The sequence below is a fragment of the Pseudomonas sp. SWRI50 genome, from assembly GCF_014269095.1.
GTDB lineage: Bacteria > Pseudomonadota > Gammaproteobacteria > Pseudomonadales > Pseudomonadaceae > Aquipseudomonas > Aquipseudomonas kermanshahensis.
On the sequence record NZ_JABWRW010000039.1, the window covers coordinates 1 to 40905 of the forward strand.

The window sequence follows — 40905 nt, forward strand, 5'->3', positions numbered from 1 at the left end:
CGAAAAAGGCACGTACATCATCCCCATCGACCCGCGCGAGAGCGACTACGAAAACACCCTCAACTACGCCTACGACGACCACCACATGCGTGGCCTGCGCGTGCAGCGGTTAATCGGCGGCGAGTCGATTTCCACCAGCCCGCAGCCGCGCACCGTGCGCACGATTTCGCGCTTCCGGGTGCTGGGCGACGACGGCGTCAACGTCACCGTGCGCTGCGCACAGAACGTGCGCGAGTTCCGCAAGGAAAGCCTCAAACACTACAGTGCCGACCTGACTTATACCCTGGTACGGGCGCAAGGCAGCTTCAAGATCCACCGCAAGGTGATCAGCCTGATCAACAGTGACGATACCCTCGCCGGTATCGGTTACATCCTCTAGGGCCACGATCATGAGCGAACAACTGCTCGATGTGATCGTGCAAGCCCGCGAAGTGCAAGGCGGCGACGTGGTCGTACTGGAGCTGGCCGCGGTCGACGGCCAGGCCCTGCCGCGCTTTGCGGCAGGCGCCCACGTCGACCTGCACCTGGCGCCCGGCCTGGTGCGGCAGTATTCGCTATGCGGCGACCCCGCGCATGCCAATGTCTACCGCCTGGGCGTGCTCAAGGACAGCCAGTCCCGTGGTGGCTCGGTGGCGGTGCACGAGCAGTTGCAGCCCGGCACGCCAATGCGCATCAGCGCGCCGCGCAACCTGTTCCCGCTGGCCTGCGACGCCACGCGCTCGATCTTGCTGGGCGGTGGCATCGGCATCACCCCGATGATCGCCATGGCCCATGCCCTGCATGCCCAAGGTAAACCGTTCGAGCTGCATTACCGCGGCCGCTCACGCAGCCGCTGCGCGTTCGTCGACGAACTGCTCGGCGCACCGTTCGCGGCCAGCGTGTTCACCCACTTCAGCGATGAAGGCCCTGAGCAGCACCTGGACCTGGCCCAGGTGCTGGGCCCCGCCATGCCTGGCGTGCACCTGTACACCTGCGGCCCGGCGGGCTTCATGGATTGGGTGATCGCGGGGGCGCGCCAGCAAGGCTACGACGACCCACACATCCACCACGAGTACTTCCAGGCCGAGGTCGACACCTCGGGCGGCAGTTTCGAGGTGGTCGCCGCACGCAGCGGCAAGACCGTTCAGGTGCAGGAAGGCCAGCCCCTGACCGCCGCCCTGCGCAGTATCGGGATCAAGGTCGAGGTGTCCTGCGAGCAAGGTGTGTGCGGCACCTGCCTGTGCGACGTGCTCGAAGGCGAACCCGACCACCGTGACCACTACCTGACCGAAGAGGAGAAACACACCAACGAGCAGATCGTACTGTGCTGTTCCCGGGCGCGCGGCAAGCGCCTGGTGCTGGATATTTGAAAAACAAAAACAAAAACAATACGTGACAGACAAGCGGGCGCAAGACCTGCAGCCCTTCTGCCCAGTTGCTCGACTGCCCAGGACTTGTACTGATCACACTTCCAGGATTACCCCATGGAACTCAAATGGCCGTTGCGTGCGAAACCGTTTTGCTTGTGTGTGGGCGCCGTATTACCCCTGATGTGCTTGGCCGATGTGGTGGATGACAGCCACCTCTCGCTCAATTTCAGAAACCTCTACCTGAACCGTAACTTCACCAACCCCAGCGCGCCGGTGTCCAAGGTCGGCAACTGGTCGCAGGGCTTCGACCTGCAGTTCGAATCCGGTTACACCGATACCCCCGTGGCGGTCGGTCTCGACCTCAACGGCCAATACGCCGTGCGCCTGGACTCCACCGGCAACGATGGCTCGCTGCCCTTCAGCAAGCACCGCCAGCAGGCCGCCGACGACTACAGCCGCGGCGGTGCGACCCTGAAGCTCAAGTACGCCAACACCAAGGTACTGATCGGCGATCAGAAACCTTTCTACCCCGTCGCCTCCAACGACCCCAGCCGGCAGCTCGACACGATTTACCAGGGCGCGGTGATCGAATCACGCGACATCGACAACCTGACCCTCGTTGGCGGGCGCTTCTGGTCCATCGTCACCCGCGAGTCGTCCAACCATGAGCGCCTCTACCGCTACGGCACCCGCGACGACCTGGACAGTGATGGCCTGGACTTCGCCGGCGCCACCTACGCCCTGACCCCAGACCTGCAAGCCAGTTACTTCCATGGTGTGCTCAACGACATCTACAAGCAGGACTACGGCGGCATCAAGCACGCCCTGAAGTTCGCCGACGGCTACCAGTTGAAAACCGACGTGGGGTACTTCAACAACCGTGAAGACGGCGCCGCACGCAGCGGCGCCGTGGACAACCGCGCCTACTTCGGCCTGGTCACCCTGGAAAAAAGCGGGCACATGCTGGGCCTGAGCTACCAGCGCATGACCGGCGATACCGTGTTCCCGACGTTGAACGGCTACGTGCCGCAGCTGTGGCTGCCGAACTGGGCGGGCCTGCCGTTCATTCGCCCGGATGAACGCAGCTGGTCGGTGCGTTATGGCTACAACTTTGCCGCCATGGGGCTGCCCGGGCTGAAGCTGTTCACCCGCTACATCAAAGGCACCGACATCGACCGCGGCCCGGGCCTTGCAAGGGACCAGGAAAGCGAGCGCGACATCATGCTCAGCTACGTGATCCAGAGCGGTCCGCTCAAAGACCTGGCCTTCGACCTGAAGAACATGCGTACCCAACAGCAGTACGGCAACGACTACAACGAGTATCGCCTGATCACTTCCTACACCTGGAAGTTCTGGTGACCGGCCCGCATGGAGATGGCTCATGAGTAACCTGAACACCAGCATCACCCGCGATACCGACCCGCGCACCATGCGCCGCATTGTCATCGCCTCGGTCCTGGGCAATGCCCTGGAATGGTATGACTTCTTCCTCTACGGCACGGCCGCAGCACTGATTTTCGCCCCGCTGTTCTTCCCCGCCGGCACCGACCCGGTGCTTGGCACCATGGCCTCGTTTGCCGGTTTCGCCGTGGGCTTTCTGGCACGCCCGCTGGGTGGCCTGATCTTTGGCCATATCGGCGACAAGGCCGGGCGCAAGAAGGCCTTGGTGATGACCCTGGCGATCATGGGTGCGGCAACCTTCGCCATGGGCCTGCTGCCAACCTTCGAACAGGTCGGCTACCTGGCCCCCGCCTGCCTGGTGATCCTGCGCGTACTGCAAGGCGTTGCCTCGGGCGGCGAATGGGGCGGCGGCGTGCTGCTGCTGAGCGAGAACGCACCCAAGGACCGCGTCGGCTTCTATGCGGCCTGGAGCCAGCTGGGTGTTTCCGGCGGGTTCGTACTGTCTGCCGCTGCGTTCTACCTGGTGCAGATGCTGCCCGTCGAAGACATGATGAGCTGGGGCTGGCGAGTGCCGTTTTTGGCCAGCATCCTGATCTTTGGCGTGGGGGTGTACATCCGCCGTCGCCTGCCAGAGAGCAAAGCCTTCGTCGAGGAACAGGCCCAGCAGGACAAGCCCGAGCACATGCCGGCCATGGAAGTGCTGCGCAACCACCCCAAGGCCGTGCTGCAGGCCATGGGTATCCGCATTGCCGAAAACGGCAGCGCCTACCTGTTCCTCGCCTTCACCATCGCCTACGCCAAGTTCACCGGCCTGGATACGCAACTGGTGCTGGCCAGCGTGATGGTGGCGATGATCGTCGAAGCCGGCACCATCGTGTTCTGGGGTTGGCTGTCGGACATCATTGGCCGGCGGGTGGTGTATGCCATCGGCTCGGTCGGTTTGATGATGCTGGCGTTCCCGTTCTTCTGGATGCTCGATACCCACTCACCGGTGTGGGTATACCTGGCGGCGTTGCTGGGCATGGCCTTCTGTCACGGCGCGATGATCGGCACCCAGCCGGCGCTGATGGGTGAGCTGTTCCCGGCCAAGGTGCGCTATTCGGGGCTGGCCATGGGGCACGAGATTGCCTCGATCTTCTCCGGCGGCCTGGCGCCACTGGCGGCAACGGCGCTGTTCAGCATCTACAAGGATGCCTGGCCGGTGTCGGTGATGCTCGTGGTGATGGGCGCGATCACCACCCTGGCGGTGATTTCCATCAAGCCACAAGCCTCTGCAGACAATAACTGACCGCGTGTTCAGCCCCTTCGCAGGAGCGGCCTTGGGCTGCGAAGGGGCCATCAGGCTGTCCCAATCAGGGCTGTCCCCTCAGGAACTTGCAAGCATGAATACCCTGACCGAAGCGCAACACCTCAAGCACACCCAAAAACGTTACGTGTACGAATGGTATGTGGTCATCCTGTGCATGGTGGCCTACATCTTCTCCTTCGTTGACCGGCAGATTCTGGCCCTGATGATCGAGCCGATAAAAGCCGACCTGCGGCTGAGCGACACCCAGTTCAGCCTGCTGCACGGCCTGGCGTTTTCGCTGTTCTACGCCTTCATGGGCATGCCCATCGCCTACCTGGCCGACCGCTTCTCGCGGCCACGCATCATCGCAGTCGGGGTGATTTTCTGGAGCTTCGCCACCGCCGCTTGCGGCCTGAGCAAGAACTTCACGCAGATGTTCCTTGCCCGTATCGGCGTGGGCGTCGGCGAAGCGGCCCTGTCGCCTTCGGCCTACTCGATGTTCAGCGACCTGTTCCCCAAGGAAAAGCTCGGCCGCGCAGTGGGCATCTACTCCATCGGCTCGTTCGTCGGTGGCGGCATTGCCTTTCTGGTCGGCGGCTACGTGATCACCTTGCTCAAGGACGCACAGACCATCGAGGTGGCCTTCCTTGGCGCCATGAAGGCCTGGCAACTGGCGTTCTTCATCGTCGGCCTGCCTGGGGTGATCGTGGGCCTGCTGATCTGGCTGACCGTGCGCAACCCCGAGCGCAAGGGCGCGCAGCTGGACGCCGACGGTAATGTGCGCAAGGTGAAGCTCACCGACGGCCTGCGCTTCATCGGCCGTCACCGGGCCACGTTCAGCTGCCACTACCTGGGCTTCTCGTTCTACGCCATGGCGCTGTTCTGCATGATGAGCTGGACACCGGCGCTGTACATCCGAAAGTTCGGCATGAGCCCCGAGCAAGCCGGCTTCATGCTCGGCACCATCCTGCTGCTGGCCAACACCACGGGTGTGGTGTTCGGCGGTTGGTTGACCGACCACCTGGCCAAGCGCGGCCGCAGCGATGCAGCCATGCGTACCGGGGTAATCGGTGCGCTGGGCATGATCGTGCCGGCCGTGCTGTATTCGCAGGTGGACCAACTGTGGCTGTCGGTGACCCTGCTGGTACCGGCCATGTTCTTCGCCTCGTTCCCCATGCCGGCGTCCACTGCGGCCATGCAGATCCTCTCGCCGAACCAGGTGCGTGCGCAGGTATCGGCGGTATTCCTGCTGATCAGTAACCTGCTGGGCCTGGGCTTGGGCACCACGCTGGTGGCGCTGATCACCGACCGCTACTTCGGTGTACCGGCTGCGGTCGGTTCTTCGATGTCGATTGTCAGCTTCGTCGCGTCGTTGCTGGCCATCGTGTTGCTGGCCAAAGGCTGCAAGTGCTTCCGACACAGCATGCAGCGTGAGCACCCCGTCGCGGCCTGAAGTGTTGGCCACATAGGCCAGCATGACCCGATTGTAGTCGGGGGCACTGGGTGCCAGGCTTGGCATTTTCAGCGCCTATCAGATCGAGCGCCGCCCGCGCGGCGCTCGATATCCGCCCTACCTCCATGCCCAAGGCAAGCACCTGGCTGCCTTCACCCTGTCTGCCGACAAACCAGGTGCCTGGCTCGGCATTTTCAGCGCCTATCAGTTCGAGCGCCGCCCGCGCGGCGCTTCGCGGGGCAAGCCCGCTCCCACATCTGTTTCGGGCCAGTTATTCCTGAAGCATTGGCTCGCGCCCCCTTTTCTCGCCCACCTCAATATCGCGTCGTACGAACAAGGGGCCGCGCGCCTCTATTACAGGCGAGACTGTCCCGAAACAGATGTGGGAGCGGGCTTGCCCCGCGAAGCGCCGCGCGGGCGGCGCTCGATATCCGCCCCACCTCCAAGCCCAAGGCAAGCACCTGGCCGCCTTCACCCTGTCTGCCAACAAGCACATAGCAGCCCGCTTCCCCAATATTCCTTGTAAACACAAAAAAGCCCGGACCCTCCCCGCACGGAAAGGCCCAGGCATAAACGGTGAATACTGTGGAGGCTGGCTGCTCCTACAAGGGTCGAGCTTTAGCCGTCTTGCAAAGCACGCGGTCGATGGCTGCGGGTTTCAGCCTCAGGCGCCTGCGCAGCCTGCAACGTGAAGTCGAAGGCCAACTCGGCGAAACGCTCCCCTTGCACGCCCCGATCATGCGCCGCCGCCGCATCCTCGACAAAGCGCAGGTCACCGATCAGCCCATCACGGGTGGCATAGGCAAAGTCATCCCACAGGTATTGGTCACCGGCGAAGTTGATCTGCGTGGTCAGGTGGCGATGCCCCGGCGCGGAGATGAAGAAGTGCACGTGCGCCGGGCGCTGGCCGTGGCGGCCAAGCAAGTCCAGGCACTCCTGAGTTGGCCCCTGCGGGTCGCAACCATAACCGGACGGCACGATGGAGCGGGCGCGGTAGCGGCCCTCTGCGTCAGTGATGATGCGTCGGCGCAGGTTGTACTCGGACTGGGTCGAATCGAAGTACGAATAGGTGCCCTGGGTGTTGGCGTGCCAGAGGTCGACGGTAGCGCCCGCCAGTGGCTTGCCGTCGGCGCCGAATACCTGGCCTTGGAGGAACATCACTACGCCGGGGGCGGTGCCATCGTCCATGCGTGCTTCACCTTGGCTAAGCGGCGCGCCTGCAACGTACAGCGGGCCCTCGATGGTGCGCGGGGTACCGCCGGTCAGGCCCGCTTCGGCATCCTTGGCGTCTTGCAGCAGGTCGATGAAGTGCTCGATCCCCAGGCCCGCTGCCAGCAGGCCCGCCTCGTTACGGCCGCCCAGGCGGTTGAGGTAGTCGACGGCATGCCAGAACTCGTCCTCGCTCACTTCCAGGTCTTCGATCAGGCGGGCAGTGTCCTGCAGCACGCGCAGGATGATCTGTTTGAAGCGCGGGTTACCCTCGGCGTGCCCAAGGCCTGCGACTTCTTCAAAAAACGACTGGATCTCGGCAGTGTGGGAAATTTTCACGGTCATTTTGCTTACCTCATCTTGTTCTTGTCAGGTAGTCAGGGACGAATCAGCGGTCGTCACTGTGGATCGACGACGGGTGGCGGCACAAGCCGTCCACCTCGATCTCCATGTACGGGAACAGCGGCAGTTGCATCAGGGTGTCGTGCAGGGCCTCGACGCTTGCCACATCGAACACGCTGTAGTTGGCGTAGTGCCCGGCAATGCGCCATAGGTGGCGCCAGGTACCTTCTTGTTGAAGGCGCTGGGCCAGTTCCTTTTCATCGGCCTTGAGCTTGGCGGCCTTGGCCGGGTCCATGTCGACCGGCAGTTTCACGGTCATCTTCACGTGGAACAGCATGCGGGTTCTCCTTAAGGCGTTGAATGTACAGTTCAGCGGCGGGCGAAGCGCGCCAGGCGCTGCTCGTCCAGGGTCAGGCCAAGGCCTGGCGTGCGTGGAATGTGCAGCTGGAAGTCGTGGTACTGCGGCGGCTCGTTGACGATCTCTTCGGTCAGCAGCAGCGGCCCGAACAGCTCGGTGCCCCAGGTCAGCTGGCGCAAGGTGAGGAACGCGTGGGCCGAAGCCAGGGTGCCGATCGAGCCTTCAAGCATGGTCCCGCCGTACAGGGCGATACCGGCCGCTTCGGCGATTTGCGCTGTGCGCAGCACTGCACGTGGGCCGCCGTTCTTGGCAATTTTCAGGGCAAAGATGCTGGCGGCACCGTCGGCGGCCAGGCTGAAGGCGTCTTCGACGCTTTCGATCGATTCGTCGGCCATGATCGGCGCTGGGCTGCGCTGATTGAGACGCACCTGGCCGCCGCGGTTGATCCGCGAAATGGGCTGTTCGATGAGGTCGATTCCGTTGTCGCCGAGCACCTGGCAGGCGCGCAGGGCCTGGGACTCGTCCCAGTACTGATTGACGTCGACCCGCACGCTGGCGCTGTCACCCAGCTCGCGCTTGATCGCCACCACGTGCTTGAGGTCCTGCTCCACCGGGTTGGCGCCGATCTTCAGCTTGAACACACGGTGGCGACGGATCTCCAGCATGTGCTGGGCTTCGGCGATATCACGGGCGGTATCGCCACTGGCCAGGGTCCAGGCCACTTCCAGGCTATCGCGTACTCGGCCGCCCAGCAGTTCGCTGACCGGCAGGCCCAGGCGCTTGCCCTGGGCATCGAGCAAGGCGCTTTCGAGCCCCGACTTAGCAAAGGTGTTGCCCTTGGCCAGCTTGTCCAGCTTGAGCATGGCGGCGTTGATGTTGTCAGCCGGCAGGCCGATCAGCGCCGGTGCCAAGTGTGCGTCGATATTGGCCTTGATGCCCTCGGGGCTTTCGTAGCCGTAGGCCAGGCCACCGATGGTGGTTGCCTCGCCGATACCTTCGACGCCGTCGCTGCAACGCACGCGCAATACCACCAGGGTTTGCTGCTGCATAGTGTGCATGGCCAGCTTGTGCGGGCGAATGGTCGGCAGGTCGACGATAATTGCATCTATACGTTCAATCAGGGTGTTTGTCATTGTTGCCAGGTCCCGTCAGATCGGACCGCAGATGGCAGACCCGATAGTTGCACTTACTTGATTGATCAAGCATTGCGCGAGACCCTGATACCCGTCCAATATCAAATGAATCTCCCACCATACCCTGGAGGTCTGATGGAACTGCGCCACCTTCGCTACTTCAAGGTGCTGGCCGAAACGCTGAACTTCACCCGTGCCGCTGAGCTGCTGCATATCGCCCAGCCGCCGCTAAGCCGGCAGATCAGCCAGCTCGAGGAGCAGCTCGGCACGCTGCTGGTGCTGCGTGAGCGCCCGCTGCGCCTCACCGAAGCCGGGCGGTTCTTCTATGAACAGACCTGCACCCTGCTCCAGCAACTGGAAAACATCAGCGACAACACCCGCCGTATCGGCCACGGGCAACGCCAGTGGCTGGGCATCGGTTTTGCTCCCTCGACCTTGTACACCGTGCTGCCAGCGCTGATCCGCGAACTGCGCCAGGACAACGAGCTGGAACTGGGGTTGAGCGAAATGACCACGCTGCAGCAGGTCGAGGCACTCAAGAGTGGCCGCATCGACATCGCCTTCGGCCGTATTCGTATCGATGACCCGGCCATCCTCCAGCAGGTGCTGTGCGAAGACCCCTTGGTCGCGGTATTGCCCAAGGGCCACCCGTTGGCAGGCACCCCACTGACCCTCGCGCAACTGGCCAAGGAGCCGTTCATTCTGTACCCGGCCAACCCCAGGCCCAGCTATGCCGACCATGTGCTGGCCCTGTTCGCCCACCACGGCATGACCCTGAAGATCAGCCAGTGGGCCAACGAACTGCAAACGGCCATCGGCCTGGTGGCCGTCGGGCTCGGCGTGACCCTGGTGCCGGCGTCGGTGCAACAGCAGCACCGCACGGATATCGAGTATGTCAGCTTGCTGGACACCAGCGCCGTCAGCCCGATCATCCTAAGCCGTCGCAAGGGCGATGTGAGCCCGATCGTGCAGCGGTGCCTGGCGTTGATTGCACAACAGGCGACCTGACCTGCCCTCCCCCGTATACCCATCGGTATATGGATGTTCCCGTTGAACTGTTTCATGCTCCGACACGCGATCGCGAACCGCCGAGGCATCACACACATTCAATAAAAACCAATGCTGCGCCGGCAAACGGTGCGGCGCGGAGTCGAACATGACGGGACGTCTCAAGGGCAAGGTCGCGCTGATTACAGGCGGCGCGGGTGGGTGCGGGCTGGCCGCATCGGAGCTGTTCGCGGCAGAGGGGGCGCGGGTCGGTATCGTCGACTTGCCTGGCAGCAAAGGCGCTGAGGTGGCACAGCAATTGCGCGATGCCGGCCATGACGTGCTGTTCGCCCCCGCCGATGTCTCCGACGCGCAACAGGTCAAGTCTGCCGTAGCTGCCGTGGAACAGGCGTTTGGGCCCATCACCGTACTTATGAACCACGCCGGTATCCTGGCTGCCGTGCCCTTCCTGGAAACCAGCGAAGAAGAATGGGACCGGATCATGGCCGTGAACGTGAAAAGCATGTTCCTGGTCACCAAGGCGGTCTTGCCGGGCATGCTCTCGGCAGGCGGCGGCAGCATCGTCTGTACGTCGTCGATCTCGGCCGTGGTGGGCACGCCGATGGAGGTGCTGTATTGCACCAGCAAGGGCGCCACGCACATGTTCGCCCGGGCCATCGCCGTGGAGTTCCGCGACCGCGGCATCCGCGCCAACGCGATCTGCCCGGGCTTCATCGCCACCGCCCATGGCCTGCGCGAAATCGACATGCTGCGCAAACACGGCGTGGATGTCAGCGAACACGCCATCGCCGCCGCCCAAGGGCGCCTGTGCCAGCCCTCGGAAGTGGCCACTGCGGCGCTGTTCCTGGCCAGCGACGACGCCAGTTTCGTCAACGGCGCCCACCTGTTTGCCGACAACGGCTACACCGCCATCTGATCACAACAATAATGGGCAGGAGAGCAACGTGACCACCTCATCGAACAACATGCACATCAACGAGTTCGGGCTCGATCAGGCGCACTGGCGCAATTGGGCGGGCAACCAGTCGTGTATCCGCGCGGCGCGTGGCGCGCCCTCCAGCGAAGACGAACTGTGCACCTTGGTGAGCCAGGCCAGCGCCAATGGCATGAACGTGCGCGTGGCAGGTTCCGGGCATTCGTTCACACCGGTGGCGCTGACCAATGGCTTGCACCTGACGCTGGGCAACATGAGCGGTGTACGCCACATCGACCTAGAGAAAAAACGCGTCACTGCGGCGGCCGGAACGACCATCAACGCCTTCGGCAAGGCGCTGCGGGCTGCAGGCTTGTCCATGGTCAACCAGGGTGACATCGACAGCCAGTCGATTGCCGGTGCCTTGACCACAGGCACCCACGGCACCGGCCTGACCCTGGGTAACCTGGCCTCCTCGATCGTCGGCATGAAGCTGGTTCAGCCCAACGGTGAGATCATCGTGGTGGACGAAAGCACCCCCGACCTGCTGCAGGCTGGCCGGGTGTCGCTGGGGGTGCTGGGGATCGTCTCGGAGCTGACCTTGCAGGTGACCGACAGCTTCAACCTGCACGAACGCATCTGGCGTGAAGACTTCGAAAGCGTGATGGACAAGCACGACGATCTGGCCCGTACACACCGCCACTTCAGCTTCTTCTGGTGCCCCTACGAGCAGAGCCGGCACTGCTATTGCCTGCCCGACACCGCCGCCACCTCCACCAGCGGGCGCACCACCGACGTCTGCGAAGTAAAGGTCATGGACATCACCGACCGCCCGGCTTGGGAAAGCCCGTTCGAGAAAGTGGCCTACAGCTCGGACGTCTACCCCATCGAGTACCTGCCCAACTTCCATGAACTGGAATACGCCGTGCCCATCAGGCACAGCAAGGACGCCTTGCGGGCGGTGCGCAAGCTGATGCTTGAGAACTTCCCCGAGGCGATCTACCCCATCGAATACCGTTTCACCGCAGGCGACGGCGCCTGGATGAGCCCGTTCTTCGAGCAGGACAGTGTCACCATTTCAGTGTCCGGCCAGCCAGGCACCGACTACTGGGACTACCTGCGTGCGGTCGACCAGATTCTGCGTTCATACGGCGCCCGGCCTCACTGGGGCAAGCTGCACTTTCTGACCGGCGACGACGTCAGCGCGATCTACCCCCGTGCCGAGGATTTCCGCACCCTGCGCCGCCAGCTCGACCCTCAGGGGGTGTACCTCAGCGAGCACCTGAGCCCGCTGTTCAAGTAGGCCGCAACGGCTTGGCACAACGCCTGGGGGAGCACCTCGGGCGTTGTGCTTTCAAGGCCGTCAGGCTTTGGCCAGGTAGTCGATGAACAGGCGAAACAGCTCGGCGTTGGTAGAAATTTCAAGCCGCTGGTAGATGTTGTGCTTGTGCACTTTCACCGTGCCATCGGAAATATTCAGTTGCCTGGCAATCGACGCGTTGCTGTGCCCCTGCAACAGCAACTTGGCGATGTAGCGCTGCGTTTCGGTCAACTGGCCCTGCAGGATCTCGACGAACGCATCTTCCAGCACCACGCTCTCGGCTGGCGCATCGCGCAGGCAATCCGCGTACTTCAGCCGACAATGCTGCCCGAGTACCGAGGCCAGCACAGGCGCCATGGCGGCCAGCATCTGCATGTCGTCTTGGCCGAAGCTGCCACTGCTGAGGTTGCGCATCAGCGAGTAGACGACAGCCACCTGGGGGCGCAGTGCGATGATGAACCCCACCTCCTCCACGGAGGTGCCGTAGTCGGACGACACGCACGGGTGGATGTCCTTGGAGATGGAAAAGCCCGAAGAGAAGAAGCTGTCGGGTGCCAGCTCACTCATGCGCCACAGCCCGGGCGGGTGTTCGTTGACGCAGGCGACATAAAACGGGTCGAGCAGGTAGCCGCCGCGCACGTAGGCATTCAAGGTGCGCTCCGACACCGAGTCGTTGTAGCCGTTATGCACCAGCACAGCCTTCTGGTTGAACTGGAACAGGTAGCCACAGCTCATCTCGAACGCCAGTTTCTCTCGCAGCAGCGCATCGATGGCGGGCCCCAAGTGTTCCGTGCCTATCGCGTCGATAACGGCCGCCAGCCTGTTCGCTTCTTCCAATGTCATCGTTCCCCCTGCTCTTGTGCACTGAAGCACCCAGAACTTACCGCCCTGCGCCGCAAAAAGCACAAAATCCGGGGCGCCCTGGGCGCTCCGGATCATGTCGACGACGCTTTTCGATCAGGACGCTTCAGCCGCCACCTTGAAGGCGCTGGCGGCCTCATCCTGGCGCCCCATCTCAAGCGCCTTGGGTACGGCGAGCCAACTGGCCAGCAACATGGCGACCAGGCCACCACTGAGTTTGCCGATGATCAGCGGCAGGATCAACGAGGGCTGGAAGTTGGCAGAGAACGCCATGTGGTCGCCGAACGTGAAGGCGGCGCACACCGAAAAAGCGATGACCAAAACCTTGTCCTTGGGCGGCATTTCGCTGACCAGCCTGAACATTGCCAGGATGTTGGCCGATGCGGCCAGTACACCGGCTGCACCAACACCCGACATGCCGAACCGCGAGGCGACCCGCTCGATGGGCTTGGCCAGAAAGCGCTTGAGCAGGTGCACCATCGGGAATGCCCCACACAGCATCAGGCCGACGTATCCCGCAATTTCCAGTGCGCGGAACTGGTCGTCGGCATCGGCGATGATAGGGGCGAAGCCCCAGCCACCGAATACGCTGCTGAAGAAGCCGGTGAAGTACTGGACGATGGAGGCCACCAGCACCAACACCACCGTGATGTACATGAACTGCCCAAGTTTGAGGAACAGGTAGACCATCAGCGTCGGGAAGTAGCGAAGTGCAGCAGCCAGCGCGATGCAGAACAGAATCAACGGCATCAGGTTACGCACCAGCATCGGCCAGGTGAAGTGCAGTGCCTGAGTGGCCACGCCAGTGGTGGCGATGTCCGGGCGGACCTCCAGGCCGAGCATTTGAATGGTCATGGCAATCACCATGATGCTGACCGGAATGGTCAACAAGCCAGCCATGATGCCTAAGGCCATGTACTTGTGGTCGACCTTGCGCAGCATCGCCAGCCCAACCGGGATCACGAAGATGATCGTCGAACCAGACTGGAAGCCAGTGATCAAGCCGAGGATCCAGCCCTCGGGGCTTTGCGCCAGGGCCTTGGCAAGCTGGTAGCCGCCCATGTCGGAGGCGATGAAGATGGGCCCGGCAATCCCTGGGTCGGCGCCTAACGCCAGGAACAGCGGCGCGATCAACTGGCTGATGCCTGCGGAAATATAAGGGATCGCCGCCATGATGCCGGCCACGGGGATGAAGATGGGGCCAATGCTGTGCAGGCCGGCAATGAATTCCTGGCCCAATTCGCCTTCCGGGTTGTAGATGGATGCCACGGCACCCAGTACCGCGCACACCATGATGACGTAGATGACATAGGTGCCGATGCTTTCCATTTGCCGCCTCATTCTTGTAAGAGTTGTTGGGTTGGCAGGACTGAATGTCGCGGGGGGCGTAATTGTTTTTATCGCGCATGCAAGGTGCGCCCCGTCGAGGGTTAAGCTATTCGGCAGGCAGTTGGCTGTCCATATACCGAGAGGTATAGGCAGTTCACAGAATGTGGGGCAACCCTGCTACTCCACACGGGTCATCAACACAGGAACAACGCATGATTCACGGCAAAACGCTAGACGCTTGGTACGCCTCCCACCCGCGGGTCGAGGACTTGGTCGCGCTGCGCGAAACCTGCTGGTTCAACCCAGGCATCGTGCCCACCGCACAAGCCCTGGGCGACGTCGGCCTCACTGCCACCGACGTCAGCGCAGCCAGTGCCCGGCTGCAGCGGTTTGCACCGTACCTGGCCGAGGTGTTCCCCGACACCGCCGCGTCTGGCGGCATCATCGAGTCGCCGATTCGCCCGCTGCCTGCCCTGCAGCACACCTTGCTGCAAGAGGCTGGTCTTGCCCAAAGCGGTGCGCTCTGGCTCAAGGCCGACAGCGAGCTGCCGATTTCCGGCTCGATCAAGGCCCGCGGCGGCATCCACGAAGTGCTCAAGCATGCCGAAGACCTGGCGCTGGCGGCCGGCCTGATCACCCTGGGCAGCGATTACCGAGTATTGGCCAGGGATGACGCCCGGCAGTTTTTCAGCCAGTACAAGGTAGCGGTCGGCTCGACCGGCAACCTCGGGCTGTCGATCGGCATCATGAGCGCGCGGCTGGGTTTCCAGGCCACGGTGCACATGTCGTCGGATGCGCGGCAGTGGAAAAAGGACAAGCTGCGCGCCAACGGCGTGAGCGTGATCGAATACCCCTCCGACTACAGCGTTGCGGTGGAACAAGGCCGCCAGCAAGCAGCAGCGGACCCTACTTGCTACTTCGTCGATGATGAAAACTCGCCTCATCTGTTCCTCGGTTATGCCGTGGCTGCCGAACGCTTGCAGGGCCAGTTCAAGGCCGCCGGCATCAAGGTCGATGCCGAGCACCCGCTGTTCGTCTACCTGCCCTGCGGCGTGGGTGGCGGGCCTGGCGGGGTGGCGTTCGGCTTGAAGCTGCTGTTTGGTGATCACGTGCACTGCGTCTTCGCCGAACCCACCCATTCGCCCTGCATGTTCCTTGGCGTGTACACCGGGCTGCATGACGAAACCAGCGTGCAGGACTTCGGCATCGACAACGTCACCGCAGCCGATGGCCTGGCGGTAGGCCGCCCTTCCGGCTTTGTCGGCAAGGCCATGCAGCGCCTGCTCGACGGCTACTACACGGTCACGGACGAGCGGCTGTACCAATTGCTGGTGCTGGCCCATGATCTGGAGCAGGTACGCCTCGAGCCCTCGGCGCTGGCCGGCATGCCCGGCATGGTGCAGGTACTGCAAGCAACGCAGTACCTGGCGCGCATGGGGCTGACGGCGCAGCGCATGGCCAACGCCACCCACTTGGTGTGGGGCACCGGTGGCAGCATGGTGCCGGATGACGAATATGCCGCCTACCTGGCCAAGGGGCGTTAGGCCTTGCGCCGGCGATAAGCCACAAGCAGAAAGACAAACCACAACGGCATCACGCACAGGGCCATCCGCGTATCCGGCTCAAGGGCCAGAAGCACCAGCACGAAGCCGAGGAAGGCCAGCGAGGTGACGGCCATCGGCACGCCACCCGGCAGCTTGAACTTCGACGCCTGGTGCGTGGCCGGGTTGTGCTTGCGGTAGGCGATGTACGCGGCGAGGATCATCGACCAGGTGAAGATCACCAGAATCGCCGAGATGGTCGAAATCAGCGTGAACACCGTCATCACCTCGGGGATGATGAACAACAGGGCCAGCCCGGCCAGCATGCACATCGCCGAAAACAGCAAGCTGTGCACCGGCACGCTCAGAGCCGAAAGCCTGGCAAAGATGGCGGGTGCATTGCGCCGCTCAGCCAGGCCAAACAGCATTCGGCAGCCTGAATAGACGCCGCTGTTGGCAGAGGATGCCGCCGACGTCAGCACCACGAAGTTGAGCATGCCGGCAGCGGCGGGAAAGCCGGCCAACAGGAACAGCTCGACGAAGGGGCTGCGGTTGGCCGGCACTTCTGCCCACGAGACCACGCTGATGATGCACACCAGCGCCAGGATGTAGAACAGCAGGATGCGCAAAGGAATAGTGTTGATGGCCTTGGGCAGCGAACGGTGCGGGTTCTTTGCCTCGGCGGCGGTGGTACCGATCAGCTCGGTGCCAGCGAAGGAAAACACGGCAATCTGGAAGCCTGCGAAAAACCCACTGATGCCATGGGGCAGCACCGCCCCGGGCGCCACCACGTTGGACAGCGAGGCCACCACGCCATTGGGTGACACATAGGCGGTGGCGATCATCACCGCTGCGGTGATGATCAGCGTGACGATGGCCACGATCTTGATGATCCCGAACCAGAACTCCACTTCGCCGAAGATCCGCACCGCCAACATGTTCAGCCCAAGCAGCACGAACAGGGTGAAGAACGCCGGTATCCAGGCGGGCACATCCGCATACCAGTACTGGAAGAACCCCGCCACGACCACCACGTCGCCGACCACCGCCACGCTCCAGCTCAGCCAGTAGGACCAGCTCAGCACGAAGCCGGCGCGCGGGCCCAGGTAGTGGGCGACAATGTCGGCGAACGATTTGAAACGCAGGTCAGAAAGCAGCAGCTCGCCCATGGCACGCATGACGAAGAACACGAAAAAACCGAGGATCGCGTAGACCAGCAGAATGGAGGTACCGGACAGCGCGATGACCTTGCCCGAGCCCATGAACAAGCCGGTGCCGATGGCGCCACCAATGGAGATCAGCTGGATATGGCGGTTTTCCAGCGTGCGTTTGAGGTGCCCGTCTTGGGCTGAGTCTGTAGGTTTGCTTTGATCAAGGCTTGCGGACATGTCTTGCATGAGCGACCTCTTTTTATTGTGGGTATCAGGGCTTTCGAACAAGGCCCGCGCAGGGCCTTGCCGCGGTGTGCTATCGAACCGCGCCTTCGAACCCTTGCAGCGTGTTCACGGCATTGATGCCGATTTCATCGACCATGTAGCCGCCCTCCATCACGAACAGCGTCGGGATGCCTACGCGTGCGATCTCGGCGCCCAGGCGCAGGAAGTCTTCGCTGGTGAGCTTGAAGTGGCTGATCGGGTCGTCCTCGAAGGTATCGACGCCAAGCGACACGACAAGAAAGTCCGGCTGGTGCGCGACAACGCGCTTGAGCGCGTCCTGCAACGCCAGCCGGTACTGCGCCCAGAGGGTGCCTTTGCCCAGCGGGTAGTTGGCATTGAAGCCCTCCCCGGCCCCCGCGCCCTGTTCGTGCGCATAGCCGGAGAAGTACGGGTAGGACACATGCGGATCACCGTGGATCGAGGCGAAAAACACATCGGGGCGGCCGTAGAAGATGTTCTGCGTGCCGTTGCCGTGGTGGAAATCCACGTCCAGCACGGCCACGCGCCGTGCACCCTGGCTCAGGCAGCGTTCGGCGGCAATGGCGGCATTGTTGAGGTAGCAATAGCCGCCCATGTATTCGCGGGCCGCATGGTGCCCAGGGGGGCGGCACAGGGCGAAGGCACTGGGCGCGCCATCGATTACACGCTGCATGCCGGTCAGTGCCACGTTGGCACTGCTGCGCACGGCTTCCCAGGTGCCGCCGGTAATCGGCGCGCCGGCGTCCATGGCGTAGAAGCCCAGTTTGCCATCGATGAAGCCCGGCTCCCGGTCGATGGCCAGGTCGCGTACCGGCCATACCAGCGGCAGCGCATCATGGGTCTTGCCGGTGGCGGTCCATTCTGCCCAGGCATTTTCCAGAAAGCTCACATAGCGCTCGCTGTGCGCCGCGACATAGCAGGCACGGTCAAACGATTGCTCGGCGATGACATCGCCCAGGCCTGTGGACTGCACACGCGCCAGCACGGTATCGGCACGCTGAGGGTTCTCGAATGACGGCGTGATGGCCCCGTCCTTGAGCTCGGAGCCATGGTGCAAGCGGTGTTTGTTGCTAAAGACTGTCAGCACGCGAATGTCCTTTTTCAAGGTGGTATCGGATAACCAATTTTCGCGACAGACCGCTGAAAATGCTTTGCTTTATGCTCAGCCAAACCGGATGCTTGAGCGAAACATTCACCCGGTAGCCCCATAATGAGCAAAGCCTTTGCTTACGAAGAACTGGACGAAGTAGACCGCGAACTGCTGCGCCTGCTGCAGGAGGACGGCACCTTGTCCAGCGCCGCCTTGGGCGAGCGCCTGTCGATGACCGTGACGCCCTGCTGGCGCAGGCGCAAACGCCTGGAGGAGCTGGGCCTGATCAAGGACTACCAGGCCAACCTGGACCGCAAGAAACTGGGTTATGACGTCATGGCCTTCGCCCAGGTGCGCTTCGGCAACCATTCGGCCGAAGCACCTGACGACTTCGAGCAGGTGATTCTGAAATTGCCGCAGGTATTGTCCTGCCACAAGGTCACGGGTGAGGCTGATTACGTGCTGACGGTGCTGGCGACCGACCTGGAAAGCTATGGCCGTTTCGTCGAAGACGTGTTGCGGCGGCAACCCGGTATTGCTTCGATCCAGTCGAGCCTGGCTTTGCGCGAAATCAAGGCGGTTAGCCGGATACCGGTGAGGTAGCCGCATAGAAACAACCATCCCACCCTGTGGGAGCGGGCTTGCCCGCGAACACCGGCGAAGCCGGTGCCATACACCGAGTCGCCATCTTCGCGGGCAAGCCCGCCCCCACAGAGATGTCGCTACCTTTAAAGCCAAACTCAATCCGGCAAGCTGTACCGCTCGGCAAAGTACTGCCGAAAGAAATCCACCGCCACCCGCACCTTGGCCGAACTGGCCAGCGGCGAGGTGTACACGGCCCAGATATCGGCAGGCTGGTGATAGTCACTCAGGACTTGCACCAAGCGCCCATCCTGCAGGCTGTCGTGCACATCCCACCAGGAACGCAGCAATATCCCACGCCCGTCCAGGCACCACTGGTGGGCCACCTCGCCGTGGTTGCTCGACAAGCCCCCTGTCACCCGCACGCTTTCTTGGCCCTCAGGGCCTTCGAGCTGCCAGATACCAAACGGGTGGTCGCGCTCCTTGATCACCAAGCAGTCATGGCTGCCCAGGTCGGCCAGCACTTTCGGTGTGCCTTGCCGCGCCAGGTACGCAGGTGAAGCACAGAGCACTCGCCGGTTCTTGGCCAGCAACTTGGCGATCAGGTTGGGCGCGATGGTATTGCCCACGCGGATGTCCAGGTCGACCCCCTCCTCGATCAGATCCACCAGGCGGTCATGCACATCCAGCCGAATATCCAGACGCGGGTAGCGCTCGGCCAGTTCCGACAAGGCTGGTGCCACGAACCTGCGCCCCAGGCCCAAGCTGCTGGCGATGCGCAGTTGCCCTGCCGGTTCGCGGTGCTGGGCACTGATGTCATCGCCCATGCGCTGCACCGCATCGAAAATCTGCAGCGCCCACTGGTACACCCGCTCACCCTCTTCGCTGATCGTCACCCGCCGCGTGGTGCGGTGCAGCAAACGCACCTCCAGGTTTTGCTCGAGCACGCGAATGCGTTTGCTGATGTACGCCGCCGACATGCCCAGCTCGTCGGCCACGGCGGCAAAGCTGGCGCGCTTGGCCACCTGCAGAAAGATATTGAGGTCGTCGAGGTTGGGCAGATTATTCACGTTTCGTGTTCCAAGAATCCATGAAAGGCTGGATTATCTCCGATTGAAGGCCTTATAGCATGGCTCGCACCTGTTCCCTAGCCAACGAGTGCGCCCCATGACCAAGAAATTCAGAATCGCAGCCATCCCCGGTGACGGCATCGGCACCGAAGTGCTCCCCGAAGGCATTCGCGTGGTCGAGGCTGCCGCTCGCAAGCACGGCCTGGCCATCAGCTTCGAGTTCTTCGAGTGGGCCAGCTGCGATTACTACCTGGCCCACGGCAAGATGATGCCGGACGACTGGTTCGAGCAGCTCAAAGGCTTCGACGCCCTGTACTTCGGTGCAGTCGGCTGGCCCGACAAGGTCCCGGACCACATCTCGCTGTGGGGCTCGCTGCTCAAGTTCCGCCGCGACTTCGACCAGTACGTGAACATTCGCCCGGTGCGCCTGTTCCCGGGCGTGCCGTGCCCGCTGGCCGGCCGCGCACCCGGCGACATCGACTTCGTGGTGATCCGCGAGAACACCGAAGGCGAGTACTCGTCCCTGGGCGGGCGCATGTTCGAAGGCACCGAAAACGAGATTGTGCTGCAAGAATCGGTGTTCACCCGCCGTGGGGTCGACCGCATCCTCAAATACGCCTTCGACGTGGCACAAACCCGCGCGCGCAAGCACGTCACCTCGGCCACCAAGTCCAACGGCATGGCCGTGAGCATGCCGTACTGGGACGAACGCACCGCAGCCATGGCTGCCAATTACCCGGAAATCAGCTGGGACAAGCAGCACATTGATATCCTCTGCGCCCGCTTCGTGCTGCAACCGGACCGCTTCGACGTGGTCGTGGCCTCTAACCTGTTCGGCGACATCCTTTCCGACCTCGGCCCGGCCTGCGCAGGCACCATCGGCATCGCCCCTTCGGCCAACCTCAACCCCGAACGCAAGTTCCCGTCCCTGTTCGAACCGGTACACGGCTCGGCGCCGGACATCTTCGGCAAAAACATCGCCAACCCGATCGCGATGATCTGGTCCGGTGCGCTGATGCTCGAATTCCTCGGCAACGACGGTGCCGACCCGCGCTACCGCGCCGCTCACGATGACATCCTCAAGGCCATCGAGCAGGTCATCGCCGCAGGCAACACCACCCGCGACATGGGCGGGCAAAAGTCCACCCAGGAGGTCGGCCGGGCCATCACTGCCCTGATCGAGGCCTGACGTCGCAGGGCCGCGCCTACAACGCCTGGGTGTGCTCGACGGCACCCTGGCGCAACCAGTCGATAAACCGCGCAAACAGCTCCGACTGTGAATTGATCTCAAGCTTCAGGTACAAATTCTTGCGGTGCATGCGCACGGTCTCCGGCGAGATCCCCAACTCCACCGCCGTGGACTTCACCGAGTGCCCGCGCAAGATCATATGCGCCACTTCACGCTCACGATCCGTAAGCACCTGGCAGCCAAAACTCTCGAACGCTGCCTGTACGCTGCCCCGTTCGGCCGAGGCCGTGGCAGGTTCAAGGTTGTAGCGGGCATAACGCACCAGCAGCTCGCGCACCATGGGCTCGACCGCCCGCAACAGGTCGATCTGCCCGCTACTCAAACCCGTGCCACTGCACCCCTGAAACAAGCTGAACGAAAGCTTGCGGCCCTCGCTGAGGTCGACGATGTAGTAACTGTCTTCACTGCAGCCGGTGCCCAGGTAGTAGGCCTTGTAGTAGTCGCTGTCGAAGAAGTTGTCCGGGGCGATTTCCTGCAAGTGATAGAACCCTTCGGCCAAGCCACTCTGCACGGCCAGGCAAAAGGGGTCGAGCAGGTAGCCCGCGCTGAAATAACGCCCTAGCACCGCATCACGATGCACCTCGGGGATGCCCTGCTTGTACAGCAGGCGCGGTGCACGCCCCTGGCATTCGAGGCTGATCATCATCGACTCGACCTGCACCAGTTGGCTGATCGCAGCCGCCACGTAGCTCAGGGCATCGGCTGATTCACAGTGGGCGAGCGCACGCTGCAGCGCTGCATGCCAGTGCTGCAGCGCCCCCAGCGAGAGGGTGAGCGGAGTGTCGGAAGTGGCCTGGGTCATGCCCGGCAGTCTAGCCTGCCAGGCACGCCCACGCACAGCCCTTTGCGCCAGGCTCATCGCCCTTGGTACAGCCCTTGCGCGGTCAGTTCGCGCGCCGTTTCGATGATGCACTGGCGCAGGGTTTCGACGATCTCGTCGACTTGCGCATGCGTGATGATCAACGGCGGCGACATCACGTTCAGGTGCATGATCGGCCGCACCAGCAGCCCCTTGGCCTGGGCTTTGCTGTGGATACGCTCACCGATGTTGACCGCATCAGGGAACAGCGCCTTGCTGGCTTTATCGGCAACGAACTCGACACAGGCCATCAGTTTCAGGCAACGCACATCCCCCACCAAAGGCAGGTCGCGCAAGGTTTGCAGCCGTTGCTCCAGGTAGCTGCCCACGTCCTTGACGTGCGCCAGCAACTGCTCGCGTTCGATGATTTCGATGTTCTTCAATGCCGCCGTGCAGCACACCGGGTGCCCGCTGTAGGTGAACCCGTGGGTGAAGCAGCGGCCCTTGCCTGGCTCGGCGATCACCTGCCAGATCCGCTCGGAGAAGATGCACGCGCCCAGCGGCAGGTAGGCCGAGGTCAGGCCTTTGGCGGTGGTGATGATGTCTGGCGTGACACCGAACAGTTCCTCGCTGGCGAAGAAGGTGCCCAGGCGGCCGAATGAGGTCACCACCTCGTCGGCGACGAACAGGATGTCGTAGGTCTGGCACACCTGCCACATACGCTCGAAGTAGCCCTTGGGCGGGATGATCACCCCGCCCGAGCCCATGATCGGCTCGGCGAAGAACGCCGCCACATTGTCGGCGCCCAGGGAGAGAATCTTGTCCTCGAACTCGGCCACCAGGAAGTCGAGAAACTCGGCCTCGTCCATGTCGTCCGGGGCACGGTACGGGTTGGGGTTGGAGACATGGTGGATCAAGTCATGGTCGTAGTCGAACTCTGGCACGCGGTCGGCAGCCTTGTTGCCAATCGCCATGGTCAGGGTGGTGGAGCCGTGATAGGCGTTGTAGCGCGCGATCACGTGCTTCTTGTCCGGTTTGCCCCGGCAGTTCTGGTAGTACTGAATCAGCCGGTAGGCGGTATCGACGGCGGTAGAGCCACCGGTGGTGAGAAACACGTGGTCGAGGTCACCTGGCGCCAGTTGCGCGAGCTTCTGGCACAGCGCGATAGCGACGTCATTGGCCATGTCGGAGAACGGGTTGGAGTAGGCCAGCTTGCGCACCTGGTCGGCAATGGCCAGGGCCATCTCTTCACGGCCCAGGCCGATGTTGGTGCACCACATGCCGCCGACCGCATCGAGAAAACGGTTGCCGTGGGTATCGCGAATATAGGCGCCCTCACCTGCGACGATGTTCAGCGCACCTTGCTCGCGGTGCTCGTCGAACACATGGTAGCCGTGCATATAGTGGGCCTTGTCGGCGTCCACCAGTGGGTCGTGGGCAATGGCGAATGCTTTGCTGGGTGTGGCCATGGGCAGCTCCTTGGCGGGAATCGGTTGGCAGTGTTCAGAAACCGGTCTTGACCGTGCTCCAGACCCGGGTGATGGCGCGCATGTCCTTGGGGCTCTGGGTCTTCTGGGCGAACAGGCGTTGGCGGGTCTGGACATCGGGGTAGATCGCCGGGTCTTGGCGGATGTCGGCGTGCACCAGCGCCGTGGCAGCCGCATTGCTGTTGGCGTAGTGGATGAAGTCAGTGACCTTGGCCATGGTCTGCGGCTGCAGCAAAAACTCGATGAAGCGGTGAGCATTGGCCGCGTGCGGCGCGTCTTTGGGGATGTAGAGGTTGTCGAACCAGATCAGCGAGCCTTCCTTGGGGATGAAGAACGCCAGCTTGATGGCCTTTTTCGCTTCTATGGCACGGGCCTGGGCGGTGGCGTAGTCACCTGACCAGGTCAGGGCCAGGCAGACATCGCCGTTGGGCAGGCTGGTGAGGTAGTTGACCGAGTCGAACTTGCGAATGTACGGGCGAATGCCCATCAGCAGCTGCTCGGCAGCCTTGAGGTCGGCGGGCGCTGCGCTGCGGGGGTCCTTGCCCAGGTACTGCAGGGCCAGCGGGATCACCTCGGTCGGCGCGTCCATCAGGGTGACACCGCAGTCGGCGAAGCGCGAAACGATCTTGGGGTCGAACAGCATGGCCAGCGAGCCGATCGGTGCATCGGGCATGCGCGCAGTGATCTTGTCGACGTTGTAAGTGATCCCGGAGCTGCCCCAGGTATAGGGAGCCGAGTACTTGAGGCCGGGGTCGTAACCTTGCAGGTTGCTCACCACCTGCTCATCCAGGTTGTGCCAGCTGGGCAGTTGCTGCTTGTTCAGCGGCTGGAACACGCCAGCCTGAATCAACGGGGGTACCAGGGAGGCGTTGAGCATTACCAGGTCGTAGCCGGAGCGGCCGGTGAGCAATTTGGTCTGGACGGTTTCGTAGCCATCGAAGGTGTCGTAGATGACCTTGATGCCGGTGGCCTTCTCGAAGTCGGCCAAGGTGGTTTCGCCGATGTAGTCGGTCCAGTTGTACAGCCTTAACGTGTTACCGCTGTCCCCCTCTACCGCCAGTGCCTGCGTCGCGGTCGACGCCAGCAACAGGCTGCCAATCACCTTCAGTGCCTTGCGCATAGCAACTCCATCGTGTGACTGCTCCGGATCGAGCCGATGGGTTCACTATCGGGGGATTTACTCGAGGGCAACATACCCCGAATGTGTGGGTGGTCGTTTTTGGGCAGATACTCATTGGTAGGTACTCATAGCCCTATCGCCGGCAAGCCGGCTCCCACAGGTATCGCACACAATCCAGAGTCGGTGCGGTAACTGTGGGAGCCGGCTTGCCGGCGATAGGGCCGGATCAATCGACTCAAACTCGGGTTGATTCACGCCAACGGGTACAACGCCTCATCGAACTGCGCCAACCGCGGGAACACCAGCGGCTGATCATCCGCCAACTGCTCCAGGCGCTGCTGGTACTGCTGCAGAAAACCCTGCCGTGCTTCGTCGCTGATATACGGCACATGCCAGGCCACGAACGGCGGCAGTACATCGAAGCCAACGTACGCCAGCGTCCCCCGCAGAATCGGCCGCAACATGTCCTCGAGCGGCCCATGGATAGCCCCTTCGCCGAACATGTGCTCACGCCCGCCAAGGGTCACCGTCACCAGTGCCTTCTTGCCGGCCAGCCCACCCTGGTCGTAGAAGCGCTTGCCGCCATAACAGACACCCGACACCAGCACCCGATCGATCCAGCCCTTGAGCATGGCCGGCGCCGAGAACCAGAAGACTGGGAAGTTCAGCACCAGCAAGTCGGCCCATAACAGCTTGTCCAGCTCTTGCTGGATATCTGCGGCAATGGCGCCGCTCTTCACCCCCAGGCGCTGCTCCAGCGCGTACACCAGGTACTCGGGGTTCTCCCGCGTGGCGAAATCATCCGCACTGGCCACCGGGTTCCAGCCCATGGCATACAGGTCGCTGACCTTGACCGCGTGGCCCTGGGCGCGAAAGGTAGCCACCGCTTGGTCACGCAGGGCGGCGGTGAAGGATTGCGGCTCGGGGTGAGCATGGACGATCAATACATTCACGACAGTTCTCCTTGCATCAGTTCACCCGCACACCGGGCAATGCGCTGGCACGCCTCGGCCAAGGCTTCGGCGCCTACCACCAACCCCAGGCGAATATGCCCGGCGGCGCTCGGGCCAAAGGCTTCTCCCGCCAGTACCGACACACCTTCGCGGTCCAGCAGGCGGTCAGCGAAGGCCTGGGCACTGAGGCCGGTTTCGCGGATATCGACCATCACGAACATGCCACCGTCGGGTTTGAGCGCCTTGACGCCCGGGCAACCAGCCAACTGTTCGCACACCAGGTCCCGGCGCTGGCGATAGGCGTCGCGCATCGCCTCAAGGGCGGGCAAGGGCTGATTCAAGGCCACCACGGCGGCGTCCTGGATAAAGTCCGGCGAGCCATAGAGCATGCACAGCGCCAGGTTCTCCAGGTGCGTGGCTAGCTCAGGCGAGCCCACCACCCAGCCCACCCGCCAGCCGGTCATGGCATGTGATTTAGACAGGCTGTTGAGGGTTGCGGTGCGCTCGGCCATGCCTGGCAGGCTACCCGGGCTGACATGCTCGCCTTCGTACAACAGTTCGCTGTACACCTCGTCGGAGATCAGCCACAGGTCGTGGGCGACGCACAGCTCGGCCAACGCTTCCCAGGTCGAGCGCGGCAAGCTCGCGCCCGAAGGGTTGTGCGGGCTGTTCAGGGCCAGGGCGCGGGTGCGTGGGGTGATGCGCGCGGCCACGTCCTGCGGGCACACCCGAAAGCCGTTCTCCGGCTTGACCGGCACCGGCACCACCGTGGCACCACAGGCACCGAACACCGCCTCGTAAGTGACGTACATCGGCTCGGCGACGATCACTTCATCACCCGGGTCGAGCACGCACTGGGCGACGCAAAACAAGGCGCATTGGGCACCCGCCAGTACCGTGACCTGGTCAGCACTGACGGGCTGGCCGCTGCGCTGCCGGTGGCGATCGGCAATGGCCTGGCGCAGCGCGAGTTTGCCGCGTACATCGGCGTAATGGGTGTGGCCGGCACGCAGGCTGTCGATGGCCGCGTCAACGATGGGGGCCGGGGTGTCGAAGTCCGGGTCGCCCACCGACAGCAGCAAAACGTCCTTGCCCTCGGCCTGCATCGCCAGGGCGCGGTAGTGGATGTCCCAGGCGGCAGCACCGTCACCGGCGATGCGTTGGGTCAGCTTGGCATAGCGCATGGCAGTCTCCCTTCAAATGCGGTCAATCGACGAGAATCTTGGGGTTCGAGCTGCCCCACACGGTGTAGAGGTCGGCCAGTAAAGCGCCGTTGATTTCCTCCATCTCGCCCTGGGTAATCTCGCCACCGGCCTGTTTACCGAACAGCACCACCTCGTTGCCGTTCTTGACGTCTGGGAAGTCGGTGACATCGACCATCAAGGTGTTCATCGATACCTTGCCCACCACCGGCACGCGGTGGCCGTTGATCAGCACATGGCCCTTGTTGGTGAACACCCGGCGGTAGCCATCGGAATAGCCGACGGTGATATTGGCCAGGCGCGAGTCGCGCGCCAGGGTGAAGGTGCGGTCATAGCCGACAGTGTTGCCAGCCGGGTAGCTGTGCACCGCCGCCACCCGCGACTTGAACTGCATGGCACGCTTGTACTCGGTACGCTCGGGCACGGTGTCGCCGAACAGCGCACCGCCGGTGCGGACCATGTCCAGGCGTGCTTCCGGCACCTCCAGGGTGGCGAAGGAGTTGGCGGCGTGCAGGGTCAGTTGGCGGCGGTCGAGCTTGGCATGTTTGATCAACCAGTCGGCCTGCTCGTTGAACGCTGCCAAGCCCTTGCGCACGTCATCCTTGTCTTCAACGGCGAAGTGGGTCATCAACGCCACCAGCTTGAGGTGCTTCTGGTCGGTGATCTGCAGTGCCTCACCTCGCCCGCTCCAGCTGGCCATTTCCACGCCGTTACGGCTCATGCCGCTGGAGTTGAGCGCCAGGTGAATGCGCAAAGTCTTGCCATGGCGCTCGGCGATGGCATCGGCCTGGCGGGCGAACTCGGCGCTGCCGACCAGCTCTTCCATGTCGTATTGCAGGGCATCTTCCAGCTCGCTCAGGCTGGCCAGGCGTACCCGCACCAGTTGCCCGGTGAAGCCGCTGGCCCGCACCACACGGGCTTCCTCGTTGCTGGCGACCGCCACGCAAGGCACGCCAAGGGCGATCACCGACGGCATCACCGGGCCAATACCGTGGCCGTAGGCGTCGGCCTTGAGCACGGCGCACAGCTTGGACTTGCCACCCAGCTCCGCTTGCAGGGTGCGAATGTTGTGTTGCAAGGCACTGGCACTGATCTCGACCCAGGCGTTGCTGTTTTGCACGGTCAGCGCGTTGCTGCCGTTGTCCATCGACAGCGGCGGCGCGGCATACAGCGGGGCTTGGCCGGTGATCAGCAGGGCCAGGGAGGCAGCGAGGAGCGTACGGCGAAATTGCATGGTGGTTTCTCTTGTTATGGACGATGCGCTGCGGTCAGCAGACGCAGGTATGTTTGAGTTCGATAAAGGTCACGCCTGGGGTGGCGAAGCCGTCGGCCAGGTCAGCCTGCAAGGCATCCAGGTCACGTGGCTGACGCACCGCGCAGCCAAATGCACGGGCCAGGCCGATGAAATCAGGGTTGCGCGGCAGTACGCCGACCGGCTCGATATCCAGGCCGAGCATATCGTCGCGGATCTGGCCAAGGGCGTCATTGTTCCACAGCAATACCACCAACGGCCGGTCCAGTTCCTCGACCGCAGTGGCCAGTTCCTGGGCGGTGTAGAGGAAACCGCCGTCGCCCACCAGCACCAGGCCGGGGCGATGATCAGTGGCGAGCATGCCGCCGATACCCGCCGGCAAGCCATAGCCGAGGGTGCCGTAACCGGTGGGGTGCAACCAGCTGCGCGGCGCCCGGCTGGCAAAGGCGTAGTTGCCGGTGTAGGCCAGTTGGGTCATGTCGCTGCTGATGAAGGCGTCGTCTGGCAGCACCGCGTCGATGCGGTCGAGAATGGCCTGATGGATGGCCTGCAACGGTGCGTGCCCAGTGCGAATGGCCTGGCGCAGGCCGGCCACCGCTTCGATGGCCTGGCGAGGGTCGCGCTCGACCTCGGGCAAGTGCGCCAGTAAAGCGTCGAGGGTCTGTCGAGCATCGCCGTGCAAGGCCACCGCGCACGGGTAAAAATCGTTGAACTTGCGTGGGTCGATGTCGACCCGCAGCAACTCACCGTTGAGCGGCAGGCGCTCGCGCCAGAAGTCGGTATCGGCCATTTCGGTACCCACCGCCAACACCACATCGGCTTCGCTGATCATCTGCCAGCCCGGCGCGACGCACAGGCTAGAACCCGCGTTCAATGGCGCCTCAGGCGGCAGCAGGCCCTTGCCAGCGACGCTGGTGAATAGCGGCGCTGCCAAGCGGGTGCTCAACTGTTCGAGTTGCGCGGCGGCCTGCAGTGCGCCACCGCCGGCGATGATCATTGGCCGTTTCGCTGCGGCCAGTTTCAGCGCGGCCTGCTCCAGCGTGCCCCGGTCGGGCAGGCCGCGCCCAGGGCGACGTACCACCGCGTCGCTCCAGTCGCGGGCAACCGGCGCGGCCAGCACGTCCAGCGGGACCGAGATGTGCACCGGGCGCGGGCGTTCGCTGTCGAACACTGCCCAGGCACGGGCAATCAGCTCGGGCAGGTCTTCAGCGCTCAGTGCCACGGCGGAGAACGCCGTGATCGGCGCGGTCATGGCGCGCTGGTCCTGGGTTTCGTGCAGGCAGCCCCAACCTTTGCCCAGGCTGGCGGTGTGGTTGACGCTGGATATCACCAGCAACGGGATCGAGTCGGCATAGGCCTGGCCGATGGCAGTGGCGGCATTGGTCACGCCTGGGCCGGTGATGACAAAACACACGCCCGGCCTGCCGCTGACCCGGGCGTAACCATCGGCCATGAAGCCCGCGCCCTGCTCATGCCGCGTCAGCACATGGCGGATGCCACTGCCGGGCAAGCCGCGGTACAGCTCCAGCGTGTGCACCCCTGGGATGCCGAACACGGTATCCACCCCATAGTTGGCCAGCAGCCGTACCAGCGCCTGGCCGGCGGTCATCGAGTGCTCATTCATGCTGATCTCCTTGCGGCTGGCCGAGGCGGATCAGCGCATCGACCGCGGTGGTGCCGTGGGCACCGACCATCAATGGGTTCACATCCAATTCCAGCAATTGCCCGGCGTTTTCGCAGGCGTAGTCGGCCACCGCGCGGATCGCCGCCACCAGGGCATCCAGGTCGGCAGCCGGGCGCCCCCGAAAACCCTGCAGCAGGCTGGCGCTGCGCAGGCCAAGCAGTGCTGCGCGAATGGCGCTGTCGGTGGTGGGTAGCAACAGGCTGACGCTGTCTTTAAGCAGCTCCACCAGCACACCGCCCGCCCCGATCACCAAGGCCAGGGCAAAGTCGTTTTCACGCTTGATGCCGACGATCAACTCGGCCAAGGGCGGCGGCGCCATGGGTTCGAGCAAGACCTGGTCGAACGCTACCCCCGGCGCATAGGCGTCGATGCGCTGGCGCATCTGCGCCAGGGCGGCCTGAAGCGCTGCGCCATCACGCAGGTTCAGCGCCACCGCACCGGCTTCGGTCTTGTGCGGCAACTGCGCACTGACCGCCTTGAGCACCAGCGGGTAGCCAACGCGGGTGGCATCGTTTAGCGCGTGCTCCGGGGTACTCAGCACCCCGCCCGGCACCGGCAGGCCAAACGCACTCAGGGCCTGCTTGGACTGCCATTCGTCTAGCAGGCGGCTTTCACCTGCGAGGGGCCGTGGGCACAGCGGCACCTGCGCCGCCTCGCCCTGTTCCAGCAGCCGCTGGCGGTTGCGCTGATAGGCCACGATCCGCCCCCACGCTGCCAGGCCATCTTCCACGCCTTGCAGCGCGGCGATGCCATGGGCATGCAGGCGCTCACGGGCCGAGGCTGGCAACAGCTCGGGGAACGCCGAGGTGACGAAGCCGATCTTGCCGTGGCGCGCCAGGGCGTCGCAGTAAAGCGCCAGCAACAGGTCGCATTCCTTTCGCTCACCGGTGAACGCTGCGGGGTAGTCGAGCACCAGCATGGCGGCATCGGCGTCAGCGCCCAGGGTGCTGTCGAGCATCTGTTGCAGGGCCACTTCATCGCCCCAGATCGCTGTTGTGAAGTCCAGCGGATTGACCAGGTTGGCGTAGGCCGGAAGTACCTGGGCCAGTGCCCTCACCTGCCCTGGCGCCAGCGCGGGCAGGCGCAACTGGTTGCGCTCGGCGTAGTCGGCGATCAAGCCCGCATCGCCGCCCGAACAGGCCAGGGCGATCAGCCGGTCGCCGGCCGGCAAACGGCCACAGGCGGCAGCCTTGAGGGTCTCGACGAAGCTCACCGGGCCACTCACGCGGATCACACCCAGGCGCTGGAACAGACTGTCGTACAGGGCATCGGAGCCTGACAGCGAACTGGTGTGGCTGAGCGCCAGTTCAGCGCCGATCTGCGACACGCCGGTTTTCAGGGCAATGATCGGGGTGCCCTGTTGCAGTGCCTTGTAGGCGGCGCGGGCAAAGCCCGGCACGTTTTTCAGGCCCTCGAGGTGCAAGCCGATGGCGGTCACCCGTGGGTCGTCGAGCAGCACGTCCATCAGTTCGGCCACGCCCAACTGCGCCTGGTTGCCGACCGATGCCATGTAGGCCACCGGCAGCGAGCGGTCGCTCATGGACAGGTTGTAGGCAAAATTGCCGCTCTGGGTCAGGATCGCCACGCCCTGCTCCACCTGCTTGCCGCCATGGGCCACCGGCCACAGGGCCGCGCCGTGCAAGTAGTCGAGCAGGCCATAGCAGTTGGGGCCAAGCAAAGCCATGCTGCCAGCGGCCTCAAGCAGGCGCTGCTGCAACAGACGGCCTTGTTCACCGCTTTCGGCGAAGCCCGAGGCGTAGCAGATGGCGCCACCGGCACCGATGGCGGCCAGTTCCGCGACACACTGCAAGGTCAGCTCACGGTGGGTGGCGATGAACACCGCGTCTGGGGCGCATGGCAGGTCTGCCACCCGCGCCACGCAAGGGATGCCCTCCAGGCTCGCGTGTTGCGGGTTGACCAGCCACAGCGGGCCGGCAAAGCCACCTTCGGCACAGCGCTTGAGGGCACGGGCCATGCTGCGCCCACCCACGAAGGCCAGGTGCCGTGGGGCCAGCAGGCGCTTGAGGTTGTCACGATTGGAATGCGACATGCTGAGTCTCCAGGTCGATCAGCGCAGCAACGGGCGCAGCAGCTCACGGGAAATGATGTGCCGCTGGATTTCCGACGTGCCCTCCCAGATCCGCTCGATGCGGGCGTTGCGCCAGATGCGCTCGACCGGCCCCTCATCCATCAGGCCCATGCCGCCAAAAATCTGCACGGCTTCGTCAGCGACCTTGCCCAGCACTTCGCTGGCAAACAACTTGGCCATGCCCGCCTCGCCATCGGTCATGCTGCCCTGGTCCATCTTCCAGGCGGTGTGCAGGGTGAGCAGTTCGGCGGCGCGGATCTGCGTGGCCATGTCCGCCAGCTTGAACGACACACCCTGGTAGCTGCCGATGGGCTGGCCAAATTGCTTGCGGTCAGCGGCCCACTGCAGCGATGCGTCCAGTGCTCGCTGGGCCTGGCCGACGCAGTTGGCGGCGACCATCACCCGGCCAGCGGTAAGCCAGGCGTTGGCCACCTCCCAGCCTTTGCCGACTTCGCCCAGCACGTTGCTGGCTGGCACCCGGCAGTCGTCGAAGAACAGCTCGTAGGTGTGGTAGCCGCGGTTGCTCACGCACTTGGGCCCGCGGCGGATGGTCATGCCGGGGGTGTCCCGGTCGACCAGCAAGGCGGTGACCGCATTGCGTTTGCGCCCGTTTTGCTCGTAGGTGTCGGTCACCGCGAAGACGATGGCGAAGTCGGCATGCCCGGCGTGGCTGATGAAGTGTTTGCTGCCGTTGATCACGAAGTCATCGCCCTGGCGCACGGCGCGGGTCTTGATGGCGTTGGCGTCCGAGCCCGCGCCAGGCTCGGTAAGGGCGAAGCAATCGGTCTTTTCGCCCTGCACGCACGGCAGCAGGTAGTCGGTGATCTGCTGGTCCTTGCAGGCCATGAGAATCTTCGAAGGGCGCGCTACGAATACGTGCAGCGCCCAGGAAACCTTGGACAGTTCGCGCTCGATCAGCGCTTGGGACAGGTAATCGAGGCCACCGCCGCCGACTTCTTCAGGCATGTTGAAGGCATAGAACCCGGCGGCGATGGCCTTGCCGCGGATCTGCGCAGCCAGTTCCGGCGACACCGCGTCGGCACGGTCTACCGCTTCTTCATGGGGCAGCAGTTCCTTGGCCACGAAGCTGCGTACCGCATCCACCAACATTTCTTGTTCTTGGGTCAGTTGGAAATTCATCTGCGAAGGTCCTGAAGAGGTAACGGGTTATTGGCCGACGAAGTGCGCTGGGCGCCGTTCTACCGAAGCCTTGAGCGCCTCGGCGCCGTCCTGGCTGCGCCCGCATAGCAAGCCAGCCTGGCGCTCGGCTTCGAGTTGCTCGGCCAGGGTGCGCTGGGCGCCTTCGCGGATCAGCCGCTTGGTCTGCGCGTAGGCGAAGGTCGGGCCGTTGGCCAGGCGGCCCGCCAGTTCAGCGGCCACCGCAGGCAATTGCTCGTCGGCGCAGACCTCGCTCACCAGCCCTGCCGCCAAAGCCCGTTCGGCGCCCCACAGTTCGTCGAGGAACAACAGCCGTTTGGCTTGCTCGCTGCCAATCAGCCGTGGCAGGTGCCAGCTGGCGCCGGCATCGGGGCTGTAGGCCATGCTGGTGTATCCGGCTTTGAAGCGTGCCGAAGCAGCAGCGATGCGCAGGTCACAGCACAGGCTCAGGTCCATGCCGCCGCCGACGGCGGTGCCGTTGATGGCGGCCAGGGTCGGTTTATCCAGGCTGTGCAGGCGCAGCATCAGGGCGTGGGCGGTCTCGGTCCAGCCGTAGCTTTCCAGTGCCCCACGGGCCTCGGCCTCGGCCCATTCCGCCAGGTCGGCGCCGGCACAGAAGCTGCGCCCGCTGCCGGTCAGCACCACCACACGGACGGCGGGGTCGCTGTTGCAGGTGTCGAGCAGGGCATGCAGTTGCTTGAGGGTGGGAATGTCCAGTGCGTTGCGCTGCTCGGGGCGGTTGAGGGTGAGCCAGGCAACGCCGGCTTCGACCTTGCTCAACACTGACGATGACGGGGTGGTCATGGGAGGCCTCGCTGTTGTTATTGGGGTGGAGGACGTGATGAAGGTGATACTAAACGAGTGTTCAACAAGGCGGGATAGGTTGTTACAACTTTGCACAACTCGGATCACAACCCTGGCGCTTCCCTTGTAGGAGCAGCCTTGTGCTGCGAAGAGGCCAGTGCAGGCTCAAAACAATGTCGATGCCTGCACCGGCCTCTTCGCAGCACAAGGCTGCCAGCAACAAGCGGCGTCAAACCCCACTCGGTGCAAAGGCCCCTTGCCGCCGGCGGTTCACCCCGTAATACGCCGCATAGCACAGGGCAATGAAACCAAAGCCCCAGTACAACGACGGCCGCTGGGTCTCATCAATGGCCAGAAACACGAACAGCGAACAGCACAGGGTGATGCACAGCAGCGGTACCAAGGGGTACAGCGGCGCCTTGTACTTGAGGTCCTGCAGTTGCCCGCCATCACGCAGGTATGTCTTGCGGAACCGGTACTGCGCCAGGGCGATGACAATCCAGGTCACAGTGCCCGACATGCCGCTCACGGCCATCAACACCATGAACAAGGTGTCGGCAGCCACGAAGCTGGTCATCAGCGACACCAGGGCAAAGCACAGGGTGATGCTCAGGGCACGCAGTGGCACGCCGCGCTTGCTCAGCGGCGACAGGCTCTTGGGTGCCATGCCGCTCTTGGACATGGCCCAGAGGATGCGCGTGGAGGCATACAGCCCGGAGTTACCCACCGACAGGATGGCGGTGAGGATGACGAAGTTCATCAGGTCGGCCGCATAGGGAATGCCGACCATGTCGAACACCTGCACGAACGGGCTTTCCATCAACCCGGCCTGCTCGAACGGCACAATGGCCGACAGCACGGCAATCGCCAGCACGTAGAAGATCAGCACGCGGAACACCACGTTGCGCACGGCCCGGGGGATGCTCTTTTCCGGGTGCTCGGTCTCACCGGCCGCCACGCCCATGATTTCGCAGCCCTGGAAGGCATACACCACGGTCATCATCACCGCGAACACCGCCGACAGGCCATGGGGGAACAGCGACTCGCCCACCAAGTTGTTCAGCATCGGTGCCGGCGCCCCGTTGTTCAGCGGGATGGCGCCGAAGATCACCAGCAGGCCGACCACGATAAAGCCGAGGATGGTCGCCACCTTGATCCCCGAGAACCAGTACTCCGCCTCGCCAAAGGCCCGTGTGGCCAGAGCATTGAGGCCGAACAGCACAACCACGAACAACGCCGACCAATACCAGATTGGCACCTCGGGGAACCAGCGGGTCATCAGCATGCCCGCAGCGGTGAACTCCAGGCCCACCGTGGTGGCCCAACTCATCCAGTACACCCAGCCAATCATGAAGCCCGTGGCTGGGCCGATGAACTTGGTGGCATGGGCCTGGAACGAACCGGAAACCGGCATCTGCACCGACAGCTCGCCCAGGCAGACCATCACCAGGTACATCAACAGCCCCGCCACCAGGTAGGCCAGGATCGCCCCCACCGGCCCGCCCTGGTTGATGGTGACGCCCGAGCCCATGAACAGGCCGGTGCCGATCACGCCGCCCAGCGACAGCATGAAGATGTGCCGGCTTTTCAGCGCGCGGGTCAGCTGGATTTTGCCTTCGTGGGTATCAGTCATGGTTCACCCCGCTGTAGCAGGGGGTGCAAAACGATCGTTCAAGGAGGGGCTGAGCGCTACGGCATGTCATTATTGTTATCTCCAATAAGCCTCATGGACCGCGTGCAACACGGTTGCCATCGATTATTGGAAACGGATGTAAGGTGCCGTTGTACGAACCGATCAAAGATGTAAAAAGTCGTAAGTTTTTTGTACGTCAGCTCTGGATCAAGTGTTTCAGGGTGGTGCGGGCCTGTTCCAGTTCTGCCGCTAGTGGCTCGCTGAGCGCCAGCAGCGCCTGTTCATCTTGGCCTTGGGCAGCGTCTTCGAGGCGGCGCAAAACGCCAGCCAGGCCAGCAAAACCGAGGGAATCGCAACTGCCCGCCAGGCGGTGCGCCAGGTGCGACACTGCAGCGCAGTCGCGTGCCTGCAAGGCTTCGGCCAGCGCCGTGGCGTGCTGCTCGATCGATTGGCGCAGCACTGCCAGCAGCGCCTGCAACTTCTGCTCGCCCAGCAAGCTGCGGTGGGTTTGCAGCAGTGACCAGTCCATGCCCGAGCCAGGTGCAGCCACCGGGGCAGGCGCAACCTCGGCCAGGGCCTGGCGCAGGTGCTCCAAGCGCAGCGGTTTGGCCAGCACCCCCTGCATGCCAGCGGCCAGGTAATCGGGGACTTGCGCCGGTTGCACCCCGGCAGTCAGCGCCAGGATCCGGCTGCCACGGTTTAGCCCTGGGGTGGCGCGGATGCGCCGGCACACCTCAACCCCACTCAAGCCGGGCAAGTGCACATCCAGCAGGATCAGGTCGAAGCGCTGCTGGGCACAGGCTTGCAGGGCTTGCTCGGCATCCTCGGCAAAGCACACCTGGTGGCCATCGCGTACCAGCAACCCACCCGCCACCTCACGGTTCAACGCCACGTCCTCGACCACCAGGATACGCAGGCTGGCCGACGCCGAGCAGGCCGGCTCATGGGCAACGGCAGGCTGCCCACGCGCCATGTCGAGCTCGAACCAGAAGCAGCTGCCCTGCCCCGGCACGCTGTCCAGGCCGATGTGACCACCCAGTTTTTCCACCAGGTGCTTGCAGATCGCCAAGCCCAGGCCAGTGCCACCATAGCGCCGGGCCACCGCTTCGCTGGCCTGCACGAAACGGTCAAAAATCTTCGCCTGCATGGCCGGTTCGATGCCAATGCCATTGTCACTGACCGATACGCGCAAGCGCTGCCCGCTCTGATCGCTGGCCAGCACCTGCACCCTGAGTTCGACGTGGCCGTGCGCGGTGAACTTGATGGCGTTGGCCAGCAGGTTGCTCAGTACCTGGCGCAGGTACTGCTCGGCGCCATGCTGATGCGCCGCCAGTTGCTCATCGACCTCCACGTGCAGGGTGTCGCCGCGTTCCAAGGCCATTGGTTCGAGCAATGCCAGCACCTCCGTGCACAACTGGCGCAGTGAGAAACCGAGCATTTCGGCCTGGCTCTCGCCCTCTTCGAGACGGGCAAAGCAAAGCACCTCGTTAAGAATGGCCAACAGCCCTTCACCCGCCTTGTACAAAGCCTGTAGGCGTTGCCGGTCGAGCGCATCGAGCCTGGCGCCACGCAGCAGTTCGGCCATGCCGAGGATGCCATTGAGCGGCGTGCGCAGCTCATGGCTCATGGTCGCCAAAAAGCGTGACTTGGCCAGGTTGGCGGCTTCGGCCTCGTCCTTGGCCCGGGCCAGGCTCGCGGTGCGCCGCTCGACCATGGCCTGCAGCTCGTCACGCTTGTCCTGCAGGGCCACGCGGTCGAGCTCGCGGCGCTCGATGTCGCTGAGGATGGCCCGGCGCATGTCGTCCAGTGCATGCGCCACGGTGTCGATCTCATCGGCATGCGCCGAACGGCGGCGATCCAGGCGCAGCGGCTCCTGCCAGTGCCCGGCCCCGATACGCCGGGCAAACTCGGCCATGACTTGCAAATGGCGCGTCACCAAGCGGTAGAACAAGCCAGACAACGCGACCGCCAGGCCACACAGAAACACCCCCATCCACAACAGGCTGGCCAGGCCCGTGGCATACAGCCGCCGGTGCACCGCGCCCAGGTCGATGCTCACCTCCAGCTCGCCAAGGTGCCGTGCCGGCCCCGAAGGTGGCTGGTAATCCAGCGGAAAACGCTCGATGCGCAGTGGCCCCTTAGGCTCGGCTTCACCGCGCAACAGGGTGAAGTCATCGCTGAGCAGGCGCACACGCGCCACATCTGAAAAGTCCACTAGGCCACGCAGTTGAACATCCAGTTGCGCTTCGTCGAGGTCCCACAGGCTGCGTTCCAGGCTGGCCAGGTAACCCGCGCGGATCAACGCCATGCGCGCCTCGATGTCGCGCATCTCGCGGCGGTACTCGAAATACAGCTGCACGGAACTGGCCAGCACCGTGAAGCACAGGCTGAACAGCAGGATAAACAGCAGCAGGCGGCGCAACAGGCCGTCGGTGCGCAGGCGGATCATCGGGCATCCGCCGGCAGGTTGATCATGTCGCGGTAGGTCACTTCGCTCTGCTCCAGCCAGCGGTCGATCTCGCCAGCTTCGTGCATGCGCCGTAACTGGTGGTCGATCTCGTCCATGTGCTGGCTCAGGGAGGACTGGCGCGACACCGCCACGCGCAGGTAGTCCAAGCTCAGCGCGGCCGGCAAGGCGCGGATGTCTTCGGCGCCGGGCAGGTGCTCGATGAACAGCTCGCCGGTACGCCGCTCCTGGATCACGAAGTCGATGCGCCCACGGATCAGCTTGCCGAAGTTCTGCTGGCTGGACGACACCCGCTCGATGTTCTGGTGGCGCGCGACAAAACGGTCGAAGTCGGCGCCGTAGCTTTCACCGTAGAGCAAGCCGCCACGGTACCCGGCCAAGTCTTCCAGGTGCTGAAACTGCACGGGCCGGCGGCGATTGAAAAACACTGCCACCTCTTCACGTATCACCGGTACCGACGAAAAACGCATGCCTTGGTCACGTTGGTCGCTGTCGTAGGCCAGCACCACGTCCACCCGCCCGGCGGCAGCGTCCATCAGGCAGCGCTTCCAGTTGCCCAGCACCACGGTTTGCACCTCTCGGCCCATGCGCGCAAACAGCTCCCGCACCACCGTCGGCGCCAGGCCGCGCACCTGGTGGCCATCGCTCCAGGAAATCGGCGGGTACACGGGGTAGTCGCAGTAGCGCACCGGCTCAGCCGCCGCTGCTGGCAAGCCTGGTACCAGCACCGCCAGCGCCAGCAGGCGGCGCAGGGTGCTCACGCGGCCACGCTGGCGGTGAACAGGTAGCCGGTGCCATGAATGGTGATGATCAGTTGCGGCTCGGCCGGGTCGTCATGCAGCTTGCGGCGCAGGCGGCCGACCAGCACGTCGATGGAGCGGTCGTTGGGTACCCACTCACGGTTGCGGATCTGGTCCATCAACTGGTCGCGGCTCAGGGTGTGGCCGCTGTTGCGCAGGAAGACGCTGAGCAGTTGGAACTCGCCATGGGTCAGCAGCGTTTGCCCGCCACGCGGGTCGATCAGGCGTCGACGGTCAGTGTCCAGTGCCCAGTCGGCAAATTGCTTGAGCGACTGCGCGCAGGCGGGCGCCGGGTGCACCTCGCGGGCATGGCGTACGCGGCGAATCAGGTTCTTGGCGCGGGACACCAGCTCGCGGGGGTTGAGCGGTTTCATGATGTAGTCGTCGGCGCCGCACTCCAGGCCGACGATGCGGTCGATGTCGTCATTGCGCCCGGTGATAAGGATGATGCCGACTTCCGAGCGCACCCGCAGCTCGCGGGTCAGGGTCAGGCCGTCCTTGCCAGGCAGGCGAATGTCCAGCAGCACCAGGTCGACGTCCTGGCTGCCGAGCAATGATTCGGCCTTTTCTGCGGTGTCGGCGCAGTGCACGTCATAGCCTTCCTGGGACAGATAGGCCTGCAGCAAGTCACGAATAAGCGGATCGTCATCGACGATCAATACCCGAGGCGTCATTGCGTGAAGTCTCTTTTTTTATTGGTTTGTTCTACACACTCGCGACAGCAGCCTACTCGTTACTGAACAGGCGATCAACAGCCCTTGGGCAGGCTGAAGCGTTGCCGACCACCGGCCTGCAAGCCATCCACCCAGGCCTCGCAGATCTGCACGCCTTGGGCCGGCGTAAAGGTGCCCGGGTTGAGGCCCGACTCCAGCCACAAGCCATCGAGCAACGCGCTCAGGCTGATCGCCGCCAGGTCGGCGTCAAAGCCCTGCCAGCCCTCTTCCACCGCCAGCGTGGCGAGCAGCCGGCTCAACTCGTTGCGGTACTCACCGTAGGAATGGTCGTGCACCTGGTTGATCGCATCGGCGGTCTTCACCGCGCCCCAGAACGCCAGCCAGGCATCGAGCAGTTGCGGGTCGAGCAGTTCGGCGCAAAACGAGGCACGGAAGAACGCCGACAGCCGTTCGCGGGCCGTGGGCGCGGCCTGGGCCATGGCTTCGCGCAGCAAGCCCATGACCCGCCCGGTGACCGCCATGTAAGCTTCGGCCACCAGTTCGTCCTTGCCCGCGTAATGGTGGCTGATCAACCCCACCGAAACCCCCGCCTCGGCGGAAATCTTGCGGATCGAAGCCCCCTGAAAACCATGGCGTTTGAGGCATACCAAGGTCGCCTCGACCAGGTTGGCTTTGCGCAATTCCGGCAGCATGCGGTGGTAGCGGGCTTCCTGGCTCATCGGCGATTCTCGGGCAGTAGACTGGGCTGAACGACTGTACAGCAAGCCGAGCGCCATGATAAACCCTAGTGGCCAATGCCCGGTGTGCACCCTGTTGCCGGGCCTGACCACAACAACAAAAGCGGCTGCCATGAACGACCTGATCACACGCGACCTGGACCAGGGCCTGCTGACCCTGACCTTCAACCGCCCCGACAAGCTCAATGCCCTGAACATCGCCATGTACCGCCAGTTTGGCGACCTGCTGCTGGCGGCGGGCGAAGACCCGCACGTTGATGCGGTGCTGATCACGGGCGGCCCCCACTGCTTCAGCGCCGGCAATGACCTGCGCGATTTCCTCGACAACCCGCCCAGCGACAGGGACAGCCCGGTGTTCCGCCTGATGCGCATTGTGATGGGCCTGGATAAACCCCTGATCGCTGCGGTCAGTGGCGCGGCGATCGGCATCGGCGCCACCCTGCTGCTGCATTGCGACCAGGTACTGGTCAGCCGCACGGCCAAGCTGCGCATGCCGTTTGCGCCGCTGGGGGTATGCCCGGAGTTCGGCTCCAGCCTGCTGCTGCCGCGCCTGCTCGGGCACGCCCGCGCCGCCCGCTTGCTGATGGGCAACGCGTTGCTTGAGGGTGAGCAGGCGGTAGCCTGGGGCTTGGCCAGTGAGCTGCATGACGATGGCGAACAGTGCTTGGCAGCCGCCCGGCAGCTGGCGCGGCGGCTGCAAAGTTACCCGCAAGAGGCGCTGCGTATTAGCAAGCGCCTGCTCAAGGAGGGGGGGCGCGCGGAGCTGGAGGCCACTGTGGAGCGGGAGAGCCAGTTGTTTATCGAATGCCTGCGTACGCCTGAGGCCAAGGCGGCGTTACGGGGGTTGATCAAGGATTGAGGTGATGGTTTGAGGTGATCGGGTTGAGGTTTGCGGCGCTGTCGAGATCGAGCGCCGCCCGCGCGGCGCATCGCGAGCAACGCTCGCTCCTACGTTTGTTTCGGGCCAGTTTCGCCTGTGCAATTTGCGCGCGACCGCCTTGTTGGTCCGACGTAATATCGCGCCATGCACCAAGACGGTCGCGCGCGTTTGCCCCAGGAAAAATTGGCCCGAAACAAACGTAGGAGCGAGCGTTGCTCGCGATGCGCCGCGCGGGCGGCGCTCGATCTCGACAG

36 protein-coding genes are annotated in these 40905 nt (G+C 63.6%); 12 read left to right on the forward strand and 24 right to left on the reverse strand.

Annotation, left to right across the window (positions count from 1 at the left end):
- The 5 genes from HU750_RS25985 to HU750_RS26005 all read left to right on the forward strand — a co-directional run.
- The coding region (locus tag HU750_RS25985; RefSeq protein ID WP_186682542.1) for an aromatic-ring-hydroxylating dioxygenase subunit beta at positions 1-379 on the forward strand (379 nt) is incomplete at its 5' end.
- Positions 380-389: 10 nt separating this feature from the next.
- Entirely contained in the window at positions 390-1349 is a 960-nt protein-coding gene (locus HU750_RS25990) for a PDR/VanB family oxidoreductase (RefSeq protein WP_099453744.1), read from the forward strand.
- A 114-nt stretch (positions 1350-1463) separates the two neighbouring features.
- Positions 1464-2708: an OprD family porin gene (locus HU750_RS25995; RefSeq protein WP_186683179.1), complete on the forward strand. Its 1245-nt coding sequence runs from the start codon at positions 1464-1466 to the stop codon at positions 2706-2708.
- Positions 2709-2730: 22 nt separating this feature from the next.
- Entirely contained in the window at positions 2731-4038 is a 1308-nt protein-coding gene (locus HU750_RS26000; protein ID WP_238348950.1) for an MFS transporter, read from the forward strand.
- 94 nt (positions 4039-4132) lie between these two features.
- Positions 4133-5491, forward strand: coding sequence for a spinster family MFS transporter (locus HU750_RS26005; RefSeq protein ID WP_186683181.1), 1359 nt, complete (start codon positions 4133-4135; stop codon positions 5489-5491).
- A 618-nt stretch (positions 5492-6109) separates the two neighbouring features.
- Here HU750_RS26005 and catA read toward each other — a convergent pair.
- The 3 genes from catA to HU750_RS26020 are packed head-to-tail and all read right to left on the reverse strand — an operon-like array spanning position 6110 to position 8533.
- Positions 6110-7045: a catechol 1,2-dioxygenase gene (gene catA / locus HU750_RS26010; RefSeq protein ID WP_186683183.1), complete on the reverse strand. Its 936-nt coding sequence runs from the start codon at positions 7043-7045 to the stop codon at positions 6110-6112.
- A 43-nt stretch (positions 7046-7088) separates the two neighbouring features.
- Positions 7089-7379, reverse strand: coding sequence for a muconolactone Delta-isomerase (gene catC, locus HU750_RS26015; protein WP_027593653.1), 291 nt, complete (start codon positions 7377-7379; stop codon positions 7089-7091).
- Between the two features lie 32 nt (positions 7380-7411).
- The gene (locus tag HU750_RS26020) at positions 7412-8533 is read right to left on the reverse strand and encodes a muconate cycloisomerase family protein (protein WP_027593654.1); all 1122 of its coding nucleotides are present in this window, start codon (positions 8531-8533) and stop codon (positions 7412-7414) included.
- A 135-nt stretch (positions 8534-8668) separates the two neighbouring features.
- Between HU750_RS26020 and HU750_RS26025 the strand changes: the two genes are divergently transcribed.
- The 3 genes from HU750_RS26025 (at position 8669) to HU750_RS26035 (ending at position 11757) form a co-directional block, all read left to right on the forward strand.
- Positions 8669-9541: a LysR family transcriptional regulator gene (locus HU750_RS26025; protein ID WP_186683185.1), complete on the forward strand. Its 873-nt coding sequence runs from the start codon at positions 8669-8671 to the stop codon at positions 9539-9541.
- A 148-nt stretch (positions 9542-9689) separates the two neighbouring features.
- Positions 9690-10457, forward strand: coding sequence for an SDR family NAD(P)-dependent oxidoreductase (locus HU750_RS26030; protein WP_186683188.1), 768 nt, complete (start codon positions 9690-9692; stop codon positions 10455-10457).
- A 28-nt stretch (positions 10458-10485) separates the two neighbouring features.
- Positions 10486-11757 carry a D-arabinono-1,4-lactone oxidase gene (locus HU750_RS26035; RefSeq protein ID WP_186683190.1) on the forward strand — a complete coding sequence of 424 codons (1272 nt, stop codon included), beginning with the start codon at positions 10486-10488 and terminating at the stop codon, positions 11755-11757.
- Between the two features lie 60 nt (positions 11758-11817).
- Here the strand turns inward: HU750_RS26035 and HU750_RS26040 are convergent, their stop codons facing one another.
- Together HU750_RS26040 and eutH are read right to left on the reverse strand one after the other, a co-directional pair.
- Entirely contained in the window at positions 11818-12618 is an 801-nt protein-coding gene (locus HU750_RS26040; RefSeq protein WP_186683192.1) for a helix-turn-helix domain-containing protein, read from the reverse strand.
- A gap of 114 nt (positions 12619-12732) precedes the next feature.
- Complete coding sequence (eutH, locus tag HU750_RS26045; protein ID WP_186683193.1) at positions 12733-13965, reverse strand: ethanolamine utilization protein EutH; 1233 nt, start codon at positions 13963-13965, stop codon at positions 12733-12735.
- Positions 13966-14177: 212 nt separating this feature from the next.
- Between eutH and dsdA the strand changes: the two genes are divergently transcribed.
- Positions 14178-15509, forward strand: a complete 1332-nt coding sequence (gene dsdA, locus HU750_RS26050; RefSeq protein WP_186683195.1) for a D-serine ammonia-lyase — start codon at positions 14178-14180, stop codon at positions 15507-15509.
- On the opposite strand, the gene HU750_RS26055 is transcribed toward dsdA, so the two are convergent.
- Both HU750_RS26055 and HU750_RS26060 read right to left on the reverse strand, forming a co-directional pair.
- The gene (locus HU750_RS26055; RefSeq protein ID WP_186683197.1) at positions 15506-16903 is read right to left on the reverse strand and encodes an amino acid permease; all 1398 of its coding nucleotides are present in this window, start codon (positions 16901-16903) and stop codon (positions 15506-15508) included. The genes dsdA and HU750_RS26055 overlap by 4 nt on opposite strands.
- Positions 16904-16973: 70 nt before the next feature.
- Positions 16974-18008, reverse strand: coding sequence for an arginase family protein (locus HU750_RS26060; RefSeq protein WP_186683199.1), 1035 nt, complete (start codon positions 18006-18008; stop codon positions 16974-16976).
- A gap of 123 nt (positions 18009-18131) precedes the next feature.
- Between HU750_RS26060 and HU750_RS26065 the strand changes: the two genes are divergently transcribed.
- A complete protein-coding gene (locus tag HU750_RS26065; RefSeq protein ID WP_027593659.1) occupies positions 18132-18614 on the forward strand; it encodes an Lrp/AsnC family transcriptional regulator in 483 nt (160 codons plus the stop codon).
- Between the two features lie 137 nt (positions 18615-18751).
- Here HU750_RS26065 and HU750_RS26070 read toward each other — a convergent pair whose 3' ends face one another.
- Complete coding sequence (locus HU750_RS26070) at positions 18752-19663, reverse strand: LysR substrate-binding domain-containing protein (RefSeq protein WP_186683201.1); 912 nt, start codon at positions 19661-19663, stop codon at positions 18752-18754.
- A 97-nt stretch (positions 19664-19760) separates the two neighbouring features.
- Here HU750_RS26070 and HU750_RS26075 point away from each other — a divergent pair, with 97 nt between their 5' ends.
- A complete protein-coding gene (locus tag HU750_RS26075) occupies positions 19761-20852 on the forward strand; it encodes a tartrate dehydrogenase (protein ID WP_186683203.1) in 1092 nt (363 codons plus the stop codon).
- A gap of 16 nt (positions 20853-20868) precedes the next feature.
- Here the strand turns inward: HU750_RS26075 and HU750_RS26080 are convergent, their stop codons facing one another.
- The 15 genes from HU750_RS26080 to HU750_RS26150 all read right to left on the reverse strand — a co-directional run bounded on the left by HU750_RS26080 (position 20869) and on the right by HU750_RS26150 (position 39753).
- The gene (locus HU750_RS26080; RefSeq protein WP_186683205.1) at positions 20869-21714 is read right to left on the reverse strand and encodes a LuxR C-terminal-related transcriptional regulator; all 846 of its coding nucleotides are present in this window, start codon (positions 21712-21714) and stop codon (positions 20869-20871) included.
- 53 nt (positions 21715-21767) lie between these two features.
- Positions 21768-23180, reverse strand: coding sequence for an aminotransferase (locus HU750_RS26085; protein WP_186683207.1), 1413 nt, complete (start codon positions 23178-23180; stop codon positions 21768-21770).
- 34 nt (positions 23181-23214) lie between these two features.
- Positions 23215-24318, reverse strand: a complete 1104-nt coding sequence (locus tag HU750_RS26090; RefSeq protein ID WP_186683209.1) for a polyamine ABC transporter substrate-binding protein — start codon at positions 24316-24318, stop codon at positions 23215-23217.
- A 251-nt stretch (positions 24319-24569) separates the two neighbouring features.
- Entirely contained in the window at positions 24570-25271 is a 702-nt protein-coding gene (locus tag HU750_RS26095; RefSeq protein ID WP_099428981.1) for an NAD(P)H-dependent oxidoreductase, read from the reverse strand.
- Positions 25268-26455: a pyridoxal phosphate-dependent aminotransferase gene (locus HU750_RS26100; RefSeq protein WP_186683211.1), complete on the reverse strand. Its 1188-nt coding sequence runs from the start codon at positions 26453-26455 to the stop codon at positions 25268-25270. The genes HU750_RS26095 and HU750_RS26100 overlap by 4 nt, the downstream gene beginning before the upstream one ends.
- 22 nt (positions 26456-26477) lie before the next feature.
- Positions 26478-27707: an alanine racemase gene (gene alr, locus HU750_RS26105; protein WP_186683213.1), complete on the reverse strand. Its 1230-nt coding sequence runs from the start codon at positions 27705-27707 to the stop codon at positions 26478-26480.
- Positions 27708-27741: 34 nt separating this feature from the next.
- Positions 27742-29349, reverse strand: a complete 1608-nt coding sequence (locus tag HU750_RS26110; RefSeq protein WP_027593668.1) for a 5-guanidino-2-oxopentanoate decarboxylase — start codon at positions 29347-29349, stop codon at positions 27742-27744.
- On the reverse strand, positions 29342-31459 hold the full coding sequence (locus HU750_RS26115; RefSeq protein ID WP_186683215.1) for an acetate--CoA ligase family protein: 2118 nt from the start codon (positions 31457-31459) through the stop codon (positions 29342-29344). Before HU750_RS26115 ends, HU750_RS26110 begins: the two co-directional genes overlap by 8 nt.
- Before the next feature lie 18 nt (positions 31460-31477).
- Entirely contained in the window at positions 31478-32638 is a 1161-nt protein-coding gene (locus HU750_RS26120; protein WP_186683217.1) for an acyl-CoA dehydrogenase family protein, read from the reverse strand.
- A gap of 27 nt (positions 32639-32665) precedes the next feature.
- A complete protein-coding gene (locus HU750_RS26125) occupies positions 32666-33460 on the reverse strand; it encodes an enoyl-CoA hydratase/isomerase family protein (RefSeq protein WP_186683219.1) in 795 nt (264 codons plus the stop codon).
- Positions 33461-33689: 229 nt separating this feature from the next.
- Positions 33690-35093, reverse strand: a complete 1404-nt coding sequence (locus HU750_RS26130) for an amino acid permease (protein ID WP_186683221.1) — start codon at positions 35091-35093, stop codon at positions 33690-33692.
- A gap of 196 nt (positions 35094-35289) precedes the next feature.
- Positions 35290-37542, reverse strand: coding sequence for an ATP-binding protein (locus HU750_RS26135; protein WP_186683222.1), 2253 nt, complete (start codon positions 37540-37542; stop codon positions 35290-35292).
- Positions 37539-38312, reverse strand: a complete 774-nt coding sequence (locus tag HU750_RS26140; protein WP_186683230.1) for a substrate-binding periplasmic protein — start codon at positions 38310-38312, stop codon at positions 37539-37541. The genes HU750_RS26135 and HU750_RS26140 overlap by 4 nt, the downstream gene beginning before the upstream one ends.
- 5 nt (positions 38313-38317) lie before the next feature.
- Positions 38318-39034, reverse strand: a complete 717-nt coding sequence (locus tag HU750_RS26145) for a response regulator (RefSeq protein ID WP_186683224.1) — start codon at positions 39032-39034, stop codon at positions 38318-38320.
- Between the two features lie 74 nt (positions 39035-39108).
- Entirely contained in the window at positions 39109-39753 is a 645-nt protein-coding gene (locus tag HU750_RS26150; RefSeq protein WP_027593676.1) for a TetR family transcriptional regulator C-terminal domain-containing protein, read from the reverse strand.
- 130 nt (positions 39754-39883) lie between these two features.
- Between HU750_RS26150 and HU750_RS26155 the strand changes: the two genes are divergently transcribed.
- Complete coding sequence (locus HU750_RS26155) at positions 39884-40630, forward strand: enoyl-CoA hydratase (RefSeq protein ID WP_186683226.1); 747 nt, start codon at positions 39884-39886, stop codon at positions 40628-40630.
- Here HU750_RS26155 and HU750_RS27255 read toward each other — a convergent pair.
- A partial coding sequence (locus HU750_RS27255; protein WP_238348951.1) for a hypothetical protein occupies positions 40620-40905 on the reverse strand: 286 nt, incomplete at its 5' end. The two genes, HU750_RS26155 and HU750_RS27255, sit on opposite strands and share 11 nt — an antisense overlap.

Bases quoted from the DNA above. Each gene is read 5' to 3' on its own strand.
- HU750_RS26000 (WP_238348950.1), top strand. From the start codon at position 2,731: ATGAGTAACCTGAACACCAGCATCACCCGCGATACCGACCCGCGCACC.
- HU750_RS26155 (WP_186683226.1), top strand. From the start codon at position 39,884: ATGAACGACCTGATCACACGCGACCTGGACCAGGGCCTGCTGACCCTG.
- alr (WP_186683213.1), bottom strand. From the start codon at position 27,707: ATGCAATTTCGCCGTACGCTCCTCGCTGCCTCCCTGGCCCTGCTGATC.
- HU750_RS26090 (WP_186683209.1), bottom strand. From the start codon at position 24,318: ATGCGCAAGGCACTGAAGGTGATTGGCAGCCTGTTGCTGGCGTCGACC.
- HU750_RS26025 (WP_186683185.1), top strand. From the start codon at position 8,669: ATGGAACTGCGCCACCTTCGCTACTTCAAGGTGCTGGCCGAAACGCTG.
- HU750_RS26055 (WP_186683197.1), bottom strand. From the start codon at position 16,903: ATGCAAGACATGTCCGCAAGCCTTGATCAAAGCAAACCTACAGACTCA.
- HU750_RS26100 (WP_186683211.1), bottom strand. From the start codon at position 26,455: ATGCGCTATGCCAAGCTGACCCAACGCATCGCCGGTGACGGTGCTGCC.
- HU750_RS26145 (WP_186683224.1), bottom strand. From the start codon at position 39,034: ATGACGCCTCGGGTATTGATCGTCGATGACGATCCGCTTATTCGTGAC.
- HU750_RS26085 (WP_186683207.1), bottom strand. From the start codon at position 23,180: ATGGCCACACCCAGCAAAGCATTCGCCATTGCCCACGACCCACTGGTG.
- HU750_RS26130 (WP_186683221.1), bottom strand. From the start codon at position 35,093: ATGACTGATACCCACGAAGGCAAAATCCAGCTGACCCGCGCGCTGAAA.
- catC (WP_027593653.1), bottom strand. From the start codon at position 7,379: ATGCTGTTCCACGTGAAGATGACCGTGAAACTGCCGGTCGACATGGAC.
- HU750_RS26040 (WP_186683192.1), bottom strand. From the start codon at position 12,618: ATGACATTGGAAGAAGCGAACAGGCTGGCGGCCGTTATCGACGCGATA.
- HU750_RS26030 (WP_186683188.1), top strand. From the start codon at position 9,690: ATGACGGGACGTCTCAAGGGCAAGGTCGCGCTGATTACAGGCGGCGCG.
- HU750_RS25995 (WP_186683179.1), top strand. From the start codon at position 1,464: ATGGAACTCAAATGGCCGTTGCGTGCGAAACCGTTTTGCTTGTGTGTG.
- HU750_RS26005 (WP_186683181.1), top strand. From the start codon at position 4,133: ATGAATACCCTGACCGAAGCGCAACACCTCAAGCACACCCAAAAACGT.
- HU750_RS26125 (WP_186683219.1), bottom strand. From the start codon at position 33,460: ATGACCACCCCGTCATCGTCAGTGTTGAGCAAGGTCGAAGCCGGCGTT.
- HU750_RS25990 (WP_099453744.1), top strand. From the start codon at position 390: ATGAGCGAACAACTGCTCGATGTGATCGTGCAAGCCCGCGAAGTGCAA.
- HU750_RS26135 (WP_186683222.1), bottom strand. From the start codon at position 37,542: ATGATCCGCCTGCGCACCGACGGCCTGTTGCGCCGCCTGCTGCTGTTT.
- HU750_RS26120 (WP_186683217.1), bottom strand. From the start codon at position 32,638: ATGAATTTCCAACTGACCCAAGAACAAGAAATGTTGGTGGATGCGGTA.
- HU750_RS26075 (WP_186683203.1), top strand. From the start codon at position 19,761: ATGACCAAGAAATTCAGAATCGCAGCCATCCCCGGTGACGGCATCGGC.
- dsdA (WP_186683195.1), top strand. From the start codon at position 14,178: ATGATTCACGGCAAAACGCTAGACGCTTGGTACGCCTCCCACCCGCGG.
- HU750_RS26110 (WP_027593668.1), bottom strand. From the start codon at position 29,349: ATGAATGAGCACTCGATGACCGCCGGCCAGGCGCTGGTACGGCTGCTG.
- HU750_RS26115 (WP_186683215.1), bottom strand. From the start codon at position 31,459: ATGTCGCATTCCAATCGTGACAACCTCAAGCGCCTGCTGGCCCCACGG.
- HU750_RS26020 (WP_027593654.1), bottom strand. From the start codon at position 8,533: ATGACAAACACCCTGATTGAACGTATAGATGCAATTATCGTCGACCTG.
- HU750_RS26065 (WP_027593659.1), top strand. From the start codon at position 18,132: ATGAGCAAAGCCTTTGCTTACGAAGAACTGGACGAAGTAGACCGCGAA.
- catA (WP_186683183.1), bottom strand. From the start codon at position 7,045: ATGACCGTGAAAATTTCCCACACTGCCGAGATCCAGTCGTTTTTTGAA.
- HU750_RS26080 (WP_186683205.1), bottom strand. From the start codon at position 21,714: ATGACCCAGGCCACTTCCGACACTCCGCTCACCCTCTCGCTGGGGGCG.
- HU750_RS26150 (WP_027593676.1), bottom strand. From the start codon at position 39,753: ATGAGCCAGGAAGCCCGCTACCACCGCATGCTGCCGGAATTGCGCAAA.
- eutH (WP_186683193.1), bottom strand. From the start codon at position 13,965: ATGGAAAGCATCGGCACCTATGTCATCTACGTCATCATGGTGTGCGCG.